The sequence below is a fragment of the Halomonas sp. AOP43-A1-21 genome, assembly GCF_052376775.1.
Taxonomy (GTDB): Bacteria; Pseudomonadota; Gammaproteobacteria; order Pseudomonadales; family Halomonadaceae; genus Vreelandella; species Vreelandella colorata.
Genome location: NZ_JBQSWC010000002.1, coordinates 173015 through 226153, shown reverse-complemented (window position 1 = coordinate 226153; position 53139 = coordinate 173015). Strand labels below are relative to the sequence as shown.

General features: G+C 54.3%; 49 protein-coding genes and 1 pseudogene (1 of these 50 running past the window's edge). 19 read left to right on the top strand and 31 right to left on the bottom strand.

The genetic code is table 11. From position 1 onward, the window contains the following. Positions 1-42 precede the first annotated feature (42 nt). Together ACT3R7_RS02320 and ACT3R7_RS02315 are read right to left on the bottom strand one after the other, a co-directional pair. Positions 43-258 carry a hypothetical protein gene (locus tag ACT3R7_RS02320; RefSeq protein ID WP_192537003.1) on the bottom strand — a complete coding sequence of 72 codons (216 nt, stop codon included), beginning with the start codon at positions 256-258 and terminating at the stop codon, positions 43-45. Positions 259-524: 266 nt separating this feature from the next. Beyond that, the gene (locus ACT3R7_RS02315) at positions 525-959 is read right to left on the bottom strand and encodes a hypothetical protein (RefSeq protein ID WP_193092506.1); all 435 of its coding nucleotides are present in this window, start codon (positions 957-959) and stop codon (positions 525-527) included. 382 nt (positions 960-1341) lie between these two features. Between ACT3R7_RS02315 and ACT3R7_RS02310 the strand changes: the two genes are divergently transcribed. From ACT3R7_RS02310 to ACT3R7_RS02295, 4 genes are all read left to right on the top strand, one after another. Then, the gene (locus ACT3R7_RS02310) at positions 1342-2544 is read left to right on the top strand and encodes a quaternary amine ABC transporter ATP-binding protein (protein ID WP_193092507.1); all 1203 of its coding nucleotides are present in this window, start codon (positions 1342-1344) and stop codon (positions 2542-2544) included. Next, positions 2544-3374, top strand: coding sequence for an ABC transporter permease (locus ACT3R7_RS02305; protein ID WP_192537000.1), 831 nt, complete (start codon positions 2544-2546; stop codon positions 3372-3374). The genes ACT3R7_RS02310 and ACT3R7_RS02305 overlap by 1 nt, the downstream gene beginning before the upstream one ends. Positions 3375-3508: 134 nt before the next feature. Further along, the gene (locus tag ACT3R7_RS02300) at positions 3509-4381 is read left to right on the top strand and encodes a glycine betaine ABC transporter substrate-binding protein (RefSeq protein WP_193092508.1); all 873 of its coding nucleotides are present in this window, start codon (positions 3509-3511) and stop codon (positions 4379-4381) included. A 177-nt stretch (positions 4382-4558) separates the two neighbouring features. Continuing rightward, the gene (locus ACT3R7_RS02295) at positions 4559-6202 is read left to right on the top strand and encodes a BCCT family transporter (protein WP_192536998.1); all 1644 of its coding nucleotides are present in this window, start codon (positions 4559-4561) and stop codon (positions 6200-6202) included. Between the two features lie 67 nt (positions 6203-6269). On the opposite strand, the gene ACT3R7_RS02290 is transcribed toward ACT3R7_RS02295, so the two are convergent. The 3 genes from ACT3R7_RS02290 to ACT3R7_RS02280 all read right to left on the bottom strand — a co-directional run bounded on the left by ACT3R7_RS02290 (position 6270) and on the right by ACT3R7_RS02280 (position 9555). Further along, positions 6270-6995, bottom strand: a complete 726-nt coding sequence (locus ACT3R7_RS02290) for a 3'-5' exonuclease (protein ID WP_193092509.1) — start codon at positions 6993-6995, stop codon at positions 6270-6272. Position 6996: 1 nt separating this feature from the next. Beyond that, positions 6997-8907, bottom strand: coding sequence for a putative nucleotidyltransferase substrate binding domain-containing protein (locus ACT3R7_RS02285; RefSeq protein WP_192536996.1), 1911 nt, complete (start codon positions 8905-8907; stop codon positions 6997-6999). Between the two features lie 255 nt (positions 8908-9162). Further along, positions 9163-9555 carry a DUF4168 domain-containing protein gene (locus ACT3R7_RS02280; RefSeq protein ID WP_192536995.1) on the bottom strand — a complete coding sequence of 131 codons (393 nt, stop codon included), beginning with the start codon at positions 9553-9555 and terminating at the stop codon, positions 9163-9165. 173 nt (positions 9556-9728) lie between these two features. On the opposite strand from ACT3R7_RS02280, the pseudogene ACT3R7_RS02275 reads away from it, so the two are divergent. Then, a pseudogene (locus ACT3R7_RS02275) lies at positions 9729-10638 on the top strand (DMT family transporter). A 1-nt stretch (position 10639) separates the two neighbouring features. On the opposite strand, the gene mtgA reads toward ACT3R7_RS02275, so the two are convergent. The 3 genes from mtgA to ACT3R7_RS02260 form a co-directional block, all read right to left on the bottom strand. Next, positions 10640-11356: a monofunctional biosynthetic peptidoglycan transglycosylase gene (mtgA, locus tag ACT3R7_RS02270; protein ID WP_192536993.1), complete on the bottom strand. Its 717-nt coding sequence runs from the start codon at positions 11354-11356 to the stop codon at positions 10640-10642. 10 nt (positions 11357-11366) lie between these two features. After that, a complete protein-coding gene (fghA, locus tag ACT3R7_RS02265; protein ID WP_192536992.1) occupies positions 11367-12221 on the bottom strand; it encodes an S-formylglutathione hydrolase in 855 nt (284 codons plus the stop codon). 180 nt (positions 12222-12401) lie between these two features. Then, complete coding sequence (locus ACT3R7_RS02260) at positions 12402-13511, bottom strand: S-(hydroxymethyl)glutathione dehydrogenase/class III alcohol dehydrogenase (protein ID WP_192536991.1); 1110 nt, start codon at positions 13509-13511, stop codon at positions 12402-12404. 160 nt (positions 13512-13671) lie between these two features. Between ACT3R7_RS02260 and ACT3R7_RS02255 the strand changes: the two genes are divergently transcribed. The 3 genes from ACT3R7_RS02255 (at position 13672) to ACT3R7_RS02245 (ending at position 17146) form a co-directional block, all read left to right on the top strand. Further along, positions 13672-14568, top strand: a complete 897-nt coding sequence (locus ACT3R7_RS02255) for a LysR substrate-binding domain-containing protein (RefSeq protein WP_192536990.1) — start codon at positions 13672-13674, stop codon at positions 14566-14568. A gap of 174 nt (positions 14569-14742) precedes the next feature. Then, positions 14743-15387, top strand: coding sequence for a hypothetical protein (locus ACT3R7_RS02250; protein WP_192536989.1), 645 nt, complete (start codon positions 14743-14745; stop codon positions 15385-15387). 187 nt (positions 15388-15574) lie between these two features. After that, positions 15575-17146: an AbgT family transporter gene (locus ACT3R7_RS02245; protein WP_192536988.1), complete on the top strand. Its 1572-nt coding sequence runs from the start codon at positions 15575-15577 to the stop codon at positions 17144-17146. A 92-nt stretch (positions 17147-17238) separates the two neighbouring features. On the opposite strand, the gene rpoD is transcribed toward ACT3R7_RS02245, so the two are convergent. The 3 genes from rpoD to rpsU all read right to left on the bottom strand — a co-directional run bounded on the left by rpoD (position 17239) and on the right by rpsU (position 21548). Continuing rightward, on the bottom strand, positions 17239-19095 hold the full coding sequence (rpoD, locus tag ACT3R7_RS02240; protein WP_192536987.1) for an RNA polymerase sigma factor RpoD: 1857 nt from the start codon (positions 19093-19095) through the stop codon (positions 17239-17241). A gap of 223 nt (positions 19096-19318) precedes the next feature. Further along, positions 19319-21157, bottom strand: coding sequence for a DNA primase (gene dnaG, locus ACT3R7_RS02235; RefSeq protein ID WP_193092510.1), 1839 nt, complete (start codon positions 21155-21157; stop codon positions 19319-19321). Positions 21158-21332: 175 nt separating this feature from the next. Next, positions 21333-21548 (bottom strand): 30S ribosomal protein S21, encoded by a 216-nt coding sequence (rpsU, locus tag ACT3R7_RS02230; protein WP_008956349.1) that lies wholly within the window; start codon positions 21546-21548, stop codon positions 21333-21335. 203 nt (positions 21549-21751) lie between these two features. Between rpsU and tsaD the strand changes: the two genes are divergently transcribed. Next, the gene (gene tsaD / locus ACT3R7_RS02225; RefSeq protein ID WP_193092511.1) at positions 21752-22810 is read left to right on the top strand and encodes a tRNA (adenosine(37)-N6)-threonylcarbamoyltransferase complex transferase subunit TsaD; all 1059 of its coding nucleotides are present in this window, start codon (positions 21752-21754) and stop codon (positions 22808-22810) included. On the opposite strand, the gene plsY is transcribed toward tsaD, so the two are convergent. Beyond that, positions 22807-23379, bottom strand: coding sequence for a glycerol-3-phosphate 1-O-acyltransferase PlsY (gene plsY, locus ACT3R7_RS02220; protein ID WP_193092512.1), 573 nt, complete (start codon positions 23377-23379; stop codon positions 22807-22809). The two genes, tsaD and plsY, sit on opposite strands and share 4 nt — an antisense overlap. A 78-nt stretch (positions 23380-23457) precedes the next feature. On the opposite strand from plsY, the gene folB reads away from it, so the two are divergent. Together folB and folK are read left to right on the top strand one after the other, a co-directional pair. Then, positions 23458-23838 carry a dihydroneopterin aldolase gene (gene folB / locus ACT3R7_RS02215; protein WP_193092513.1) on the top strand — a complete coding sequence of 127 codons (381 nt, stop codon included), beginning with the start codon at positions 23458-23460 and terminating at the stop codon, positions 23836-23838. After that, positions 23835-24380, top strand: coding sequence for a 2-amino-4-hydroxy-6-hydroxymethyldihydropteridine diphosphokinase (gene folK / locus ACT3R7_RS02210; protein WP_193092514.1), 546 nt, complete (start codon positions 23835-23837; stop codon positions 24378-24380). Before folB ends, folK begins: the two co-directional genes overlap by 4 nt. Positions 24381-24398: 18 nt before the next feature. Here the strand turns inward: folK and ACT3R7_RS02205 are convergent, their stop codons facing one another. Then, on the bottom strand, positions 24399-25523 hold the full coding sequence (locus ACT3R7_RS02205; protein WP_193092515.1) for a tRNA nucleotidyltransferase/poly(A) polymerase-related protein: 1125 nt from the start codon (positions 25521-25523) through the stop codon (positions 24399-24401). Then, positions 25523-26341: a symmetrical bis(5'-nucleosyl)-tetraphosphatase gene (locus ACT3R7_RS02200; RefSeq protein WP_193092516.1), complete on the bottom strand. Its 819-nt coding sequence runs from the start codon at positions 26339-26341 to the stop codon at positions 25523-25525. Before ACT3R7_RS02200 ends, ACT3R7_RS02205 begins: the two co-directional genes overlap by 1 nt. Positions 26342-26875: 534 nt before the next feature. Here ACT3R7_RS02200 and ACT3R7_RS02195 point away from each other — a divergent pair. Then, complete coding sequence (locus ACT3R7_RS02195) at positions 26876-28321, top strand: GMC oxidoreductase (protein WP_193092517.1); 1446 nt, start codon at positions 26876-26878, stop codon at positions 28319-28321. 21 nt (positions 28322-28342) lie between these two features. On the opposite strand, the gene apaG is transcribed toward ACT3R7_RS02195, so the two are convergent. From apaG to ACT3R7_RS02170, 5 genes are read right to left on the bottom strand one after another with little or no spacing between them, the layout of a single operon-like run. After that, positions 28343-28720: a Co2+/Mg2+ efflux facilitator ApaG/CorD gene (gene apaG, locus ACT3R7_RS02190; RefSeq protein ID WP_018916442.1), complete on the bottom strand. Its 378-nt coding sequence runs from the start codon at positions 28718-28720 to the stop codon at positions 28343-28345. Next, entirely contained in the window at positions 28717-29547 is an 831-nt protein-coding gene (rsmA, locus tag ACT3R7_RS02185; RefSeq protein WP_193092518.1) for a 16S rRNA (adenine(1518)-N(6)/adenine(1519)-N(6))-dimethyltransferase RsmA, read from the bottom strand. Before rsmA ends, apaG begins: the two co-directional genes overlap by 4 nt. A gap of 43 nt (positions 29548-29590) precedes the next feature. Beyond that, positions 29591-30643, bottom strand: a complete 1053-nt coding sequence (gene pdxA / locus ACT3R7_RS02180; RefSeq protein WP_193092519.1) for a 4-hydroxythreonine-4-phosphate dehydrogenase PdxA — start codon at positions 30641-30643, stop codon at positions 29591-29593. Further along, entirely contained in the window at positions 30643-31668 is a 1026-nt protein-coding gene (locus tag ACT3R7_RS02175) for a peptidylprolyl isomerase (protein ID WP_193092520.1), read from the bottom strand. Before ACT3R7_RS02175 ends, pdxA begins: the two co-directional genes overlap by 1 nt. A 35-nt stretch (positions 31669-31703) precedes the next feature. Beyond that, a complete protein-coding gene (locus ACT3R7_RS02170) occupies positions 31704-34151 on the bottom strand; it encodes an LPS-assembly protein LptD (RefSeq protein ID WP_193092521.1) in 2448 nt (815 codons plus the stop codon). Between the two features lie 70 nt (positions 34152-34221). Between ACT3R7_RS02170 and ACT3R7_RS02165 the strand changes: the two genes are divergently transcribed. The 4 genes from ACT3R7_RS02165 (at position 34222) to speD (ending at position 37448) form a co-directional block, all read left to right on the top strand. Beyond that, the gene (locus ACT3R7_RS02165) at positions 34222-35232 is read left to right on the top strand and encodes an aminoglycoside phosphotransferase family protein (protein WP_193092522.1); all 1011 of its coding nucleotides are present in this window, start codon (positions 34222-34224) and stop codon (positions 35230-35232) included. After that, on the top strand, positions 35229-35888 hold the full coding sequence (murU, locus tag ACT3R7_RS02160; protein ID WP_193092523.1) for an N-acetylmuramate alpha-1-phosphate uridylyltransferase MurU: 660 nt from the start codon (positions 35229-35231) through the stop codon (positions 35886-35888). Before ACT3R7_RS02165 ends, murU begins: the two co-directional genes overlap by 4 nt. Before the next feature lie 107 nt (positions 35889-35995). Continuing rightward, positions 35996-36415 (top strand): OsmC family protein, encoded by a 420-nt coding sequence (locus tag ACT3R7_RS02155; protein WP_018916435.1) that lies wholly within the window; start codon positions 35996-35998, stop codon positions 36413-36415. A 238-nt stretch (positions 36416-36653) separates the two neighbouring features. Then, positions 36654-37448 carry an adenosylmethionine decarboxylase gene (speD, locus tag ACT3R7_RS02150; RefSeq protein ID WP_018916434.1) on the top strand — a complete coding sequence of 265 codons (795 nt, stop codon included), beginning with the start codon at positions 36654-36656 and terminating at the stop codon, positions 37446-37448. A gap of 230 nt (positions 37449-37678) precedes the next feature. On the opposite strand, the gene lpxL is transcribed toward speD, so the two are convergent. From lpxL to ACT3R7_RS02090, 12 genes are all read right to left on the bottom strand, one after another. After that, positions 37679-38593: an LpxL/LpxP family Kdo(2)-lipid IV(A) lauroyl/palmitoleoyl acyltransferase gene (lpxL, locus tag ACT3R7_RS02145; RefSeq protein WP_193092330.1), complete on the bottom strand. Its 915-nt coding sequence runs from the start codon at positions 38591-38593 to the stop codon at positions 37679-37681. A 9-nt stretch (positions 38594-38602) separates the two neighbouring features. Further along, positions 38603-39703: an alanine racemase gene (alr, locus tag ACT3R7_RS02140; protein ID WP_193092329.1), complete on the bottom strand. Its 1101-nt coding sequence runs from the start codon at positions 39701-39703 to the stop codon at positions 38603-38605. 112 nt (positions 39704-39815) lie between these two features. Continuing rightward, positions 39816-40790, bottom strand: a complete 975-nt coding sequence (gene rpoS / locus ACT3R7_RS02135; protein WP_193092328.1) for an RNA polymerase sigma factor RpoS — start codon at positions 40788-40790, stop codon at positions 39816-39818. Between the two features lie 160 nt (positions 40791-40950). Further along, positions 40951-42045, bottom strand: coding sequence for a peptidoglycan DD-metalloendopeptidase family protein (locus tag ACT3R7_RS02130; RefSeq protein ID WP_193092327.1), 1095 nt, complete (start codon positions 42043-42045; stop codon positions 40951-40953). Between the two features lie 7 nt (positions 42046-42052). After that, positions 42053-43021, bottom strand: coding sequence for a DUF368 domain-containing protein (locus ACT3R7_RS02125; protein WP_193092326.1), 969 nt, complete (start codon positions 43019-43021; stop codon positions 42053-42055). Further along, positions 43018-43695, bottom strand: coding sequence for a protein-L-isoaspartate(D-aspartate) O-methyltransferase (locus tag ACT3R7_RS02120; protein WP_192536968.1), 678 nt, complete (start codon positions 43693-43695; stop codon positions 43018-43020). The genes ACT3R7_RS02125 and ACT3R7_RS02120 overlap by 4 nt, the downstream gene beginning before the upstream one ends. Then, entirely contained in the window at positions 43682-44428 is a 747-nt protein-coding gene (gene surE / locus ACT3R7_RS02115; RefSeq protein WP_192536967.1) for a 5'/3'-nucleotidase SurE, read from the bottom strand. The genes ACT3R7_RS02120 and surE overlap by 14 nt, the downstream gene beginning before the upstream one ends. 36 nt (positions 44429-44464) lie before the next feature. After that, a complete protein-coding gene (truD, locus tag ACT3R7_RS02110; protein WP_193092325.1) occupies positions 44465-45505 on the bottom strand; it encodes a tRNA pseudouridine(13) synthase TruD in 1041 nt (346 codons plus the stop codon). Then, entirely contained in the window at positions 45498-45986 is a 489-nt protein-coding gene (gene ispF / locus ACT3R7_RS02105; protein ID WP_193092324.1) for a 2-C-methyl-D-erythritol 2,4-cyclodiphosphate synthase, read from the bottom strand. The genes truD and ispF overlap by 8 nt, the downstream gene beginning before the upstream one ends. Before the next feature lie 9 nt (positions 45987-45995). Beyond that, entirely contained in the window at positions 45996-46694 is a 699-nt protein-coding gene (ispD, locus tag ACT3R7_RS02100; protein ID WP_193092323.1) for a 2-C-methyl-D-erythritol 4-phosphate cytidylyltransferase, read from the bottom strand. A 46-nt stretch (positions 46695-46740) separates the two neighbouring features. Further along, positions 46741-47082, bottom strand: coding sequence for a cell division protein FtsB (gene ftsB / locus ACT3R7_RS02095; protein ID WP_018916423.1), 342 nt, complete (start codon positions 47080-47082; stop codon positions 46741-46743). 111 nt (positions 47083-47193) lie between these two features. Further along, positions 47194-48339, bottom strand: a complete 1146-nt coding sequence (locus tag ACT3R7_RS02090; RefSeq protein ID WP_193092322.1) for a GNAT family N-acetyltransferase — start codon at positions 48337-48339, stop codon at positions 47194-47196. A gap of 161 nt (positions 48340-48500) precedes the next feature. On the opposite strand from ACT3R7_RS02090, the gene ACT3R7_RS02085 reads away from it, so the two are divergent. The 3 genes from ACT3R7_RS02085 to ACT3R7_RS02075 all read left to right on the top strand — a co-directional run. After that, positions 48501-49856: an aldehyde dehydrogenase family protein gene (locus tag ACT3R7_RS02085; protein WP_193092321.1), complete on the top strand. Its 1356-nt coding sequence runs from the start codon at positions 48501-48503 to the stop codon at positions 49854-49856. Between the two features lie 67 nt (positions 49857-49923). Then, positions 49924-52536, top strand: coding sequence for a hybrid sensor histidine kinase/response regulator (locus tag ACT3R7_RS02080; RefSeq protein WP_193092320.1), 2613 nt, complete (start codon positions 49924-49926; stop codon positions 52534-52536). Beyond that, a protein-coding gene (locus ACT3R7_RS02075; RefSeq protein WP_193092319.1) for an EAL domain-containing response regulator crosses the window boundary here: on the top strand, positions 52533-53139 show its beginning. It continues 1166 nt past the right edge of the window; 607 of the gene's 1773 nt are visible here — the first part of the coding sequence; its start codon is at positions 52533-52535; its stop codon lies off the right edge, out of view. The genes ACT3R7_RS02080 and ACT3R7_RS02075 overlap by 4 nt, the downstream gene beginning before the upstream one ends.

Here is a 53139-nt window from a genome sequence, read left to right as displayed (position 1 = left end):
ACCGCTAATTTGGCCTTTATCTTAATGGACCAGGTTAATGGATCAGGTGCCATCTTCAGTAGGTGGTAAACCGTTTGCATCATCGTTGGCCATTGGCCCCTGGTTTAGCGGCTCTTCAGGCTCGGGCTGGGCATTTTCATTAGGGGGATCATCAGCGCCACAACCAGCCAATCCCAGCGTGCTTAACGCAACAATAGCCGCTAATAGCAGCGCTTTTATGCGGTGCTTATCCCTACTACGTTTATTCATTGTCACCATGTCGCTCTCCTTTGCATATCACAGTGGATATAAGTCCTGAGGATACAAACCAAAACCCATACTCGCCCTATCAACATAGCCAAGCCTATCGACGATGCAAGCCTATCGCCGATATTAAACGAGCATTAAATCAAAGATAAAAAAACCCCCGCGGGCGCGGGGGGAAGGATGATAAACCGTGTGGAGCAGCCGCAGGGAACGAACAGCTGAAGCGGCTTATCATCGTAGGGAACGGTAACTACTTACTAACTCATTACACTTACTACTTACTGACTATTGGTTAACTCATCGTCGTTTTCTTCATTAGCACCGGGCATGGGGTCAGTACCTTCACCAAAACCAGGATCCTCTTGCACGTCTTGTGTACGCGCTTCATCTTCTGGTTGCATGGATTCTTGAGGCACAACCGGCTCCTCATCCATTGCCGAACCTGATGTAGCTGTGCCAGACATTGCTGAGTCTGAACTTGCCTCGTCTGATGACTGCTCAATAGGAGAAGACTCAGTGGGCTCTTGAGTAACGGCTGCATCCTGCTCAGGGGCAAGAGCGCCTTGCTCCATAGATTCAGGCTGCTGAGCCGGAGGCATCTCTTCTTCATTGTCACCACAACCAGCCAGGAGTAGAACACTTGCCGCCGTGGCTGCCATGCACAATGTCATAATGTGCGGACGTTTCATTTTTACTTTGACTGGGCTATCCATAGAATCTGCCTCCATTAATACTTGTGCAAAACATCGCCTTCTATTTTGCTCTGCTTTGCTTCTACCTAAGTATTGCACCTAGCAGGCCAACTATATAATTAAATAAAAAAAACACAAAATATCAGTAACTTATAAAAAATATCTTTCTCTTAAAGCAAGAGTGTGACTGGGTACAAAATGGCACATGTGGCAATTTATAGCCGCGTTGAAAGGGGCGTTGTGACACAATCACCCCATTTATGTATAATAATTTTTAATAAATAACTAAATATATTCTCTTTTTTTCTTATAACTGCTTTGTGTAGCTGCTTTATGTGAGGAACAAGCTGCCTTGAACGAGAGCACCAAGACAAAGCGCCTCATACCAATAAAAGGGATCACGATGGATGAACAACGTCCTGTCAAAATTAAAGTACGCGGTCTAAGCAAGGTATTTGGTAAACAACCTAATAAAGCCTTAGAGCTACGCGATCAAGGCCTTAAACGCTCTGACATTTTGGAAAAAACCGGCCAGACATTAGGCCTTTCCAACATATCTTTTGATGTTTATGAGGGCGAGCTACTCGTCATCATGGGCCTGTCAGGCTCTGGAAAATCGACCTTGATTCGCTGCCTTAACCGCCTGATTGATACGACGGAAGGTGAAATAGTTATTGATGGCGAAAACATCCCAACATTGGGAGAAAAGGCCTTACTAGAGTGCCGTCGTCGTCATTTTTCCATGGTCTTTCAGAATTTTGCGCTTTTTCCTCACCGGACCGTTCGCCAGAATGCGGAGTTTGGACTGGAAATCCGCGGTATTGATAAGACTGAACGCCAAAAAATCGCCCATAGTGCGCTTAAACAAGTGGGCCTGGAAGGCTGGGAAAATGCCTACCCCAACCAATTATCGGGCGGTATGCAGCAGCGTGTCGGCCTGGCACGTGCACTAGCGAATGATGCCAGCGTGCTGTTGATGGATGAGGCGTTTTCAGCCCTTGACCCATTGATCCGCAAAGATATGCAGCAAGAGCTTTTGCAGCTCCAAACCAAAATGCAGAAAACGACGGTTTTTATCACCCATGATTTAGATGAAGCGCTCAATATTGGCGACCGGATCGTACTGCTTAAAGACGGTGAAGTGGTTCAGATAGGAACCCCTGAAGAAATCCTGACACAACCTGCCAACGACTATGTGCGCCGCTTTATTGAAGGAGTCGACCGCGCACGAATTTTAACCGCGGCAAGTGCCATGCGCCCGCTGCGCACCACTGCACGCGAGAGCGACGGCCCACGCACAGCGCTACACCGCATGCGCGAACACGCCATCGACTCTATCTATGTCGCTGATCGAGACCGCCGTTTGCTTGGCTTGCTTGAAGCCGACGCCGCCAATGTCGCGATTAAAGAAGGGGCTGAGAAAATCACCGGCCACCTGACTCAAGACTTCCGCAAAGTCTCCCCCGAGGAGCCGCTGCAGAATCTGTTTGCCATGTTTAGTGAAAAAAGCTTCCCGATCGCCGTGGTAGATGAAGAACAACGCTTGCTAGGCGTTGTGGTGAAAGGTGCGGTATTGGATGAATTGGCACGAGCAGGAGAGCAGTAATGGACATTCCTCGTATCCCGCTGGGCAGTTGGATTGAAGGCGGCCTGACCTGGCTGACAAGCGAATACTCCGTGGTTACCCGCGGTATTTCACGCTTTACACAAACCGGCATCAACAGTCTTAACGACGGTTTAATGTGGCTGCCCGAGTGGGCGTTACTGGCGATTATCGCCCTGATTTGCTGGAAGCTCGCCGGCCCTCGTTTAGCCATTGGTGCCGCCGCAGGTCTCGCGCTGATCTGGAACCTGGGGCTCTGGAACCCCATGATCGAAACCCTGACGCTGGTGGTGATCGCAACCCTCGTTGCCGTCGTCATTGCGATGCCGGTCGGTATTGCGGCGGCCTTGTCAGAGCGGCTTTATCGGGTGATCATGCCGCTGCTTGATTTTATGCAGACAATGCCTGCGTTTGTTTACCTGATCCCGGCGATTCCCTTTTTCGGAATCGGTTCTGTCTCGGCGATTTTTGCCACGGTCATATTTTCCATGCCGCCGGCCATCCGCTTTACAACCCTCGGGATCCGCCAGGTGCCTGTCGAGCTTATTGAAGCCGCCGATGCGTATGGCGCCACCCGCAGCCAAAAGCTCTTTAAAGTGCAGCTGCCGCTCTCGCTACCCACCGTGATGGCAGGCATCAACCAGACGATTATGCTGGCGCTTTCCATGGTGGTTATTGCAGCGATGATCGGGGCGGACGGCTTGGGTAGCGAAGTATGGCGCGCCATTCAGCGACTGCGCCCAGGCGATGGTTTTGAAGCAGGTATTGCCGTCGTTATTCTGGCCATGCTGCTAGATCGTTTAACTCAGTCACTACGCAGATCGTCTAAGTAACCTAGACAACCCATAGCCCGCGATGCAGATTGGCTGAAGGATGCGTTAACACAGATAACTTGATTAGCTAGATTTTCACGACCATGCTGAAACCGCCTTTTGCAAAGGCACTTACTATAAAAGGGAGCAAGTGAATGAGAACCCAAATGTTGAATCGTCGTATCCGCCTAGCCTCGGCAATGCTGATTGCCGGTACTGGACTGACCATCGGTGGCGTTGCCCAGGCGCAAGATCAGGAAACGATTAATCTTGCCTATGTAGAATGGTCGTCAGAAGTAGCCTCCACTAACGTAATAGCCGCCGTGCTTGAACAGGCAGGCTATAACGTGGAGCTAACCTCGCTCTCAGCGGCAGCCATGTTCCAAGCACTTTCCACCAGCGATGCCGATGCCATTGTGGCGGCTTGGCTGCCCACGACCCATGCTGAATACATGGAGCGTATTGGCGATAAGGTTGAGGATTTAGGCGCCAACCTTGACGGCACAAAGCTTGGCCTTGTCGTCCCCTCCTATACAGAGGTCGATTCGATCGCTGAGCTAAATGACAATGCAGATATATTTAACAGCGAGATTATCGGTATCGATCCCGGTGCAGGCTTGATGGGGCTGACCGAAGAAGTCGTAAATACCTATGATCTTGATCTTCGTTTACGTAGCGGCAGTGACGCCACCATGGTGGCCGCACTTAGCAATGCCATTAATAACGAAGAAGACATTGTAATCACCAGTTGGACACCGCACTGGATGTTCGCGCGTTGGGATCTTAAGTACCTTGAAGATCCTGAAAACGTGTTTGGCGGTGCGGAACAGATCCACACTATTGTGCGCAATGGCCTAGCAGAGGATATGCCGGAAGCTTACGCAATTCTTGATGCCTTTGAATGGACCCCGGAACAAATGGGCGAAGTCATGCTTATGAATCAGGAAGATGGCAGCGACCCATACGAAAATGCCAAGCAATGGGTAGAAGATAATCAGAATGTCGTGGAGCAGTGGCTAGATAGCTAACCGCTCTTCTAGCGTGTGCCGGTCCCAGCAGGTGCTGTGACCGGCACGCTTGTTCTAGGAAAAGTTCTACGAAAAACAAGCCCAGTAAAACAGCAATACAACGTTTGTTAATATATAGTTAAGCAAAGCTACACGACGCATACGCGCGTGTTTTCTAATCAAAACGGAGAGGCACTCGTGGATAAAAAAGAGCCCAATCGCTCCCCAGAGGAGCCACAAGTCTCAGAGGGCATACCTGCCCCCGAAGGGGCGGCAAACCTGATCGATACCGATTACGTGATTGGTCAGGATAATATCACGACCAATAAAATGGGCTTTGACCTTGACCTACATGGCAAGGTGTTCAGTATCTCAGCGGCGATAGTGCTGCTCTTCGTGGTGTTAACACTGGCGCTGCAAGACACTATCTCGCCGATATATGATGCCATTTTCAGCTTCTTGACCGGCAACCTATCGTGGTTCTTTATCGCGGCGGCTAACATATTCGTTATTCTATGTATTGGTTTGATTTTCTCCCCATTGGGTAAAATACGTCTGGGGGGAGCCGACGCAAAACCCGACTATACCTATATGGGTTGGTTCTCAATGCTGTTTGCTGCGGGTATGGGCATTGGCTTGATGTTCTTTGGTGTGAATGAGCCACTAACTCACTTCGGGACCTCGCTCGACGGTGGCAACTGGGCACCGTTAGGAGGCGCTGAGGGTGATGCTGCAGCTGCGACGTCGCTTGCCATGGCAGCAACGATTTACCACTGGGGCCTTCATCCTTGGGCGATTTACGCAATCGTGGCGCTTTCGCTGGCTCTGTTCTCTTTTAATAAGGGTTTGCCACTTTCCATGCGCTCGGTGTTCTACCCCATTTTGGGCGAGCGCGTTTGGGGGTGGCCAGGCCACGTAATTGATATTCTAGCGGTATTTGCTTCACTCTTTGGCTTGGCCACCTCCTTGGGGCTTGGTGCTAGCCAAGCGGCCGCGGGTCTAACCTATCTGTTTGGTGCGCCGGAAGGCGACATCACAATGATCCTGTTGATTGTCGGTATTACGTTAGTGGCTATCGCCTCCATCGTGGCCGGCGTCGATAAGGGCGTGCAGCTGCTCTCCAAAATCAACATCGCCATGGCGGCGCTGTTGCTGTTCTTTGTGATTGCTGTAGGCCCGACCCTGTTCATTGCAACGGGCTTCTTTGAAAATCTATGGAGCTATGCGGCTAATTTCACTGCGCTCTCAAATCCTTTTGGCCGTGAAGATGCCAACTTTAGCCAAGGTTGGACAGCCTTCTACTGGGCCTGGTGGATTTCCTGGTCACCGTACGTTGGTATGTTTATCGCCCGCGTATCACGTGGTCGCACGGTTCGAGAGTTTTTGATTTCCGTACTTATCATACCGTCAGTGGTATCGGTACTTTGGATGACCACGTTTGGCGGCACGGCAATCGATCAATATGTGAGCCAAGGCATTAGCGCAGTACGTGACGCGGGCGTTGACCTGCAGCTGTTCATCATGCTGGAGCAGTTACCGCTGTCACAAATCACTTCCTTCATCGCAATCCTGTTGGTAATTGTGTTCTTTGTGACCTCATCCGACTCAGGCTCTCTCGTTATTGACTCGATCACGGCGGGCGGCAAAGTGGATGCTCCAACCCCACAGCGCGTGTTCTGGGCAATTATCGAAGGCGCCATTGCCATTGCATTGCTGCTGGGTGGCGGACTCACGGCCCTGCAAACCATGGCGGTTTCCACCGGGTTCCCGTTCACCATTATCTTGCTGGTGGCGTGCTACGCGATCATCAAAGGGTTGATGAGCGAACCCAAAGCGGTGTGATATATCTACGCGTACGACTAAAACGGGCAGCCTTTAGGCTGCCCGTTTTGCGTTGGCTAGTGAGGTATTAACACCATATATCCTTCAGGGGCGTATCTGGCCGGTAATGGGTTGCAATCTGCGCCTGCAGTAGCTCTGCCGTCGCTAGCGCATCAGTCAGGGCATGATGCCCCTGATAGCTGGGTAAACCATAGCGCTCACGGCTCGCGTTTAAGCGTATTGAAACAGGCGGTCGCCCCACCCAGCGTCGAAATCGCGCCCATAGTGTTTGACGATGCATTCTTGCTTCAAGTGACATCGTATCAATCATCGGAAACATCACCCCCTCCCCACGCCGAGCTTTTATAGCGGCGTCTAGAAAAGGTCGCTCGATATTGCGAAAGTGGACGACGACCAAATGGCCTGCCAGCATTTCCAGTAACTCATTGAGAACGGCATCCAGGTCGGGTGCTTCAGCGACTTCAGAGTGGGTAATATGGTGAAAGGTAATGGAGGTTTCTGCCAGCGGACGAGATGGATTAACGACCCAGTAACGCCGCTCCGCAAGCTTTATACGATTAAGCGTAAACGGCACCACTCCAATACTTACAATCGCATGGCGGCGCTCATCCAAACCGGTGGTTTCTACATCCAGCGCCACCATGGGCACGTCGGCGATGGGCGTATCGGGCTCAGGCAGAGGCGTTGAGAAAAATCGCTTGATGTCAGCGTCTTTTGCACTGCCCGCGCGCTGCGCCATATAACCGGCCCAGTCGGCCTGGGTCACTTTTTGACGTGGACGAATACCTCGCATATTACGTCCTCTGCCGCTGTGCAGGCATAGGATAGCGGAATTTCAAAAACTTCTGAGCGTTGCTTAGCACCTGAAAAGCGTCTTTTAGCGTATGCCGTTCGCTATCATCTACGTTTTCAGGCTCGATATTATTATCCGGTGTGCGATCTTCCTGAATATCAATCATTTGATGACGTAAACGTGACATGCACATAAATTCAAACGCATAGCTCAACTTATCGCTGACCCCGGTTGCCAACAGTTGCGTATGATTGATGTCATTTAAGCGCTGAAACGTATTTTGAGCTTTCGAACCGCTGGCCAAGGCATGAATGCGAACCAAGTCCACCATCGGCGCGGTGCCCCGCCGCTTCAAGTTAATCGAGTTATTATGCTTGCCATCTTTTTCCATCACAAAGGTGCGAAAAAACCCGAGCGGTGGCGTACGGCCCAGCGCATTACGCGCCATTGCCGCCAAAAACAGCGGAGATTCCGCCGCGCGACTCGCAATTAAATCCTGCAAGGTTTCGACAAAATGATCCTCTCCATAGGTACTGTCTAAATCAAAAAAGATCGAACTTTGCAGCAGCTTTTTAGGCGTGGGATTGGAAATCCAGTCTTCAAAATAGTCTTTCCATACGCTCAGCGGCTGACGCCACTGTATATTGGTAGCCATAATGTCGCCCTTGCAGTAGGTATAGCCACAGGCATTTAACCCATCACTGACAAACTTGGCGAGCGCATAAAAGTAAGCGTCATGCTCTTCGGGTACAAAGTCATCCGATAAAATGAGCGCATTATCCTGGTCAGTTACAATGCTCTGCTCATTGCGCGCCATGGAGCCATTGACCATAAAGCTGTAAGGCACGGGCGGAGGACCAAGCTCTGCCTCGGCAAGTTCCAATAAGCGCCGGGTAAAGCTGCGCCCTATGGTTGAAAGCGCACTACCCACCATTTGCGAATTAGCGTCTTCCTGCACCATCCTGACAAACGACGCACGTACGTCTGGTGCCAGGCGAGCGAGCCCTTGAACGCTGGATTGGTTAAAAATATTACTGACCAGGTAAAGTCCACTATGCGTTTCATAACGGATAATATCGGAAAGGTGCACAACCCCGACAGGACGTTGGCGGTAAAGCACCGGTAAATGGTGCACGTTATTGCGTAGCATGGTGAGCATCGCCTCATATACCGAGGCATCCGACTGGACAGTAATCAGGTGTGGCGAAGCCACATCGCCAATCGGCGTTTGCGGAGAGAGCCCTTCCGCCACGACACGCGTTCTAAAGTCGCTATCGGTAAAAATCCCCACCATATGCCACGTTTTGCCTTCGCTATCCTGAAAACTGTAACGTGGATTACCGGCATACTGCTTAATTACAATCGCCGCTGACGCCTGAGCGTCGCTGACCTGCTGGGCTGCCTGCTGAAGGCTGGTGGTCGCCTCGACCATGACCGGATAGCGGGTCACCAACTTGCGAATTCGCGTGACCATCATGTCATTGGATTTTTTTTGCTGTTCGGCAGCCGTTTCGAGACGTGGGCGTTCTAGCTCTACAAAATCCGCAAAGTCATCGTCCTCTTCGCATAGCCGTTGAAACACATCCTTAGGAATAAAGTAGATGAGCGTGTCTTCAATCGCCTGCGCCGGGAAGCGCACTTTATGGTTACGCAGCAAGCTGAAGTGACCAAAAATATCGCCCTCCCCCAGCCGGTTATAAAGCTCGCCCTTGCGACGATAAACTTCAACGGCGCCGCTTCTTATAAAGCACAATTCATTAATGGCATCGTTGACCACCAGAATATAGCTGCCGGTTTTAAAGTAGCTGACCTCTACCCGCTCGGCAATAGCATCAAGCAGCTCGTCAGAGAGCCCATCAAAGGGAGGAAACTGGCCCATAAATTGGCGTATTTCAAGTAGCTCAACGTCCATGCGATCTCCTAAGATGAACTCGGTAAGCAAGTTAGTAGAGTTTGGATGGGTTCATTGCCACCGTAAACCCTGCAGACGATAAAAAGCCCGACACATAATGTGCCGGGCTTCGAGCGGTTATCCGCCATTTGCATGATATCTTTCAACCACTACGCAGGTCTAAGATAACTGACAGTATCGATAGGCGGGGCTAGCAATCCTGTTGGTGAGCCTGGACTTGATAAGCCAAGTTTTGATAACCGCGCACCTAATAAATTAGGACTCGCTTGCCATTTCTTGAACACGTTGCATCATTTCCGGATCTTGCTGAATGGACTGGCCGATAGCATTAAAGGTATCGACATCAAGGCCGCTGTCTTCAACCACTTGAATCATGCGGTCGTTAGCCTCTTCACGAACTTCCTGTTGTGCAGCTTCATCTTCTGCTTCCTGCAGACGCTGTGTGAACTCTTGCGAGATCACGGCGATTTCTTGGGAAGCATCGGCAAACTGCTGCAGCTGTTCGTCAGAAAAATCCTGGGCCGGTGCAGCTTGTTGGGTGGCCATTGGATCTTGAGCCGGATCCTGCGTTTGCTGGGCATTGGCAGTAGTTGCCATTAAACCAGTGGCGAGCAGGGCAGCTGAGAACAAAGCAGTTAAACGTTGCATATAAAGAAACCTCATTGACGCGTTGTGAATGTGTGAAGTGTGACGCGATGATTCAAAACAGGTTCAAATTTTTTAAGTAAAAGAATGTAAAAAATTCAATAACGCTAATTTTTACGGCTTACACTAGCTGTCTAAGAACTATAATTATTAATAAATATCAGTGAGATAAAAAAATGGACGGATTTTCGGCAGGCCGAGCAGCAATGCCAGGTATTTTTGTACTTTTGTGGAGTACTGGGTTTATCGGCGCAAAATTTGGTCTTCCTTACGCCGAACCGTTCAGCTTTTTATCCATTCGTTTTACGTTCACTCTGATTGCTATTAGTGCCCTTGGTACTTGTTATGCGAATCCCGTGGCCATCGCCGCTTGCGTTATGGGGCCATATTGCGCTGTCAGGCATATTGGTACATGGGATCTATTTAGGCGGCGTGTTTTACGGCATTTACCTGGGCATGCCCGCAGGGCTCGCCGCGTTGCTTGTTGGCCTGCAACCGCTATTAACGGCAGCCTGTGCGGGGCCCTTATTGGGCGAGCATTTATCCAAACGCCAATGGCTTGGCTTAGTGCTTGGCTTGGTCGGTATCTGCCTGGTGCTGGGCAGCAAGCTTGAGATAGGCGATGCCCTGTTTGCAGGATTTGGCGGTCAAGCGCTGCTTTGTGTCTTCGCGGCCCTACTGGGCATCTCGCTGGGAACACTTTATCAAAAGCGTTACTGCACCCATATGCCGTTACTTTCAGGGACAATTATTCAATATATTGGAGCAAGCGTGCTGCTGGGCGGCGGCGCAATGTTATTTGAAACGCGCCAGATTGAGTGGAGCAGCGCGTTTATTATTACCCTGGGCTGGCTGGTGCTGGTGTTATCAATTGCGGCCATTTTACTGCTCATGGCATTAATCAAAAAAGGCGAAGCATCGCGCGTCGCCAGTCTTTTCTACCTAGTGCCTCCGGTTACCGCTCTTCAAGCCTGGTGGCTGTTTGATGAGCGACTTCCTCTGATAGGCATAGCGGGTATGGTGATTGCACTGGCGGGCGTGTTGATAGTGGTGCGTAGCACCAAAAAAACCGCCCCGGCAGATTAACCTAAATCCGTTCTAAATAGTCGACGCCGCCCAGGTTACGCATTTGCTGACGAATCCACTGGCTGCGCCGCTCTACCTGGGCATCTGGACGCGAGGCGCTACGGGTTCGCGGACTGGGCAAAATAGCGGCTAAAAGGCTGGCCTGACGCTCAGACAGCGCACTTGCCGACACTCCGAAGTAGTGTTGTGAGGCGGCTTCCAAGCCAAACACCCCGCGATCCCACTCAGCCACGTTAAGGTAGACCTCAAGAATGCGCTGCTTGCTCCAGAGCGTTTCAACCAGCAGGGTAAACCAGGCCTCTAGGCCTTTTCGTGTCCAACTGCGCCCACTCCATAGGAAAACGTTTTTGGCGGTTTGCTGACTCAGCGTACTCGCCCCACGCAGGCGACCGCCGTCTTGGCTTGCCTGCCAGGCACGCCGCAGTTCAACAAGATCAAAGCCACGGTGTACTGGAAAACGCTGATCTTCCGCAGCAATAACGGCAAGTTTGGCACTGCTGGAGAGGTTGTCCCAGCTACGCCATTGGCGTTGTATCGTAATCGGTTCGCTAGTGATCCAGCTTTGTATTTTGCGCTCCACCATTACCATTGAGCCGGGCGGTGGAACAACACGAAATAGCAAAACCAGCGCCACAGAAAGAAGCGCAAACAATAGCGCGCCGCGCCACACAAGACGCCATACCTGACGAAGAAAGCGGCGCAGCGCGCGATTGAGCATTTCGGTATCCTTAACGCTTCATGAGATGTTCCGCATGATAACGCAGATGGTCCTCAATGAACGAGGCAATAAAGAAGTAACTATGGTCGTAACCCGGCTGACGGCGCAGCGTTAGCGGATGATCATGTTCTTCACATACCGCCTCTAACCGCTCGGGCTTGAGCTGCTCTTCCAAAAACTGATCCGCTTCGCCCTGGTCGATAAATAGCCGCTGACGCGATGCGCCGTTGGCGACCAGTTCGCAGGCATCATACTGGCGCCAGCTTGACGGGTCATCCCCCAGATAGCTGGTAAAGGCTTTCTGCCCCCAGGGGCAGTTCATCGGATTCACGATCGGTGAAAAAGCCGAGACCGAGCTAAAACGCCCCGGATGGCGCAAGGCAAGAATCAATGCGCCATGGCCGCCCATCGAATGGCCGCTAATCGACTCGCGGCCGTTAACCGGAAAATGCTGGCGCACCACCGACGGCAGCTCTTCGATAATATAATCGTACATCCGGTAGTTCGACTTCCAGGGAGCCTGGGTCGCATTAACGTAAAACCCTGCCCCCGATCCCAAGTCGTAGCTATCGTGTTCACCCGGTAAATCCGTGCCACGCGGGCTGGTATCAGGGCAAACAATGGCAATACCCAGCTCTGCGGCTACCCGCTGCGCGCCGGCTTTCTGCATAAAATTTTCGTCGTTACAGGTAAGCCCGGACAGCCACCATAAAAGCGGTACCCGTTCGCTCTCGGCTTGAGGCGGTAGATAAACCGCAAACTCCATATCGCAATCCAGCGCCCGGGAGTAGTGGCGGTAGCGCTTGTGCCAGCCACCAAAACTACGGTTGGCAGACACCAGTTCTAAGGTTTCACTCATGCTCATGGGGCAGGCTCCTTGCGAAAAGAGAAGCGCGGCAGAGCTGCCTGCCGCGCTTTAACATACGATTAGCACAAACATACGATTAGCAATAACGTACTATTCGCGATGTTCAATCAGCGCTGATCTGTAAGTACTAATTTATAAACGCAAATCTATAAACGCTGATCTATAAAAAGATAGTACTCAGAAATGCAGGACGGTACGAATACTCTTACCGGCATGCAGCAGCTCAAACGCTTCGTTGATTTTCTCAAACGGCATATCGTGAGTAATGAAATCATCAATATTGATTTCACCGTTCATATAACGTTCAACATAACCTGGGAGCTCGCTACGTCCCTTAACGCCGCCAAATGCAGAGCCTTTCCAGACGCGTCCGGTCACTAACTGGAAGGGACGTGTGGAAATTTCTTCGCCCGCACCGGCAACGCCGATAACGATCGATTCGCCCCAGCCTTTATGACAGCACTCGAGCGCTGAGCGCATGACATTAACGTTACCGATACATTCAAACGAGTAATCCACGCCGCCGTCGGTCAAATCGACAATGACTTGCTGAATTGAGTCGCTGTAATCCTTGGGGTTTACAAAGTCGGTCGCGCCAAACTGCTTGGCCAACTCAAATTTATCCGCGTTGACATCAATCGCAATAATACGGCCAGCTTTAGCCATCACTGCGCCCTGGATAACCGCCAAACCAATCGCACCTAAACCGAATACAGCGACAGTGGCGCCTGGCTCTACTTTCGCTGTGTTGAGTACCGCACCGATACCGGTGGTGACGCCGCAACCCAGTAGGCAGATTTTATCCATCGGAGCTTCTTTGGAAACCACGGCCAGGGAGACTTCCGGCAGAACGGTGTATTCGCTGAATGTCGACGTGCCCATATAATGATGGAGCATTTTTCCGTCGAGCGAGAAGCGCGAGGTGCCGTCAGGCATGACGCCTTTCCCCTGGGTCGCGCGTACGCTGCCACACAGGTTGGTTTTGCCGGAAAGACAGAACTTACATTTGCCACACTCAGCGGTATACAGCGGAATAACGTGGTCACCGGGCTTAAGACTGGTCACTCCTTCGCCAACTTCTTGAACCACACCGGCGCCTTCGTGACCCAGCACCGAGGGGAAGAGCCCTTCGGGGTCAGCGCCTGAAAGCGTGTACGCATCGGTGTGACAAACGCTGGTAGCCGCCATTTTAACCAGCACTTCACCCGCTTTCGGACCCTCTACATCAATTTCAACCAGCTCTAGAGGTTTACCCGCTTCTAATGCAACGGCAGCACGTGATTTCATCAGTTGACTCCTCAATACAGCAACGGCGCCAGGCCGCCTAAACGAATAGCTAAATAGCCGTGGTACTGCCAGTGTAAGACAGCTAGGGGCTAGGGAAAAAGCGGGATATACTCATAATATTATTGCCACTGAGCAACAATTTACCGACAACAGGGTAACCATGCAGCGTTGGGATCGCGTCGAAGCTTTTATTGAAGTGGTTCGCCTGGGCACATTCTCAGCCGCAGCCAGCCATCTTAAAGTATCCACTTCACATATTAGCCGTTTAGTAAGCCAGCTTGAGAACCAGCTGGGCATTCAACTTTTATACCGTACCACGCGCCAGATCCGCTTAACGGATGCTGGAGCATTATATATTGAGCACTGCCAACACCTGTTTGATGGCTTGAAAGATGCAGAACAAGCCATTAGTGAGCTACAGGCCAAACCGCGCGGCATGCTAAGGCTCACTTCTGCAACAACGTTTGGCGAACGCTACATAGCGCCGCTGGTTAATAACTTTCAATGCCTGCACCCGGAGCTTGACGTGCATATGCATTTTACTAATCGACCGGTTGAGTTAATTGAGGAAGGCTTTGATATCGCTATTCGAATGGGGGTTTTAAAGGACTCTAGCTTAATTGCCCGACGCCTGTGCGAGCGGCGCGAATATGTCGTGGGTTCGCAGGCCTACTTTCGCCAAACACCGCCACCGCATACGCTGGCCGAGCTTAGCCAGCATCGCTGTCTGGTAGGTTCACGGCCAAGCTGGCTGTTTGATGTAAACGGCCAGCGCCGTGAAGTACGGGTAGAAGGCTGCTGGACCGGTAACTCTGGGCCCGCCCTGCTGGATGCAGCGCTTAAAGGATTAGGTTTGGCCCAACTGCCCGATTATTACGTGGCGCCCCATCTGGCAAGCGGTGAGCTGGTGGCAGTGCTGGAACCTTTTCAACATTATGATACGGCGGTTTGGGCGGTTTACCCCCGACACCGGCATCTTTCCCCCAAAATTCGCCAGCTGGTCGATTACCTGGTGGCCAATATTGCCCAGGTGTTGCCAAACACTCAAACGAATTAACGGTTTTAGCGCTGACTTCTCATTTATCGCTGATGGCGCAGCGCTATAGTCCATTCGTCGAAAGATTATTAACAAGGGTAGTGTGCGAGCACACAAAGGTGACGATATAATGAACATGCAGAATTGAATGTTTCTGTCAGTAAAACCGTGACCCTCGACCCTTAAGGATAAGGTATGCAACTTCCCCCACCTAACTGGCCTATTGATTTTCGCATTACGCTACTGCGGGCCACTCTTTATGTGCTGTTTATTGGCGGCATAGCTCAAGGCGCTTATTTGGAAGCTGTGTATTTACCTTCGGTACGCTTTACCGAGCTGGGTTTTACTGAATTTTCCCAAACGCTCACGCTTGCCAGCTGCTGCGGGCTATTGATCTATATTCGTCAGGTGCTCAAGGTATGGCCCAATGTCACTCTGCTTATGCTGGCCTTTGTTGCAGCCTCGCTAATCCGCGAGCAGGATTACTTTTTCGATGAGTTTGTGGCGGATAATAGCTGGAAGGTCCTTGTTGCATTAATCATTTTGCCCTCTATTGGCTGGGTGGTATATCAACGTCGACGCTTTATCGCTGAGTTTGCCCACTACAGCAACACCTTTTCGTTCGGCCTGTTTGCGGGCGGCGTGCTGACGACCTACATCTTCTCGCGCCTTTATGGACGCCAGATTTTTTGGCGTGCCGTGCTTGAAGACAACTACGTGCGCATTTTTAAAGATGTCGCTGAAGAGGTGATAGAGCTTTTAGGCTATAGCCTGATTCTATTTGCCATTATCGAGCTTCTACTTCTCGCCTTACGTATCCGCAAAGCGCATAGCGTCTAGCAAAACCCGCTAATTCATCCCGCCTGTGGATAAACGCCGCCTGAAGCCTATTCAGGCGGCGTTTCATTTTTTAAATCCCGCTATACGCAAAGCCGTTTGCGCCGCCTGATGCTTCAACGTAGTGTCGGCCACTAGGCCCCTTTGGGCGTTTTTTACTAAAAAACCACTCACTGACGACATAAAACTTATGACAAACTCCAAAAATAGCGAAGAACATCTAAAGCGCGGTGCCTTTACCCGCTTTCTTGATAGTGTGGAATGGCTAGGCAACCTGCTTCCGCATCCCGTTACTCTGTTTGCCATTTTATGTGTGCTTGTGGTGGTTGCCAGCGGTATCGCCGGGGCTTTAGGTGTATCGGTGGCTGATCCGCGCCCCGCCAACGAGGGCGAATGGATCGCGGTTAACTCGCTGCTAAACGCGGAAGGCTTACGTCGCTTAGTGACCGAGATGGTGACGAACTTCACAGGCTTTGCGCCACTAGGTACCGTGTTGGTCGCCATGCTGGGCGTTGGCGTGGCCGAACACTCAGGGCTACTGTCTGCCAGCATGCGCGCTCTAGTGCTTAACCGCTCGCCGCGCATCGTTACCTACGCCGTCGTGTTTGCGGGCATCATGTCCAATATGGCGGCCGAGCTTGGTTACGTTGTGCTCATTCCTCTCGCGGCGATGATCTTTCATTCGCTGGGCCGCCATCCATTAGCGGGTCTTGCTGCGGCTTTTTGTGGGGTATCCGGGGGCTACAGCGCGAATCTTTTGATTGGCACCGTCGATCCTCTGCTTTCAGGTATTACCCAAGAGGCCGCGCGGTTATTGGACCCAACCTACATAGTGGGCGCTGAAGCAAACTGGTTCTTCATGTTTGCCAGCACGTTCTTTGTGACCTTAATCGGTGGCTTGGTCACCGAGCGCATCGTGGAACCCAAGCTAGGTAAATTTGACGCCTCTTATGCCGATAGCAGCATTGACCAGCAGCGTATGGAAGGCCTAACTGATGGCGAAAAGCGTGCCTTAAAAGGCACTGGTTTAGCAGCCCTTGTTCTGGCTTCCATCATCGCCGTTATGGTGGTTCCCGAAGGCGGTATTCTGCGTAACCCAGAAACCGGCTTAGTGAGTGGATCACCGTTTTTACGCGGTATCGTGGTTATCGTAGCGGTTGCCTTCACGTTGCTGGGCTTCACCTACGGGCGCTTAGCAGGCACGATGCATAATGATCGTGACGTGGTAAACGCCATGGCCAAAAGCATGAGCAGCCTTGGACTGTATATCGTGCTGGTTTTCTTTGCCGCTCAGTTTGTGGCGCTGTTTAACTGGAGCAACTTTGGTACCGTCACCGCCGTTGCGGGCGCCGACTTGCTTGAGTCTCTTGGCTTACGCGGCCCCGGCTTGTTTGCCCTGTTTATTCTTATGTGCGCCTTCGTTAACCTTTCGCTCGGAAGCGCGTCGGCCCAGTGGGCAGTGACAGCGCCCATCTTTGTACCCATGCTGATGCTGATGGGCTACGCCCCGGAAGTTATCCAGGCCGCTTATCGTATCGGTGACTCGGTCACCAACCTGATCACTCCGATGATGAGCTACTTTGGCTTGATTCTGGCCGTTGCCACTCGCTACCGCAACGACATGGGCATCGGCACCCTGGTCGCGCTGATGCTGCCCTATACCTTGTTCATGCTGGTGGGCTGGAGCATTTTGTTTTTCATCTGGGTGTTCGTGTTTGGGCTACCGGTCGGCCCGGGGGCCGCCACCTACTACACGCTATAAAAAGCCAACTGCACGAAAAAGCCCGCCGTTCAAAGAACGGCGGGCTTTTGCTTTCCACGACTCACTACTTACTATTTACCACTCACGCGTCACTACTCATCCAGGAACGAGCGCAGCGGCTCAGAACGCGACGGATGGCGAAGCTTACGCAGGGCTTTGGCCTCAATCTGACGAATCCGTTCACGGGTTACATCAAACTGCTTGCCAACTTCTTCCAGCGTATGGTCGGTATTCATATCAATACCGAACCGCATGCGCAGTACTTTAGCTTCACGCGCTGTCAAGCCGCCAAGTACGTTGCGAGTCGCTTCGATAAGACCTTCGCCGGTGGCCATATCAATGGGCAGCAGCATCGTGCCGTCCTCGATAAAGTCTCCCAGATGCGAGTCGTCATCATCACCAATCGGCGTCTCCATGGAGATCGGCTCTTTGGCAATTTTAAGCACCTTGCGTACTTTGTCTTCCGGCATTTCCAGACGTTCGCCCAGCTCTTCCGGTGTCGGCTCGCGGCCCATTTCTTGCAGCATCTGGCGCGACACGCGGTTAAGCTTATTGATCGTCTCGATCATGTGCACCGGAATACGAATAGTCCGCGCCTGATCCGCAATCGAGCGGGTGATCGCCTGACGAATCCACCAGGTAGCATAAGTAGAGAACTTATAACCCCGACGGTATTCGAACTTATCCACGGCCTTCATCAACCCGATATTGCCTTCCTGAATCAGATCCAGGAACTGCAGCCCACGGTTGGTGTACTTCTTGGCAATCGAGATAACCAGACGCAGGTTAGCCTCAACCATCTCTTTCTTGGCGCGACGTGCTTTCGCCTCACCAATCGATAGTTTGCGATTCACCTCTTTCAAATCCGCCACGGTGAGCTGCACCATGTCTTCTTCGAAAGCGATTTTACGCTGCGAACGGGCGATATCAGAACGTAGTGGCTCAAGACGATCAGCGTACTTGGGCTGCGCTTCCTGGAAAGCATCCAACCATTTGGGGTTAGATTCGCTACCCGGGAACGACTTGATAAACGTCTTGCGCGGCACTTTGGCTTTTTTAACGCAAAGCTGCATGACCGCTTTTTCCTGGGCACGCACTTGCTCAACACTAATACGTACCTGACCTACCAGGCGCTCAAAGTGTTTCGGCACCAGCTTGATCGGCGAGAAAAGCTCAGCAAGACGTGTCTGCTCGGCTTTTAGCTCAGCGCTACCACGCCCATGCTTAGCAAGCGCCGCCTGGGCTAACGCGTTTTGCTCACGAATTTGCTCAAAGCGTGCCCGCGCCTCTTCCGGGTCCGGGCCACCTTCGCTGGCGTTGGAGTCTTCGTCATCCTCATCGCCATCGTCGTCACCGTCTTCGTCGTCGCTTAAGTCGGTGTCTACCTCAGGTTCAGGCACATCCGCTTCGGCAACGCCGGGAATACCTTCATCCGGGTCGATAAACCCTGAGAAGAGATCCGACAAACGACCAGGAGCTTCCTCATCCTGAGTGGCGTCGTAAGCATCCAGAATTGAGGCGACGGCACCTGGCAGGTAGGCCAGCGCCGACATCACTTCACGGGTGCCCTCTTCGATCCGCTTGGCAATTTCGATTTCGCCTTCACGGGTCAAGAGTTCTACTGTACCCATTTCACGCATATACATGCGTACAGGGTCTGTGGTGCGACCCACGTCGCTTTCCACGGCGGCGAGTGCCGCAACGGCCTCTTCCGCAGCGGACTCATCCGTGGAGTGATCCGACATCATCAAAGTGTCTTCATCAGGCGCTTCTTCAGCAACACGGATACCCATGTCGTTGATCATGCCAATGATGTCTTCCACTTGATCCGGGTCGGCGATATCCTCGGGTAGATGGTCGTTGACCTCGGCATAAGTCAGGTAACCCTGCTCTTTGCCGCGCGCGATCAACTCCTTCAGACGTGACTGCTGCTGCGCATTTCCAGCCATAGAAACCCTATCTCGACGAAGAAGAATGAAACACCTAGAGCGCTGAATCGATTAAACTCAACAAGCCGAACAGTATAGCGTAAATTGCTGTATTTTTTCCAGCGAAACGTATTTGCGCGGTCATTCAGGTGTGTTAGGTTGTTCGGTTAGGCCAGCACTTGGTGACTGACCCTATATCTGGTGTTGGCAAGGGCAAAATTCAACCCCCCGCTTTCAACACCGCTTAAAACCGCTGAGCCAATTCGACTACCAAACTGGCCAAGCGCTGACGCTGCTGCTTATCGAGCTTCTGCCCGGCACGTTCCTGAGCCAACAACGCCTCGTACTCTTCCTGGGGCGAACGTTTACGCTGCTTTTGCTGTAAATGCTCAATCAACCCCGTTAACTCTGCTTCTCGTGCGGCCTTGGGAATCAGCAGCTCCCGCTTGGCGAACGCTGCCAGGACCTGACCTTGCGGACTGCCCTGAAAATGCGCCAATACTACCTGCGGACTGCGATAACGCCCGGCCTGCAAAAGCGCGATCAAATCGCGACATAGCGGCGTATCATCATCTTCCGGCAACCAATCCAGGCTCTCGGGCACGGCTGACACAACGCTCGGTTCGTGAAGCAGCAGCTGTACAATGCGCCCCACCGGAGTAAGCACTTGGCTACGCGTCCGCGGCTTCGGCGGCTGAGGAGTTGCTTGACCTATATCCTCTTCAACCTCGGGTTCCGCGACGGGCTCCCAATATGCCTGCTCTTTGGGTGGCGCTGCGCGCTTTTCCAACAACGCTTGAAGCTGTTGTTGCGCCAAACCACTGCGCTTAGCCAAGGCTTCAAGCAGCAATGATTTGAGCATCCCGTCGGGCACTTTATTCAATGCTTCGAGTACCTGGCTCGCAAAACGTTCGCGCCCTTCCACCGTATTCAGGTCACGCCCTTGCGCGGCCTGCTCAAACAAAAACTCCGAAAGCGGCATCGCACAGGTTACGCGGTCTTTAAAAGCCTCGCTTCCCTCACGGCGTACCAGTGTATCGGGGTCATCGCCTTCCGGCAGAAACAGAAAACGCGCCTCGCGGCCATCAATCATCAACGGCAGCGCGGTTTCAAGCGCCCGGCTCGCAGCCTGACGGCCAGCCCGGTCACCGTCGAAACAGAACACCACCCGGCTAACCAGGCGAAACAGGCGGCTCAGATGATCCTCGGTCGTCGCGGTCCCCAAGGTAGCAACGGCGTTATGGATGCCGTACTGCGCTAGCGCAACGACATCCATATAGCCTTCGACCATAACCAATTGCTCAAGCTTGCTTGACGCTTGGCGCGCTTCATAAAGGCCATAAAGTTCACGCCCTTTATGGAACACCGGCGTTTCCGGCGAGTTGAGGTACTTAGGCTGCTCATCGCCCATCACTCGACCGCCAAACGCGATAGTACGCCCACGTAAATCACGAATCGGGAACATCACCCGGTCACGAAAGCGGTCGTAGGTACGCCCGGTATCTTCGCGATGAATCAGCAGGCCATACTCCACCTGCACAGGCTCTGAAATTTCGCGCTCGGTCAGATGCTGTTTAAGCGCCTCCCAACCGCCCGGCGCATAGCCTATGCCGTAAGTTTGAATCACCTCAGCAGAAAGCCCGCGATTCTCCAGATAGCGCTGGGCATTCTGCCCGTCGCGCATCTTTAGCCGCTCGCGATAAAAACTAGCGGCAAGTTCGAGCAGGTTAACGCCCTCTTTGCGCTTTTTTTCTCGCTGCTGGGCACGCGGGTCATCGGCGCCTTCACGCGGTACATCAAGCCCTAAACGCCCCGCCAACTGCTCGACTGCCTCAGGAAAAGGCAGCTTGTCATACTCCATCAGAAAGCGTAGCGCATTCCCGTGTACTCCACAGCCAAAGCAGTGATAGAACTGCTTGTCGGCACTCACGGTGAAAGACGGCGTTTTCTCCTGATGGAAAGGACAAAGACCCGAGTAATTCCGGCCAGCTTTTTTAAGCTGCACGCGCTCACCAACCACTTCCACCACGTCAACGCGGCCCAGAAGATCGTCAATAAAACGCTGTGGAATCTGGCCTGCCATGAAAGACGAGCATCCTCGCGCAGTGCGCTAAGCGCGTGTTTAACGTCATCAGGCGCTTTACCTAATCACCTTAAACAGCGCAAAAACCTGAAAAACAAACGGCCACCTAGTGGCGGCCGTTTGGCATCCCTCTTGAGACAACCAGCTAACTACTCTGGTTCTCCCCAGGTACGGATCAATAGAGCCGTTCGAAACGCTTTTGCTCACGCTGAACTTTCTTAGCGTGACGTTTTACGGCAGCTGCCGCTTTGCGTTTACGCTCAGCAGTCGGCTTCTCATAGTGCTCGCGGCGGCGTACTTCGGAAAGAACACCGGCTTTTTCGCAAGAACGCTTGAAGCGACGCAGGGCGACGTCAAACGGCTCGTTATCACGTACTTTTACAGAAGGCATTAAGCACTCACCTACCTTAAGGAGTCTTGAGTTCGATAGTACGTACAGCTTATAGCGCATCATTGCGGCTACAGTGTACGACCCAGTTTTACAGCGCACGATAGTTTAGTCGTGAATAGCCATCTTTGCAAATGCTTACGCTCTCCAAGAGGGACAGTGTTAGACTTGGGCGTTCTACCATTTTTTCAAAGAGTTTTCCCGTTATGCGCGTATTGGGCATTGAAACGTCTTGCGATGAGACCGGCGTCGCTGTGTATGACACTTCCCGTTCAGGCGGCGACGGCCTGCTGGCCGACGCGCTGTATAGCCAAATTGCCATGCATGCAGAGTACGGCGGCGTGGTACCTGAACTGGCGTCGAGAGACCATACGCGCAAGCTGCTACCGCTCATTGAGCAGGTATTAAAAGATGCCAACCTGACCCGACGCGATCTGGATGGCATCACCTATACCGCAGGCCCTGGTTTGGTGGGCGCCCTGATGGTGGGCGCAAGCACAGCTCACGGCATGGCGCGGGCGTTAGAGATCCCCGTACTGGGTGTCCATCATATGGAAGGCCACCTGCTCGCGCCGATGCTTGAAGATGATGCACCTGAGTTCCCTTTTGTGGCGTTACTGGTATCCGGCGGCCATACTCAGCTGGTAGAAGTTCAGGGCCTGGGGCGCTATGAACTCTTGGGCGAATCCGTGGACGACGCTGCGGGTGAAGCCTTTGATAAAGCCGCTAAAATGCTCGGGCTGGCTTACCCCGGCGGCCCTCTGGTCGCCAAGCTTGCCGAGCAGGGTGATCCCAAGCGGTTTCGCTTCCCCCGCCCGATGACCGACCGCCCCGGATTGGACTTCAGCTTTTCAGGCTTAAAAACGCATACGTTAACTGCGATCCGTCAACTGGAAAACGCCGGTGAGCTTGACCAACAGGCGCGTGCTGACGTAGCCCGCGCTTTTGAAGAAGCTGTGGTCGATACGCTGGTCATTAAATGCCGCCGGGCGCTGGATCAAACGGGGCTCAAACGTTTGGTGGTGGCGGGAGGCGTTAGTGCCAATCACCGGCTACGCGAACGTCTGGCGCTTGAATGTCAAAAACGTCAGGCTAAAGCCTATTATCCGCGTGGCCGCTTCTGTACGGACAATGGCGCCATGATTGCCTATGTCGGCGCACAACGGCTGGCCGCTGGCGAGCAGGATAATGATGGTATCATGCAGGCCACGCCGCGCTGGCCGCTGGATCGCCTAGCGCCACCCAAGGCACCTCTTAACGATTAGGGCTTTCGCAGGCGCGGCTCCTCGCCGTGCCTTAGCCTGCGAATATTAAGCCCGTGACGTAAAACCACTAACATACTCAAGCCACCCACCACGCTTATATAAGCAGGTGCCAGCCAGATACAGGCAAGGGGCGCCACCAGGGCACTAGCCAATGAAGCTATCGCGGCGGTTTTTAACCGCCATGCCAGCAGCCCCCACGTCATGGCACTTAGCAGGGCTACACCCGGCACCAGCACCAACAGCACGCCCAATGCACAAGCCACGGCCTTACCGCCTCGAAAGCCGTACCACACGGGATAGCTATGCCCGACGAGCACGGCCAACCCGATAAGCCCCTGCCAACTGACCGGCAATGCCAGCATTTTACTTGCCAGCACCACGGGCATGCCTTTCAACGCATCGAGAAACAGCGTGACGCCGGCCAAACGTGGCCCGTAAAGGCGCAGCACGTTGGAAAACCCAGGATTACCGGAGCCACAGCGGCGCGGATCACGCACGCCAGCCATCTGACAAACGCTAATTGCGGCCAGCCAGCTACCGCTCAAATAGCCGATTACTACCCATATCATGGCGCGGTTTCCATCTTACTGTCGTTTCGCCTCATCCTAACGTACAATCGCCGGCTTGTTGCCGCCGAGGAAAAGCTCGTGGATCGCATTTTGATCGAAGCGTTAAAAGTAGACACCGTTATTGGTGTGTACGATTGGGAGCGCACTATTCAACAGTCGCTGAGCTTGGATTTAACGCTGGCGACCGATATTCGCCCAGCCGCTGCCACCGATGACCTAAGTTTGACGTTGGACTATGCGGCCATTTGCCAGCGGATCCAACGCTTTGCCGATGCGCACCAATTTGCGCTGGTCGAAACCTTTGCAGAGCGCTTGGCGGAATGCTTACGCAGCGAGTTCGCCATTTCCTGGTTACGCTTAAGAGTGCGCAAACCCGGCGCAGTCCCCCAAGCCGCAAGCGTAGGCCTTGAGATTACCCGCGGCGAACAGCCGGAGGTCACCAAGGACGTTACCCTATGAGCCTGGTTACCGTTAGTTTAGGCAGTAATATAAAACCTGCGCACCACATACGTTCGTGCCTTGATGCCCTGTTTGACGCCTTTGGGCCTCTACAGGTATCACGGGTGTTTGAAAGTGAGCCGGTGGGGTTTAGCGACAAACACAATTTTTATAACCTGGTCGTTGCGTTTGAAAGCGACTGGACACCGCGCCAGCTAAAAGCGTGGGCCAAAAGCGTCGAGATCCTTCATGGCCGCAAGCCCGGCATGACTAAATATAGCGCCAAGGTGCTGGATATCGACCTATTAACCGTCGGCAGCATGTGCGGCGTTGTGAATGGCGTTTCTCTGCCCCGCGACGAAATTACCTATAATGCCTTTGTGCTACAGCCCCTGGCTGAGCTGCTTCCTAATGAACGCCACCCCGTTTGCCAGACGTCTTACGCGGCGCTTTGGCATAACTTCACGCTAGGCAGCCAACGCCTTTGGCCAATTGATTTCACCTGGGGTGGCGCCTGGATATCCCACGCAGACACCATGCCCCAAAGGGCGCTAGCCAGATAAGTTTGACTGACAGGCAGATTAGCCCAGAGCGTTAAACACCGCCCGCTGGCGCTGTTCGCGCAACGCTTTACCTAACGCCGCCCCTTTAAAGCCTTGAGCTATCAGCGTCTGAGGGCTTACATTGCGCGCGGCTTCCCAAGCAGCACTTAAGGGCGCCACGCTTGCGTGCGCAACAGCATCCACTAGCTGAAGCTGTGCTGTGACCTGCTCGGGCTTGCGCCAGCCATCCAAACGCTCCAGCCAGTGTAGTACGGCATCCGGCTCCAAAGGCGTTTTTAAAAGGTGTAAGCTCAAGGCCACATAGCGCGCCAGTTGAGCCACAGCGCTGGGTAAACGCAATCGCTTCGCCAACATCTCACGCTCAGCATCCTCCAGCACGCTGACGAGTAACGCGTAACGCCAGTGGGCGAGCGGCGTTTGGCTATCACTCGGGGCGCTGTGCATTGCCGCTAGCCCCTGCTCAAGCCTGCCATCAGTGAATGCTGGCCACCATACCGACAGCGCTTCGCACTGTGCTAGCGTCGTAAAGTAGGCCTGTGGGTCCGGCTCGCCCAGCGCCTTCTCGGTTTCCACCCACACTCGCTCAGCCGCCAGATGTTCAAGTTCACCGCTACGGCTCACCTGCGTCATCAGCGCCAGCGTTTCATCGGCGATACAAAACCCCAGCGGCTTATAGCGGGCTAAAAAGCGCGCCGTGCGTAGTACACGCAGCGGGTCCTCACTAAATGCCGGGGAAACATGCCGCAGCACGCGCTTTTCGATATCGCGCTGACCGTGAAAGGGATCAATAAGCGGCCCATCTACCCGCTGAGCAATCGCATTAACAGTGAGATCGCGGCGTAGCAAGTCTTCTTCCAAGGTGACATTAGGGCTTGCGTGTACCTCAAAGCCGGAATACCCGAAGCCGGACTTGCGCTCGGTACGCGCCAAGGCGTACTCCTCGGCGGTTTCAGGATGCAAAAATACCGGAAAATCTCGCCCCACTGGCTTGAAGCCCCGCTGGCGCATGGCCTCTGGCGACGCGCCGACCACGACCCAGTCGTTATCAAAAACAGGCCAGCCTAAAAGCGCATCACGCACGGCACCACCTACGCGGTACACGTCCAGCCCGGCAATACACGGATCGTTGGGATTCGCCGCCACTAGCGTTCTCCCTGCTGCTGGCTGGGTACACTGATCCGCTCGCCGGTGTCCAAGTCAAGCGCGGTTAACGTCCCTCCCCATACGCAGCCGGTATCCAGTGCCTCCACACGCACCTTGGCGTCAGGCGTTTTGCCTTCCAGGGCCGCCCAATGGCCGAACAGTAAATGCGGGTTATCGTCACGCGGGTACTGAAACCACGGTGCAAACCCTGGCGGAGCGCTTTCAAGCCCTTCTTTTGCCGCAAAGTCCAGCTGCCCCTGCGCATCGATAAAGCGCATTCGCGCCAGGGCATTGACTATAAAGCGCAGCCGATCCATTCCCTCAAGGTCTTCCCGCCAACGATCAGGCTGATTTCCAAACAGCTCGGTTAGAAAACGCCCCGACTGCTCGCTGGCCAAGGCCTGCTCGACTTCACGGCTATACGCCACCGCCTGCTCGACACGCCACTGGGGCAATAATCCGGCGTGGGTCATCAAGATATTGCCCTGCTGTACGGCGAGTGGCTGGCTTTGCAGCCAGTCAAGCATTGGCTCACGGTCGGGAGCGGTTAGAATCTCGCTGAGCGTATCGTGTCTTTTCTGCTTGCCACCGCCACGCGCCACCACTAACAGGTGAAAATCGTGATTACCCAGCACGCAGCGTACTGCCCCGCCTAGCGCCTGTGCTTCACGCAAGCACTCAAGCGAGCCGGGGCCGCGGTTAATCACATCCCCCACCAGCCACAGGGTATCTTGGTTGGGATTAAAATTGAGCTTCTCAAGCAACGCCATAAACTCGGCGTAGCAGCCATGCAGATCGCCAATCGCGTAGGTACTCATGCGCGGGGCCTTATGTTGAATAAAAAAAGAGTGCTGCAAAACAATATTGAAAATAACGAGTGTTGAAAAATAACCAGCATGAAAAATAACCGATATCGCACTAACCCAAACGTACGACTTATCAAAACGCACTACTCATCCAAACGTGCTACTCATTAAAACCTACTACTTATCGTACGTTAGCAGTATTCGCAAATTTGCTCTGGTGGGATGGGCAAATTTGCATCAATATAAATTGAGCGTCCGTAATGTAGGCGCGGTTACTTTTCAGAATGCTGCCTTTCATAACGCTTATAACACCTTGCAAAGTAAACCATCCAAGGCCAGGGACAATATAACGATTATGCTGCCTACTTATACACGGCGTCGGCTATTAAAAGCTGCGACGCTTGCCGGCATGGGTGTAGCGCTCGTGCCGGTTAGCACTCTGCTCCCGGCTGTCAGCGCACAGAACCGCCCGCCTGCATCATCCTCTCGTCATTCCCCAGACAGCATAATGGTTAACGGCTGGCTACTACGCGCGAGTGACCGCTAATGTACCTGCCTTTCGAAAAGCTCGCTGAGCTGGGCGATACAGTGGATGTGTGCATTATTGGCAGCGGGGCCGCCGGCGTATCGATTGGTGTGACACTTGCCCGCCAGGGGCACCGCATTCTGATGTGCGAAGGGGGCGATGAAGTATTTAGCGAACGCTCCCAGGATAGCTACCGTGGCGAGGTCGTCGGTGATGCATATCTCCCGCTTGAAGCCAGCCGACTGCGTCAGTTGGGCGGCTCGACGAACCATTGGGGTGGCGTGTGTCGCCCGCTTGACCCGTATGACTTCACTGCCAAATCCGCCGCTCCCGAGACCGCCTGGCCGATTAGCCATACGGAGCTTACGCCCTACTTTAGCGCCGCAGCTGATCTGCTTGATTTAGATCCCATCCCAGCGGATGAGCCCATTGAGTCGTCCGCGCTTAGCCGTATCTACTTCTCGCTGGGAGGCCCCACTCGCGTACAGCTGAAGTACGCCGATACGCTGAGTGAGTCAGAAAATCTGCTGTGCTGCTTAAACGCCAATCTCGTCGCACTGGAAACGACCGACGGCCGAGTTGCCAGCGCGACGCTTGCTAACTACCAGGACGAGCAGCACCAGGTTCGCGCCCGCTACTTCATTCTTGCTTGCGGGGGTATTGATAATGCCCGCTTACTGCTCTGGTGCAATCAACAGGCGGACGGCCAGTTGGTTCCGCAGGCCCAGACGCTGGGGCGCTACTGGATGGAGCATCCTCACGCAACGGTCGGTCAGGCGCTTATCTTTGAGCCGGAAGTGTTAGGGCTGGATGAGGCCTATAACGTTTTCCTATCCCCCAATGAGCAGGCACTCGCAAGCCGAGAGATACTCAACTGCGGTCTGCGTTTGCACCGCATGAATCCAGAGGCAACCCAGGCGCTAATCGATGAGCTTAGCCTGCAGGCGCCTTCTCTGGGGCAACGTATTGTCGAGTGGCAAGCCCAAGGGCGTGTGCTGCATGGTGCAATGTTAAGAGCCGCCTGGGAGCAGGAGCCGCGCTTTGAAAACCGCGTTGAGCTTAGCGATGAGCTTGATGCACTGGGCATTCCGCGTAGCCGACTGGTATGGCAACAGTCCGCGCTTGATCGGCATACTATTCGCGAAAGCTTGCTGTTGCTGGGCGAGTACCTGCTGGACACGGATATTGGCCGGGTACAGCTGGCGGACTGGCTTGCGGCACTGCCTGTCACGCTGCCCACCGACGGCGAGCTCGCGGGTCGCCATCATATGGGCGGTACGCGCATGAGCCATCACCCTGAGCAAGGTATCGTCAACGCCGATTGCCGCCTTTTTGCCCAAGACAATATGTACGTGGCAGGTTCCAGCGTGTTTGCCAGCGCCGGGCACGCCAACCCGACCCTGACGCTGGTTCAGCTTGCCCTTCGCTTATGCGATCACTTGAACCAGCGCTTAAACCAGGCATAACACTCAGCGTTAAAGCCGCGTTCAGTGCAGCTGGCGCGGCACGGCCAGACGAAAGGGTGCGATCGACACTTCAAACGCACGCTGGCTATAGGTATTGAGCAGCGTGTAGGCGCCTTCCATCACCCCAACCGGCGTTTGCAGAATGGCGCGGCTGGTATAGCGAAAGCGCTGACCGGGCCCGATAAGCGGCTGCTGGCCTACCACGCCTTTGCCGCGCACCTCCTGGCTATCGCCACCGCCTTGGGTGATTTTCCAGTAGCGGGCCATCAGCTGTACGCTGTGTGGGCTTTGATTATGCACGGTAACGGTGTAGCTGAAGACGTAGCGCGTCTCTACATCGCTAGACTCCGCCGCACAGTATTCCGGTGTCACGCTGACCTCAATGGCTAGACCACTCACCCGACATCACTCCCACCAGCGTTTAGCGCGTCATCCGCCGCGACGCGGTTGGCAATGGCCACATATTCGGCCACGGTTAGCGTTTGCGGGCGACGCACCGGATCAATCCCTAGTTCTTCCAGGGTTTCCGGGCTAACGCGGCCTTTGAAATTATTGCGCAGGGTTTTACGCCGCTGACCAAACGCAAGCTTTACCAGCTCAAAAAGTAGCGCTGGGTCATCGGCAACATGCGGTAAGGCAGCGTGGGGCGTGAGGCGCACAATGGCTGAGTCGACTTTCGGACGCGGAACAAAGGCCTCGGGCGGGACGATAAATAGCTGATCCACCTGGCAATAGTACTGCGCCATCACCGAAAGCCGTCCCCAATCGGTACCGCCCGGTTCAGCGGCGAGCCGTTCGACAACTTCTTTTTGCAGCATGAAGTGCATATCGGCGATGGCATTACCGGCGGTTAGCAAATGCACAATCAACGGCGTTGAAATGTTATAGGGCAAGTTGCCGACCACGCGCAGGGCCGGGCCATCGCCTTTAAGCGCGGCAAAATCAAATTTCAGCGCGTCGCCTTCATGGATAATAAAGTCAGGATAGTTGAAAAACTGCACCCGCAGACCGGGAATCAAATCGCGGTCCAGTTCAATCACCTCAAGCTTCCCGGCGGCCTCAAGCAACGGGGCGGTTAACGCGCCCTGCCCTGGCCCAATTTCAACCAGCCGGTCGCCTTCCCGCGGCCCAATAGAGCGCACAATACGCGAGATGATACCCAGGTCACGTAGAAAGTTTTGACCGAAGCGTTTGCGAGCACGGTGCTGCTGGGGCACTTGAGACATCTAACAGAGTTCCTTGGAGGTTTTTCAAACGTGAAGCATAAGACTAGCAGACAGCATTGATCCGCTGAGTGGCAAGGCGTCGTGCAAGCGAAAGCGCGATACGCAGACTACCGGGGTCGGCCACCCCCTTACCGGCCAGATCAAGCGCCGTGCCATGATCTACCGAAGTGCGCACTAACGGCAAGCCCAGGGTAATATTGGCCGCCTGACCAAAACCAGCGTACTTAAGTACTGCCAAGCCCTGGTCATGATACATCGCAAGCACGGCGTCCACACCCGCCAAATGGCGTGGGGTAAACAGGGTATCGGCGGGCAGTGGCCCTTCGATCTTAAGCCCATCCGCACGCAGGGCTTCAAGCGCTGGAATAATAGTGTCCAGCTCTTCACGGCCAAGATGGCCATCCTCGCCCGCATGAGGGTTTAAACCGCATACCGCAATACGTGGCGATGCGATGCCGAACTGGCGCTTGAGGTCAGCCGCCAGCAGGCGGCTAATACGCGTCACTCGATCAAAGGTAATCGCATCGGCGACGTGGCGCAGCGGCAGGTGCGTAGTCACCAAGGCAACGCGCAAATCACCGCTGCCCTGCCAATCAGGCGCCTGTGCATGAAGTGCCGCATCGGTTGCCAACATCATGACCACCTCATCGACGCCACAGGCATCGCGCAGCCACTCTGTATGCCCGGTAAAGTCTGGATAGCCGCCTTCGATAATGACGCCCTTATGCAGCGGCGCCGTAACGATAGCCGCCGCCAGGCCGGCCATACATGCGTTGACAGCCAGTTCGAGGGTTGCCAGCACGTACCCTGCGTTAGCCGGATTCAGTACTCCCGGCATCGCAGGCTCCTTGAGTGCGACCCGCCATACCGGAAGCTTGCCAGCCGTTGCCTTGACCGGCTCACCGGGGTGAGCTTCCACCAGCGTCACATCAAGCGCAAGCTCAGCCGCACGCTGGCGCAGCATATCTACATCGCCAATCGCCACGGTCTGCTCAGGCAGGTTGCCCTGCGATGCGAGCATCAGCACCAGTTCAGGCCCGATACCTGCGGGTTCCCCAGTAGTGATCAGCAGCGGCAGGCCAGTGGTTTGAGTCATTAGAGACGAATATCCACAAAGGCTTCCGAGCGAATTTCCTGCTGCCAGATTTGCAGCTCTTCATTGGCGCGGCGCTGGAAAATCGCCTGGCGAATCTGCTCGCGACGGCTCTCCTGGGTGACGTTCTGACGACGACGCTCTTCTACTTCGATGATGTGATAACCAAACTGAGAGCGTACGGGCTCAGAAATCTGGTTAACGTCAAGTGACTGCATCGCCTCTTCAAACGCCGGCACGGTTTGCCCAGGGCGTACCCAGCCAAGTTCGCCGCCGTTAAGAGCGCTGCCGCGATCATCGCTAAATTCACGTGCCACTGATGCAAAGTCAGCGCCTTGCTGCAGGCGCTGGCGAGCTTCCTGAGCGCGCGTGCGAGCCTGGTCTTCATTGCGTGTTGGTGTCAGCTCGACCAGGATGTGGCGCGCACGGATTTCTTCGACAAATGCCTGATCACTCGCCTGATTGCCCTGCTGCTCCAGCACACGCTGCACATCGCGGTCGCTTACCGATACGCGCTGACCTACCTGGCGCTGCTGCACTTGGCGCATCAGCATTTCACGACGAATGTCTTCGCGAACGTCGGCAAGCGTCATGCCTTCAGATTCCACCTCGTCAGCAAACTGCTCCAAGGTCATATCGTTGGATTCAGCAATCGTGCGTAGCTGACGGTTAAGCTCCGTATCATCAACGCTCAAGTTGCTGCGGCGGGCTAGCTGCATCTGGATTTCATCCATGATCATCCGCTCAAGCACTTGGGCTTCAAGCGCTGAGCGCGCCGGAAGCGAGCCGCCTTGCGCCTGAGCCTGCTGCTGTATTTGGGCAACCCGGCCATCGAGCTCGCTACGCATGATAACGCCTTCGTTCACCACGGCGACGACGCTATCGATCGGCTGGCGCTGGGTAGACGCAAAATCTTGCGCCTGTGATACAAGCGGCGTAACGAGCGCACCGGCACCAATGCAAAGGGCCATGACACCCGTGGCCGATACGATTTTTGCATGGGCTAGCAGCGTATTTCTGGTCTTCATAAAAGGTCTCTTTCAGTCGCCATTCAAGAACGTCATTACAAAGGCGTAGGACGGTAACCCGGAATGGTCCGTTCAAAATAGCTATCGGCCTGCTGGCCAACGCCACCTAAGCCACGGAATACAAAGCGTAAAAATAGCCCGCGATCGTTAAAATCATCCTCAACGCGTGCCGTATCGTTATCGTCTACCCACTCACGCCAGACAAGCTGCACACCATAGCAGCAGTCGTTCCACTGTACGCCGGCCATTTGTTCAAGCGAACGGTCATTGGTTTGATCGTGAAGGTAGCGGCCAATCAAATCAATCCTGGTGTTGGCTTTCCAAGCGAACGACAGATCCCACTCTTCGCGGTTGTAATTGCGAAAGCCGTCATCGCCAGGTACCGAATCTGGATCAAATCCTTCGATCTCCCAACGGTACCCAAGGTTCACTACATGACCTGCCGGGTGGCGATAATTGACGTCAACGCTTGAGCGCTCGGTCTGTTCGCGATGGTCATCGTAAAGCCACTCGTAGCCGGTACTCCAGCGGTCATTGATCTGCCAGTCCAGCCGGGTGACCAGCGGCGAGCGATCACGCGTGGCCTGATAGTAGCGCTGCGGGTTGACGTTAGGATCTTCTTCGGGACGCGCAGGCAGTGTGTCCGGGTCCCCTTCACTATCGATGCGGCGCTCGGCAAAGTAGACGCTTTGCCCAACCCCGAACGTCAAACGGTCCCGACCGCTGCTGTCCTCAATCAAGCGCGACTGCACGCCCAATGATACGCGGTTTAGATCGCCGACCCGGTCGGCCCCGGAAAACCGATGAGGTGACCACAGCTGATCCCAGGAGAACGCACGCTCACGGCTATCAAAATCGGGTAGCTGGGTCTGGTTGGTACGCGGCACATAGGCGTAGTTGAGACGCGGTTCCAGAGTTTGCCGATAATCACGGCTGCCCAACTCCAATTCGCGCTCAAACACCAGGCCACTGTCCACCGAGGTAACCGCTATGCTGCGGCTGGGGGTCGTACCCCGATCGGTTTCACGCTCGCCATAGTCTAGGTCGTATGCCGTATACCAAAGCTCGGTACGCGGCTCGACATATCCCCAGCTATTCTCGGCGCGCCAGCCAACGGCAGGCGTTAAGTGCAAACGGCTACCGGTCGCGGCTTCCTGTTCGGGTACGCGGCGCTCATCCACATCCCGCCAGAAATAAGTGACGTTGGAGCGCCATTCGCTATAAATTCCGCTACCCAGCTGCCAATTGGAATTGGCAGTTAAACTGGGCAGCCGATAAAACGGCTTATCGGTATCGCTAAGCGGGTCTTCAAGGCGCTGAAACCCCTGGGCACGGGCATCCAACTGCCAACGCTCGCCTTGATAATCGACCTGTGCAAGCCTTTCCATACTGACCCGGTCGCTATCCCCGAACTGGCCGCCGAAATCGTCAAAGTAGCGGCCATCACTGGCCGCGCCATAGCGCAAACGGTAGTTACTGCGGTTATTGATACGCCCGGCATGCTGCGCATCGATATACCAGCGATCTTCACCTGCAAAGCGGTTATCGCCGCTAGTACCGCCGTCATCGCCACTTAAGTAACCGCCCTCGACGGTGCCTGCACTCTCGGAAAACAGGTAGCGGTATTCACCGTTAAGCAACAAACCACGATCGGTCATCCAGCGCGGCGTAATGGTGGCATCGTGGTTAGGGGCAATATTCCAGTAAAACGGCTGGGCGTAATCAAAGCCATCCGATGAGAAACCGATCGCTGGCGCCAGCAGGCCCGTATGGCGATTATCATCAATTGGAAAGCGCAGCCACGGCCAGTAAAAGATAGGTACATCTTTGACTTCCAAGCGTGCATGCCGCGCGGTGCCGAAGCCTTTGGCCTGATCTAGCCGAATATCGCTGCTCACCAGCTGCCAGGTATTAGCACCGGGATCACACGACGTGAAGGAAGCATCGTGCAAGCGATACTGGGCTTCGCCCGTCTGCTCAAGCTGGCTTGCCTGACCACGCAAATGCTCTTCATACAGCACATAGTGGCTATTGTTTATAGTGGCCCGGTCTTCGTTGAGCATTAGGGTCGCACTATCGCCACGCAGTAGGGCCTGACCATCGCGCAGCGCCAGGTTTCCCTCGGCATCAACCTGCTCGCGGTTGGCAGGTAGAAAAATGCGCTCCGCTTCAAGCTCGGTGTTAGCGCGCCTTAATACCACATCGCCGCGTAGCAGTGCTTCACCGTCGGAGGCATAATCCGCCTCTTGCGTTTCAACCGACAGTGTCTCCGGGTCTTGCTCAGCGGGCAACCGGTAGCCGGGCATCACATAGCGCCCACGGCATAATTGTTGTGACGCTTCACCTTGCCCCCAGGCCTGCCAGTCGAGCGCTTCGGCGGGCAGCGTCTGATCCTGCGCCACCGCCGAAAACGAGGCGCCCGCGAGCAAACTGCCCATCAGCGTATGCGCAACCGGTAAAGTGCGCGAAAATCGCTTGCCCATGTTCGTTATCCTTGGCATCCAGAATAGGTATTATACAGCCCGCATGATGCCCGACCAGCAAGGAGCTTGCATGTCCTCTTCCCGGATAAATGCCCTCACCCGATGGGCCGCTGAACAAAATAGCCTGAATCAGGCCACTATTACTCTATCACCGGCGGGTGGCGACGCCAGTTTCCGGCGTTATTTTCGTCTAACGCTTCCTGGTGGCGACACACAGATTGTGATGGATGCGCCCCCAGCTCAAGAGGATTCTTCCTCTTTTGTAGCCATTGGCAACCGCTGGTATGCAGCAGGGCTGCCCGTGCCCAAAATTCATGCCGCCAATCTAGATGACGGTTTTTTACTGCTGGACGACTTGGGCAGCACGCCCATGCAAGACCTGTTTAGCGATGAAAATAGCGTGCTTAATTACCACGAAAAAGCGCTGGCACTGATTGCCGAGCTGCAGAATCGGGCCGGCCCCAGCGCACTGCCTGCCTATGATGCACCGCTACTCGCCCGCGAGCTCGATCTTTTTCCCGAATGGTGCTTGGGCAGCTGGCTGAAGCTACCCACTCCGCCCAGCTGGGAGCCACTGCGCTCGGCGCTTATTGAGCAAGCGCTTGTACAGCCCTTCGTGAGTGTACACCGCGACTTTGATGCCATGAACATTATGGTCAGTCACGACCGTCTGTATATGATTGATTTTCAGGACGCCGTGGCGGGCCCGATCAGCTATGACATCATTTCGTTATTGTGCGGCCGCTACTGGCGATTTACCAAACCTCAATTTACCCAGTTAGCCAACACTTTTTATGCTCAGGCACGCCACGACGGCCGCCTTCCCGGCTCGCTGACAGCGGCTACGTTTATAACCCAGTGCCACGCTATGGCGGCTCAGCGCTCGCTCAAGGTACTGGGGATCTTTTGCCGCCTGACCATACGCGATCATAAACAGGGCTACCTGGAACGCCTGCCGCACTTTCTAGATCACCTGGAAGACAGCCTAGCCGCGCTGCCCGAGCACACAGCGTTTGCCGAGTGGGTTAACAACACCCTGCGCCCCGCGATTACCCAACGCCTGGCGGAAAGCACACAATGAAAGCCATGATTTTAGCGGCCGGGCTAGGCAAGCGGATGCGCCCTTTAACCGATCACTGCCCAAAACCGTTACTGCCTGTGGCAGGTAAGCCGCTGATTGTTCACCACCTTGAGCGGCTTCAGCAGGCAGGCTTTAACGAGGTAGTGATCAACGTTAGCTACCGCGCAGAGCAGATCATTCAAGCGCTGGGCGATGGGCAAACTTACGGCCTACGCATTCACTGGAGCCAGGAATCTACGCCGCTTGAAACAGGCGGGGGTATTCAAAACGCCCTACCGCTGCTGGGCGACGCACCTTTTTTACTGGTCAACGGTGATATCTGGTGCGACTACCTGCCTGCCCAGGCCATGCTCAAAGGCGACGACCTGGCGCACCTCGTGCTGGTAGATAACCCTGCACATCATGTAGATGGCGACTTTGCCCTTGAGCATGGCCGCGCGTTGACTCACGGCACGCCGCGCTACACGTACGCAGGAGTGAGCATTATTCATCCTGCTTTACTGGCAGGCCACCCCCCCGGGGCATTTGCGTTGGCACCGCTGTTTAAACACGCCATGAACGAACAGCGCGTTAGCGGCGAGCATTTCACCGGGCACTGGGTGGATGTAGGCACACCTGAGCGCCTTGCAGCTCTGGAGCACTTTTTAAGCCTATAACCATCACCGATCAAAGAACGCCGGGGCGGGGATTCAAACAGTGCGCCCTGGCATAGAAATGTTATGCTGCGCGACTTACCTGTCGTTGCCTAGATGAGGAGAGCTACGTGAAAGCAAAGGTAAAATGGACAGATGGTCGTCAGTTTGTCGCCGAGTCAGGTAGCGGGCATAGCGTTATCATTGACGGCCCACCCGACCACGGCGGCCGCAATACGGGCCCGCGCCCTATGGAAATGCTGCTCATGGGCATGGGTAGCTGCACTGCGTTTGATATCCTGAATATTCTGGATAAAGCGCGCGCGGATGTCACCGACTGCGTTGCCGAACTCGACGCTGAGCGCGCTGACGAAGTGCCTGCGGTATTTACCAAAATTCATGTGCATTTCGTGGTCACTGGTCGGGCGCTAAAAGAGAAGCAGGTTGCACGCGCGGTAGAGCTTTCCGCAGAAAAATACTGCAGCGCTTCCATCATGCTGGTTAAAGGCGGTGTTGAGATCACTCATTCGTTTGAGATCAAAGAAGCTTGAGGCACGCGAGCAGCGTCCAGCGCCTGCCCTTACGGCCCGTCACGCCTGATAAGTTAAAAAAATGCATCCGTCGGATGCATAGCGCGTCAGGGCCGGGCATAATACGCCGGCTTGTATTACCCCCTACTGTCTTACCTACGCGTTTATATAAGCGGTGTTGCGAGGGTAGCAATAGGTACTTTTCGGTTCCGGCGCTGGCTCGTCGGGGTATTTTCATCTGCCATAGGGAGGTTCGGACATGACAGATAATCTCCGACTCCACGGGTTTAATAACCTGACAAGCTCGCTGAGCTTTAATATTTACGACATCTGTTATGCCAAAACCGAAGAGCAGCGTGCAGCTTATATCGACTATATCGATGAGCTTTACAATGCCGAACGGCTGACGCAGATCTTGAAAGATGTCACCAATATTATCGGTGCGCATGTGCTAAACATCGCCCGTCAGGATTATGAACCTCACGGAGCGAGCGTCACCATCCTCATTGCTGAGCATGAGCTTGATGAGGCCAATCCAGAGCAAACGGAACCAGGCCCGGGTCCTTTGCCTGAAACCGTGGTTGCCCACCTGGATAAAAGCCATGTCACCGTGCATAGCTACCCGGAGTCGCATCCCGATAACGGCATCAGTACGTTCCGCCTGGATATCGATGTTTCAACGTGTGGCCATATCAGCCCGTTGAAAGCGCTTAACTACCTGATCCACAGTTTTGATTCCGACATCGTGACCATGGACTACCGTGTGCGTGGTTTCACACGTGATGTGGATGGCAAAAAGCTGTTTATCGATCACAATATTGCGTCGATCCAGGACTACCTGGCAGAAGATACCAAGCAAGCGTATCAAATGATGGATGTGAACGTGTATCAAGACAACATGTTCCATACCAAGATGCTGCTCAAGGATTTCGAACTCGATAATTACCTGTTCGGCACTTCGCGTCGCGATATTACCTTTGAAGAGGCCCGCGACATCGAGAGCCGTCTGCGTAAAGAGATGCTGGAAATCTTCTACTCGCGCAACCTCGACTAATCGCCGAGTAGACGAAAAAAAGCCGACGCGAGTCGGCTTTTGCTGATAGTACCTGTCACAGGTAGCGGGGGTCTTTCGCCAAGGCCGGAAAACAGTTCCTGACATTTCCGGCATTTCCGCCATCCATGGCGGTCAGATGGCGAAAGTAGCGTACAAGGAGGTATTAACAGCGCCCCCGCACAGGGTTGCTCAAGCCCGCCTCTCGATTAGTGAGAGGCTTCATACAAGGGTTAATAGAACCCCTCTTCCCCTTCAGGACGGGTCTTGAAACGCCGGTGCAGCCACAGGTATTGTTCAGGGTGCTTGCGAATAGCCCGTTCAATAAACTGATTGATCCGGGTGGCATCTTCGACTTCATCGCTACTCGGGAAGTTTTCAAACGCAGGTAAGCACTCGATGGTATAGGTGCGGTTATCGGGATTGCGATGAAACATCAACGGCACCACCGGTGCCCCGGTCATCCGGGCGATTTTGGCCGTTAAGCGGATAGTCGCCGCCTGCTGACCAAACAGCGGTGCAAACACGCTGACATCGCGACCGAAATCCTGATCCGGCGAGTACCAGACAATATGTCCGGCCTTGATACGCCGCACTACCCCACGCAGGTCGTGCCGATCAATCGCCTGACCGAAAATGCGTGACCGAGCGCGGGTCATGAAGCGCTCAAAAAGTGGGTTATTGTGCGGTCGATAAACCACATCGGCGGGTAAGAACAGCGAATGCAGCGCCCCACCCAAATCCAGCGTAGAGAAGTGGATACCGACGACCAGCACGCCCTTTCCCTGCGCCTTGGCATGGGCCAGATGCTCCTGACCATGATAAGCCACCCGATGACGAAACCCTTCAACTTCGCGACACCAGCCAGTGGCCGTTTCGACCAGGCCGATACCGTTAGCAATAAAGGTATCTTTCACTAGTTTGCGCTGTTTATCGGCACTTTTTTCTGGAAAACACAGCGCCAGATTGGTGGCAGTAATATCACGCCGACGCTTGGCAAAGCGCCACGCGAGCAACCCGATGATCTTTCCCACCCAAAGTTTGACGCCCCAGGGCAACCAGGCGGCTACGTACATTGCGCCGATGGCAAGCCAGGTGCCCCAGTAGCGCGGATGGGCAAACGAACGTGGGTATTCTTTTTTCGACATACGTACCACCTACACTAAGGACTCTTGATAACGTCTGGGTACGCGTGGCAACACCCCGGTCAGCAAAGTATAACTTATCGTATCGCAATAGCTTGCCACCTCATCGACTGGCAGCAGTTCCCCTGTGCTTGCGGCCCCCCAAAGCACTACCTCACTGCCAATGCCAGCCTCTTTCAAATCGGTAACGTCGATGGTCAGCATGTCCATCGACACCTTACCGGCGATAGCGCAGCGCTGCCCATTGACCAGCACCGGCGTACCATCCACCGCGTGACGGTCATAGCCGTCGCCATAGCCTGCAGCAACAACGGCAATACGCGAACGACGCTTGGCGCGCCAGCGTCCCGCATAACCTACCTGCTCACCTTCATCCAGCTCACGTAGGGCAATAATTTCCGAGCGCAAACTCATCACCGGGCGTAACTGCCGGGTGATGTCGTTGGCAGCTTCCAGCGGGTCGCTGCCGTACAGCATAATGCCAGGGCGATTCCAGTCGCCATGCGCGGCAGGCCAGGCAAGCGTGGCGGGTGAATTAGCCAGGCATAAGGGCGCATCAAGCGCTTTTGCCAGCGCCTGTACGTGCTGCAGCTGCTGATTGAAATAGCGCCCGTCCCTGGCATCCGCCGTCGCGAAGTGGCTCATCAAGTGCAGCGCAGTCACTTGAGGCGCATCGACCAAACGCTGCCAGACAGCCTGAGTTTCATCTACATCAAACCCCAGCCGATGCATACCCGAGTCAACCTTCAACCAAACGGGAATCGGCTGGCTAGGCGAAAATGCCATCAGCGCTTCAACCTGCCACGCGCTATGCACGGCCGTCCACAATCCATAGCGGTCTACCAGCGGCAGCTCATCGGCACTAAAAATGCCTTCCAACAGCACGATGGGCTTATTGATACCGCCGTCACGCAAGGCAATGGCTTCTTCGATACACGCGACCGCAAAGGCCGGTACCAGGCTTTCAAGTGCGCGAGCGCACTCTACGGCACCGTGCCCATAGGCATCGGCCTTGATAACCGCTACAGAGCGACTTTGCGGTGCGCAGCGGCACGCTAACTGATAGTTATGACGCAGCGCGTCTAGATCAATATGGGCCACGAGCGGGCGCATCACGTATCTCGCTTATACATAATAAGTTCCCAATAAACCATCGCCCTAACGGCAACGCACCGAGCATAAACTCGGTGCGTCAAGGCAGTGCCTACTGAATGGGTCGTATCAACTAGCTTTCGAAAATAGCTTCTAATGAAAGGCCCTGCTTCTCAAGTGAGCGGCGCAGTTTCTTTAACGCCTCCACCTGAATTTGTCGAACACGCTCACGGGTCAGGCCAATTTCCGCGCCCACTTCCTCAAGAGTGGCCGCTTCATGGCCGCGTAAACCGAAGCGGCGCACAACGACCTCGCGCTGTTTATCACTTAGCTCATCCAGCCAGTGATCCACGTGTTCACGCACATCACCATCGACCAGACTGCCTTCGGGGCCTTGTACATCGTCATCAGCCAGGGTATCGATCAGCGGTTTATCGCTCTCGCCACCCATGGGGTAGTCGACCGAGGAGACACGCTCGTTGAGGCCCAGCATTTTCTTAACCGTATCAACCGGCTTATCGAGATGTTCAGCAATCTCTTCTGCGGTTGCTTCATGGTCAAGCTTTTGGGTCAGTTCACGTGCTGCGCGCAGATAAATATTAAGCTCTTTAACAACGTGAATCGGCAAACGAATCGTCCGCGTCTGGTTCATCAGCGCACGTTCGATAGTCTGGCGAATCCACCACGTTGCATACGTTGAAAAGCGAAACCCACGTTCAGGGTCAAATTTTTCAACCGCACGAATAAGACCTAAATTACCTTCTTCGATCAGGTCAAGCAGCGTTAGCCCCCGATTGAGGTAGCGCCGGGCAATTTTAACCACCAGCCGCAGGTTGGACTCGATCATTCGTGAACGACCCAGTGCATCTCCCTTACGCGCCAAGCGGCCGTAATAGACCTCTTCTTCTGGCGTTAATAGCGGCGAAAACCCTATTTCATTGAGGTAGATTTGCGTAGCATCTAAGCTTTGAGTTGACTGCCGATCCTCGCGCCCTAATGCTTTTTCAAAGGCATCCTCTTCCGCTGCGACATCATCGTCAGCGTTATCAAACGCTTCTTCGGCAGCATCCAGGTCAACCTCCTGTAGATCCTTCTCCAGCATACTCATGGTCTTACCCCCGTAGTATCGCCCGCCCGCCTTTTTCCAAAAATTAAAGGGTAGTCGCACTGTCGGTGCGCAATACCGTTATTGTTATTATGCTGAATCAGCGGCTTAGCGCTGATTCATAGAGCTTGCCATTATCCACCTGCCTAGCTGCAGGCCGTGGTTAACGTGAGGGGAGAAAGTCCAATGGGTCCTGAGGCTGTCCATCGCGACGCACCTCAAAATGCAGCCTGACACTTCCTGCATCGCTATTACCCATGGTGGCAATTACCTCGCCCGCTTCCACTACATCATTCTCTTTAACGCTTAAACTGTCGTTGTGCGCGTAGGCACTCAAGAACTGATCATTGTGTTTAAGAAGGATGAGATTGCCGTATCCACGTACGCCGCTGCCTGCATAAACGACAATTCCAGGACCAGCCGCTTTGACAGGTTGCCCCTTTTGTCCGTCGATATCAATCCCGGCGGTAATCGAGTCCCCTTCACCAAACTTGCCAGTGACCTGTCCATCGGTCGGCCACTGCCAGTTTATCGTCTCTACAGGCGTGAAAGTGCGCGATGAACGATCTGTACGTGCTGGAGGCGTGGCAGCAGGTGCCGCGGATTGGGCAACGGACTGTTCCGCCGGTTCGCGTGCAGGAGCTGCCGCCGGCTCTGGTTCAGGTTTTGGCTCTTCTGCTTCAGCCGCTGCCACGACCTCTGGCTTGGACGGCTCTTCACGCGGCGTATTGCTGCTAGCGGCTACTTGTTCAGCGCTCTCAACGGCCTGGCGATTAGCACGCTCTTGTGCCTGACCCTCAGCGTTTAAACGTTGATTACGCTCAATCGCCGACTCGTCAGGCAACAGCCAATCGAGCTCCTGGTCGTTACTGGCTACCGCCGTCGTCGGGGGATTTAACCCCGTCGCCACTACGCCACGCGATTCACTGCGGGCATTTTGCGGCTGGTTATTAGGCTGAGCATTATTGGACGGTGAATTATTAGCGCGTGAGCCCCCATCACGCAAGGCAATCATCTGCCCAGGACGAATCTGATAGGGTGCCTCGATATTGTTCATCGCGGCCAACTGCCGATAATCCAGATTATGCTGCCAGGCAATGCCATACAGGGTATCGCCGGGCTTTACAGTATATTGAGGCGAATTTTCCACGGCACTGCGCGCTTCGCTTAAATCACGCACCTGCGGGGCGCCATGCTGTTGATTGGCACACCCGCTAATCGCCAATACTAACGCTGACATCATGAAGATTTTACGCATGCAAACCCTACTCCTTTTCAGCGCTGCGCGGTATTTTTGAATCAGACGTGGCCGCCTGTCCTGCCTGACGATTTAACAATACGACCAGCAGTGCGCCAATAGCCATTAGCGCCACCACGCCAATGACCTGCGCTGAAGTGCCGGTCAACATCGCATAATCACTCGGCAGCAAATAACGATAATCCAATGGAATCATTTGCCCGCTAGGGCCTATTTGATAGCGTAACAGCTCACGCCACGGCCAGAGAACCGGCAATGAGCCGATAATAAACCCTAAAAGTAGCTGCATGGTAAAGTCATGATGGCGTTTTAACAGCCAAGATAATAGGCGTGAAAACGATGCCAAGCCAACCACACACCCCATACCAAACAGCACAATGATCGTGATATCGAAGCTGCGGATAGCCCCCATAATCGTGCCGTAGAGTCCCATCGTGAGCAACAAAAAGCTGCCTGACACGCCAGGCAACAGCATGGCGCTAATCGCGATACAGCCGGCCACCATGACAACGAGCGCTTCATTGCCGATCAATAGTACCAGCGGCATTAAACTCGGCAACATGCTGGCCAGCACCAGGCCTGCTAACAGTGGAATCACAAACCAGAACCGCCAGCGCCTCCCGGCTTGCCCCACGACAAGCGAGGAAGCGGCGACCAAACCAAAGAAAAACCCGTCGAGCAATAGCGGGTGCGCCTCCATTAGCCATAACGCCAGGTGCGCCACGCTCACCAGACTGATCCCGACACCCGTCAGCAGCGGAATCAAGAAAGCCAGGTTCAAATACTGGAATAAAGCGCGCCAGCCGTTGCGATGCCACACCCCCAACGCACGGGGGCTAAACTGCTTGATGGTATTGATCAGTTCTTCATAAATACCGGTCACAAAGGCAATTGTGCCACCAGACACCCCGGGTACGGCATCAGCGGCGCCCATTCCGGCGCCTTTTAAAAAGATTCCCAAGGCTTTACGCTTCAATCCACCACTCCTTGCAATAGGGGTACAAAGCGAACGGGCTCAAGCCGCCGCTTTTCAAAGGCACCGCCAATGCGCTTTATTTGGGTAAGCCATTGGCTGCCGTCAGGTTCCTCAAGCGGGGCAATTAATACCCCATCACGGCTGAGCTGCTCAAGCAGCAATTCTGGCAGCGTCTGAGCACAGGCGGTCAACAAAATAACATCAAAGGGTGCCGCCGCGGACCACCCTTCACCGCCGTCAGCCACGGTCAATCTGGCCTCGGCCCCCAGCCGCCACAAACGCTCGCTTGCCCGCTCGTGCAGGGCATAAATACGCTCAATCGAGTAAAGCTCTTTCACCAGGCGCGATAAAATCAGCGTTTGATAGCCAGAGCCTGTGCCGACTTCCAGCACGCGACGCGGCTCGGCTTTCACCACCAGCTCGGTCATACGGGCAACCGTAAGCGGCTGGGAGAGCGTCTGCCCAAACCCGATTGGTAGCGCAGTGTCCTCATAGGCGCGATGAGCCAGGGCCTCATCGACAAACAGATGGCGAGGTTCGCTGGCCATCACGTCCAACACCTTTGGGTGGCGGATCCCCTGCTCAATCAGGCGATCAACCATACGGTCTCGTGTGCGCTGGGAGGTCATCCCTCGTCCCAGACGCTCAATGAGTGAAAGCTCAGGCAAAGGCATCCAACCAGTCCTGCACATCACGGCGCGCTGGATGGCGCGTTAAATCGGTTTGCAACGGGGTAATCGACACGAAACCGGCTTCAATAGCCGCAAAGTCGGTATCTTCGCCATCGTCGGCATTAGCAGCCACCGGCGCAATCCAGTAGCGCGTACGTCCGCGTGGGTCTTCAACGGGCAGCGGCTTTTCAGCAGGCCCTCTATACCCAAGACGCGTCACCTTGACGCCCTTGATGGACGACCAGGGCACATCCGGTACGTTAACGTTCAACAGCGTTCTGGGGGGCAAGGAGAGCCTGTCGGCCGCGCCGATCAGGCTGGCAGCCACTTTACCGGCGGTATCAAAGTAGCGCTCACCGCATAGCGACATAGCAATTGCGGTCATGCCCAGATTACGCCCTTCCATGGCAGCGGCGACGGTACCTGAGTAAAGCACATCATCCCCTAGATTACTGCCATGATTAATGCCGGATATCACCAGATCGGGATGCTCGTCCCATACGCCGTTAACACCTAAATAAACGCAGTCAGCGGGCGTGCCGTCAACGCTATAAAAACCATTATCTAGCGCCGTCAACGAGAGCGGCCGCGATAACGTCAAGGAGTTACTTGCCCCGCTACGATCGCGATCCGGTGCCACAACACGCAGATTGGCATGCGCCTGCAGCGCGTCATGCAGCGCTTTAAGCCCAGGGGCATGGACGCCGTCGTCATTGGAAAGCAGCAGTCGCCGCATGGAAGTCTCCTTGTTTATCAAGCGTAGCCGTGTCTATCACGCCATATCGGGGTGGTGAATCAACTCACCGATGACGGCAGTAGCAAAGCTGCCTCGTGGTAACGCAAACGAGAGTAGCACGGCATCGGATTCCCAGGTGAGCTGGGGCGCGGTTAATCGCATGCGCAAGGCTCTGCGCGACCGCTTCACACCGCTTTGTTCTAAACCGGCACACAGCGCAGGGTACTGCTGGGATAGCTGCGTTTCATAGCTCGCTGCATCTTCAGAGGCTTTGTCACCCACGCCCCACAGCACGCCGGTTGGATGCACGTCCAGCTCAGCGGCGCGGGATATCAGGCTTTCATCCACTGAATCGACGTTAAACACGCTTTGCGTGCCGTCTAACATCAGCGTATCGCCCGCGACAGGCTGGTTCCAGGTGCCGTCCGACAGCCGGGTGCTTAACAGTTCGTTAAACAGAAAGCTTCGCGCGGTGGAAAGCAGCATCCCTTGTCGATCATCGCGCTTACGCCAACCGCGCGCCAGCAGTGCCTCGGCGCGGTGTAAATTGCGCCCTTCAGGGCCAAAGCGCTGGGGACCAAAATAGTTGGGTACGCCCTGCCTGCATAGCGCCTGCCAACGGTTTTCAAAATCATCGGCCTGGATGGCCTCGCCCGTTAAGCGCAGAGTAAAACCATTTGTGCGATGAACGCCGCGCTTTAACTTGCGCGGGTGGCGGGCCTGCTCCAACACCTTAATCCCTAGCGCCGCAAGCGAGGCAGCCAGATTGTCAGGCGCTTCGCGCCCAGGCAAATGCACGCTTAGCCACTGGCGCGTGACGGCAATCCGATCCTTCATGCCCGAATAGCCAATATCCCGCTGGGTAACGCCACACAGTCGGCTTAAGCTTTTCACCACATCCAGCGTGGTCTGATTGCGTTTCTCAAGCCGCAGCCAAAGGTGTTCTCCGTGCGCTTCCGGGGTGAAGTCCAAGTGTTCATCAACCAGAAAATCTTCAGGCTGGGCACGATACTGGCCGGGCCTGGGCGGCCCAAACGTGTCATCCAAACGGCGCTGCCAGCTAGGAAGCTTACTCATTGGGTTCCTCAAGCCGGCCGAGCAATACCACGGCTTCAGCGGCAATTCCTTCCCCACGCCCGGTAAATCCTAACTGCTCAGTCGTAGTCGCCTTAACGTTCACCTGACCAAGCGAAACGCCCAGCGTATCAGCGATGGTTTGGCGCATTATTTCAATATGCGGTGCCATTTTCGGCGCCTGAGCCATCAGCGTGGCGTCCAGGTTAACAATGCCAAAACCTTCAGCCTGAACCAGAACCATGACATGACGCAGCAGCGCTCGGCTGTCCGCGCCTTCCCATTCGGCGTCCGTATCAGGGAAGTGGTGACCGATATCGCCTAGCGCGCAGGCGCCTAAAAGCGCGTCGCTAATCGCATGCAGCAATACATCACCATCGGAGTGGGCTACAAAGCCCTGCGAAAACGGCAGTTTAACGCCACCGATCATTAAATGGTCGCCGGGGCCGAAGCGGTGAACGTCAAATCCATGGCCAATACGCATTAGGCGCTCCTAAATAAGCGGGTCTGTTTGTGCTGCTAAAATAGCGGCAGCAAGGGCAAGATCATCAGGATGGGTGACTTTTAAATTGTCCCGACGTCCGCTGACTAAGCGTGGTTGATGGCCCAGCGCTTCGACCGCCGAAGCTTCATCGGTCACTACTCGCTTTTGATGCCGGGCGCTCTCGAGCGCCTGACGCAGCAGCGCGTAGGAAAACCCCTGAGGCGTCAGAGCATGCCAAAGCCCATCGCGGGGTTCGGTATGGGCGCTCAGCTGCTCGGCATTGGCCCGCTTCATGGTATCGGCCACAGGCATCGCCAATAGCGCACCGCCTGCGTGAGTTGATGCGGCCTGATAAAGCGCCCGCAGATCCCCCGGGGTAATACACGGGCGCGCCACGTCGTGCACCATCACAATGTCGTTGTCGCGCGCCTGCATGGCATGCAGCGCATTCAATACGCTGTCCATACGCTCCGTACCGCCGGGCACGCGCTGCCAGTGGGCAAAGGGCACCCAGTCAGGCTGAAACCAGCGGTCGTCGGCATCCAGGCACAGCACCAGCGTGGCGTGCGGAAACGCCTGATAAAGCCGCGCCAGGGTGCGCGCAAGGATGGGTTGCTCATCCAGCATCAAATACTGTTTGGGCTTATCGGCGCCCATACGTCGCCCTTGGCCCGCAGCGGGCACCACTAACCACAATGCCCTGCTCACCGCCACTCTCCGAGCTTACTCATCGCAAATGCATTCACTGTGCAGATTACTCTCGGTTCAGCCGAGGCTGGGTCACCAAGCCTGCGTTAATGCCTATCAGTTCGGTCGCGATCGCCACCCCGGGTACCCAGAAAAATTGCTCATCGCTGCGAACCATGCCCATATCGCTTCGGGCACGCTCTTCGATAGCATCCAAGCCGTTTTTGAGATCGGTGACCTCGGCCGCCAGACGGGCGTTACGTTCACGCATGGGCAGGTTATCGGCCTCTTGCATCGCAACGCGTTGTTCCACTACTTGCAGATCACGTAAGCCACCATTGCCCAACCACAGCGTATATTGGAGCAAGCCCAGCACGGCAAGTAGCGCAACCACCAGCCATTTGTGCATCACCGATCTCCTGACATAAAGACTAAATGATATAAGGATTAAAGAAGCTACAGCCATCCACGGTAACGGCGCGCATTATGCCATTATGCAGAACCATCAGCGAGCCGCACATTATTTGAATGGCAAGGCTTTATAAGCCGCTTCCCGGTACGCGTTGATATGCGCACCTTCCTGCTGACAGAACTGGGCAACGCCGGCCGCGAGGCCTGGATGAGCCAAATAGTGCAGCGAGCGTATGCGTTGGGGCGCAAAACCGCGTATTAACTTATGCTCGCCTTGGGTACCGGGGTCAAAAAGTGTCAACCCCCGCTGTAAGCAGTACTCTATGCCTTGATAATAACAGGCTTCAAAATGCAGGCAGTCAGCAACCACCTCACTGCCCCAATAGCGGCCATAAAGCGTTTTTTCATTACGAAAGTAAAGGGCCGACGCGACCGGCTGACCATCCAGACGCGCCTGCACCAGCATCAGCGCTTCAGGCATGGTTTGGCGCAACTGCTCAAAAAATGCCTTGTTCAGATAAGGGGAGCGACCCCGCTCCAGGTATGTCATCGAATAACAGCGATAGAAGTGGGTCATCGCCTCCGGCGAAATGTTCTCGCCTTCCAGGCGAGCCAGCGTGAGCCCCTGCTCGGCGACCAGACGTCGCTCACGCTTGATCATTTTGCGGCGTTTGGAGGTGAGGCTTGCCAAAAAGCCATCAAAGTCGCCAAAGCCTGCATCCCGCCACTGAAACTGCACACCTTCACGGGCAATCAACTCAGGGAACTGGGCCTGCCAGGCCGCCACGTCGTTTTCATCGGCAAACAGTAAGTGCCAGCTGGAGAGCGACTGTTGCTCACACAGTGACTGCCAAGCGGAGGCCAGCAGCGCGCGAACCGCATCTACATCAAACGTTTTGGCCAACAACGTGCGCATGCCTGGAACGGGAGTAAATGGAATGGCGCTGAGTATCTTGGGGTAGTAGTCTCCACCCGCTTTTTCAAAAGCTTCAGCCCACCCCCAATCGAATACGTATTCACCGTACGAATGATGCTTACGGTACATTGGCAGTGCGCCGACCAGCTGGTCGCCCTGCCAAACGCAGGCATGGCATGGCTCCCACCCTGTCTCACGGCTTACCGAGCCGCTGAGTTCCAGTGCATTTAAAAAGGCATGGCGCAAAAACGGCTGATCGCCAGCCAAGGCGTCCCACTGGCTTGCTTTAATATCGCTCATGGCAGATAAACTAGAGAGCTTTAGCGGACATGTAGGCATGGTATCTCCCGAAATGCGAGGTGGTCGCCTCTTGTCATCTGGCGTTACTTTATCATTAACCCCGGTTGACGCTTAACTCAGTTAACCTGGCGCTTATCGCGACAGCTATTTCGCCCATGACATTCAGGTACGAACAATCAGGCGAGAAATAAGGAGAGGCTATGACGCACGATTTAACAGGCATTTTTAACGCCCAGCGGCATGCTGTTAATCAGACCCCTTTCCCAACGTTAAGTGTGAGGCGCAAGCGCCTGGCGCGTTTAGCGCAAATGACCAAGCGGCATCAGCACGACATTGTTCGCGCCATTCAGGCGGACTTCGGTCAGCGTAGTGCCGTCGAAATCCGCCTGGCAGAAATTAACAGCGTGATACAGGCGATTAGCTATACGCGCCGCCACCTTTGGCACTGGATGCGACCTTGGCGCGCTAGCATGCCTTGGCGTTTACTGCCCGCCCGAGCGCGCATCTCACCCCAGCCGTTAGGCATCGTGGGGGTTATCTCGCCTTGGAACTACCCGTGGAGTTTGGCATTAATGCCCGTCATTGACGCCTTTGCGGCAGGCAACGTGGTGATGCTGAAGCCTAGTGAGCTGTCCCCGCACACCAGCGCTCTGCTTGCACGTCTGGTCGCACAATATTTTACTCAGGACGAACTCTCGGTAATCCAGGGCGACGCATCAATCGCGCAGGAATTTAGTGCGCTGCCCTTTGATCATCTGGTATTTACCGGCTCGACCAGCGTGGGGCGCCAAGTAGCCAGTGCCGCGGCGGCAAACCTTACCCCGGTCACCCTGGAGCTGGGCGGCAAATCGCCTGTGCTGGTGGCAGGCGATGCTGACATGGATAAAGCCGCCGCTGCAATTATCTTCGGCAAAGCGTTTAACGGTGGCCAAACGTGCCTCGCGCCGGACTATGTGCTGGTGGAAAGCCGTCATTTAGATGCGCTGATAAGCGCTTTAAGCCGCGCTATTGTGCATCAGCGCCCGGATAGCCGCGAGGTAACACAGCCCATCAATGAAGCGCATCAACAGCGCATTGAAGAAATGTTGGCACAAGCGCGTAACCATGGCTGCCGTGTCATTGATCATGGTGACTACGCGCCCTCGCTGGTCATAGACCCGACCCAGGATCTACGCATCATGCGCGAGGAGATTTTTGGCCGAGGACTGCCTGTCATTAGCGTCAAAAGCATCGACGCCGCGCTTACATTCATTAACGCGCGCCCGCATGCACTTGCCCTCTATGCCTTTACCAACGATAAAACGCTACAATCGCGGCTGTTAAAGACCACGCGTTCCGGCGCCCTGGTCTTTAATGAAACGCTGCTGCATCACGCCGTTCCCACTCTGCCGTTTGGCGGCGTGGGCGAAAGCGGCATGGGTGCGTATCACGGGCGTAGTGGATTCGATCGCTTTAGCCATTTACGTAGTGTATTTCATCAGGCAAAGCGTGCTACAAGCCGATTTTTACATCCTCCCTACCGGCGCTGGCTAATAAACTTACTTCGGCTTGGTTAAAGTTTATTAATCAGCGACCGATAATAGACATACATTACTTTACATATTTTTTTCATTTAGGAACCTTATGCAAGCCGCCGATACGCCCCATAACGAAGCACAACGCCTCGCGGCATTGCAGGCTCTGAATATTCTCGACACCCCCCTTGAAGCATCTTTTGACCGTATCACTCAATTGGCCAGGGAAATCTTTGATGTTCCTATTGCACTAGTTTCTCTGGTTGATAAAGATCGTCAGTGGTTTAAATCACGCCAAGGAATTGATGCCTGCGAGACAGAGCGCCGCGTTTCATTTTGCGCTCACGCTATCGCCCAGGATGCCTTTCTGGTGGTAGAAGATACATACAACGATCTACGCTTTAATGATAATGACCTGGTCAGTGATGCCCCGTTTATCCGCTTTTATGCAGGCTACCCCCTACGCCCAAACGGCAGCCTACCCGTGGGCACTCTTTGCCTGATTGACCGAAAGCCCAGAAGCTTTTCAGCGCGTGAACAAAACATTTTGAAAGGTCTTGCCCAACAGGTTGAAGAGCTACTGAATCAGCGCACACTAAGTGAAGCACTAACCAGTACGGCGCGCCGATTTGAGGCACTGTTTACTAAAAGCGCTACCGGCAAAGTGCGCATTGATCGATCTGGCAATATGATTGCCGTTAACCCTTTTGCCGTGCAGTTACTTGGTTATACCGAAGACGAGTTGATTGGCAAAAACGTAGCCATTCTAACACCGCCCGATATCGCCTCACACCACGACGGTTTTATTGCCCGCTACCTTTCTGGCGGTGAGCCTAAAATTATTGGCCGTGGCCGAGAAGTCTACGCCCAGCACAAAGATGGTCATGTCATACCCGTTCATCTAGCGGTCAACACTATCCCCAATGATCAGGGAGAAGTCGTTGAATTTTTGGGCATTTTGACCGATTTAAGCGATATACACGCCGCCAACCAGCGCACTAATAAAGAGCAGAGCCTGCTAAAAGTGCTTCACCAAGGGATAACCGACTACCAGGCGCTGATGTCGGGCGAGCGCTTATGGACGTTTCTTATGGAAGCATTGCGCGAGCTAACCGACAGCGACTATGCGTTGATTGGCGAGGTGTTACCTACCGATACCACCAATGCACTTAAAATTCATGCCATTACCGATCTTTCCTGGAACGCTGAGTCACGTCAGTTGATGGAGAGCCTGCGCAGTGGCGATATGATGCTGACCAACCCTAATTCGCTACTGGGTCGTGTATTTGCCTTTGGCGAAGTCGTCATGACCAATGACGTTTATACCCACATCCAGCGCGGCGGTTTTCCACTTGGGCATCCGACGTTATCCAACTACCTGGGTGTGCCGATTTTTAACGGTGAAGAGCTTATTGGCATGTACGCGATTGCCAACAGCAAGCAACCACTCAATCAGGGACTGCTCGACTGGCTACAGCCGTTTACCGATACCTGCGCCCTGTTAATTAATCTTTATGGCCAAATGGCAGAGCGCGAACAGGTAATGCATGACCTGGCCGCCGCCCGTGATCAGGCTGAAAAAGCCAATAAAAGTAAAAGTGAATTTCTATCTTCGATGAGCCACGAGTTACGCACCCCGCTCAACGCTATTATCGGATTTTCCCAACTTCTGGGCAAAGGCCGCCGCGACCCGCTAAGCAGTAAACAACAGCGCCAAATCAATCAGATCGAAAAAAGTGGTCAACACCTATTAAACCTGATCAATGAAGTACTCGACTTAGCAAGAATCGAAGCGGGCCAAATGGCCCTTTCGATTGAGCCAATTCTGATTGAAAACGTTATAGATGATGCCTGCTCTACTTTAGAAGCGACGATGGAAGCGGCTGATATCACCTTGATACGATCGCCTCTGTCCGTTCCCTGCCAGGTCGTTGCAGACTATACACGCGCCAAACAGGTCCTTTTAAATCTGTTATCCAATGCCATTAAGTACAACTGTGAAGCAGGCAAAATTACCATTGCTGTCGAACAATGTGACGACAGCATACGTATTAACATCACCGACACTGGGTTTGGAATTTCGCCGAAACGCCATCATGAGTTGTTCGAACCTTTTAACCGTCTGGATGCTGAATATGGGGCCATTGAGGGTACCGGTATAGGCCTTGCGATCACACGCCAATTAATTGAGCGCATGAATGGACAGGTGGGCGTGGAAAGCGAGTTGGGCAACGGTGCCACATTCTGGTTTACCTTACCCATAGCCGACCCATCGACGCTCAACCCTGCGCGCCATACGTCAGGTATTACTAGCTTCCCGATTAATAACCTGCGTGCTTATAAGCTGCTCTATATCGAAGATAACCCGACCAACCAACGGCTAATGGAAGACATCATTGAGGATATTGAGGAACTTCAGCTAGTGATGGCGCCAAGTGCCGAAATTGGTTTAGAGTTGATGCGTCAATCGCCGCCGGACATTGTATTAATGGACATACACCTACCAGGAATGAACGGCTTTCAGGCGTTGGATGTAATCCAAAAAGATGAGCAGTTACGCGGTATTCATATTATTGCGTTATCGGCTAACGCAATGGAACGGGATATCAAGCACGGTCTTGCCGCAGGCTTTGACGCCTATCTTACCAAACCTTTAGATATTGATAGACTCGCCACCACGCTTACCAAGTTTATTAGCCTAGCCCCAGGGAAGGAGCCATGAACCTAGCCAGTAAACATGTGCTAGTAGTGGATGACAACCCTATCAACGTTGAGCTGCTACTGGATCTGCTAGACGACAACGGCTTTACTCAGGTACATGGAATTAGCGACCCAAGCCATGTTCTTGCTCATTGTCAGCTACAAAAGCCAGACTTAATACTGCTGGATATTCGGATGCCTGTCCTGGATGGCTATGCACTGATTTCCCTGCTGCAAAAACAATTTTCCCATCAAATGCCGCCAATTATTGTGCTTACCGCACAAATTGACGATGAAACTCGTTACCGCGCACTCAATATGGGCGCACGCGACTTTATTACCAAACCCTTCAATCATGATGAGGTACTTCAGCGCATTCGCAATGCGCTTAGCCTTGAGCATCGCTATCAGGTACGCGACCAACAAGCCGAAACGCTTGAGCGCATGGTGGCCAAGCGTACCCAAGAGCTGAATCGCCAATCGCGCACCGACTCCATAACCCAATTACCCAATCGACGCGGCTTAATGCAGGCACTTCGAGAAGCTGCATTGTCAGCCTCAGGCACAGGGCTTTTATTTATCGCTTTGGATGATTTGGATAATGTGGTTCGGCTGCACGGCTATA

What these genes read in the sequence shown, in the direction of transcription:
- ACT3R7_RS02165 (WP_193092522.1), top strand. Translation starts at nt 34,222, where the DNA reads ATGTCCTCTTCCCGGATAAATGCCCTCACCCGATGGGCCGCTGAACAA.
- ispF (WP_193092324.1), bottom strand. Translation starts at nt 45,986, where the DNA reads ATGCGTATTGGCCATGGATTTGACGTTCACCGCTTCGGCCCCGGCGAC.
- ACT3R7_RS02300 (WP_193092508.1), top strand. Translation starts at nt 3,509, where the DNA reads ATGAGAACCCAAATGTTGAATCGTCGTATCCGCCTAGCCTCGGCAATG.
- ACT3R7_RS02120 (WP_192536968.1), bottom strand. Translation starts at nt 43,695, where the DNA reads ATGCCTTTGCCTGAGCTTTCACTCATTGAGCGTCTGGGACGAGGGATG.
- ACT3R7_RS02175 (WP_193092520.1), bottom strand. Translation starts at nt 31,668, where the DNA reads ATGAAGACCAGAAATACGCTGCTAGCCCATGCAAAAATCGTATCGGCC.
- plsY (WP_193092512.1), bottom strand. Translation starts at nt 23,379, where the DNA reads ATGATATGGGTAGTAATCGGCTATTTGAGCGGTAGCTGGCTGGCCGCA.
- tsaD (WP_193092511.1), top strand. Translation starts at nt 21,752, where the DNA reads ATGCGCGTATTGGGCATTGAAACGTCTTGCGATGAGACCGGCGTCGCT.
- ftsB (WP_018916423.1), bottom strand. Translation starts at nt 47,082, where the DNA reads ATGCACAAATGGCTGGTGGTTGCGCTACTTGCCGTGCTGGGCTTGCTC.
- ACT3R7_RS02090 (WP_193092322.1), bottom strand. Translation starts at nt 48,339, where the DNA reads ATGCCTACATGTCCGCTAAAGCTCTCTAGTTTATCTGCCATGAGCGAT.
- ACT3R7_RS02305 (WP_192537000.1), top strand. Translation starts at nt 2,544, where the DNA reads ATGGACATTCCTCGTATCCCGCTGGGCAGTTGGATTGAAGGCGGCCTG.
- alr (WP_193092329.1), bottom strand. Translation starts at nt 39,703, where the DNA reads ATGCGCCCGCTCGTGGCCCATATTGATCTAGACGCGCTGCGTCATAAC.
- truD (WP_193092325.1), bottom strand. Translation starts at nt 45,505, where the DNA reads ATGAGTAAGCTTCCTAGCTGGCAGCGCCGTTTGGATGACACGTTTGGG.
- pdxA (WP_193092519.1), bottom strand. Translation starts at nt 30,643, where the DNA reads ATGACTCAAACCACTGGCCTGCCGCTGCTGATCACTACTGGGGAACCC.
- lpxL (WP_193092330.1), bottom strand. Translation starts at nt 38,593, where the DNA reads ATGTCGAAAAAAGAATACCCACGTTCGTTTGCCCATCCGCGCTACTGG.
- ACT3R7_RS02200 (WP_193092516.1), bottom strand. Translation starts at nt 26,341, where the DNA reads ATGAGTACCTACGCGATTGGCGATCTGCATGGCTGCTACGCCGAGTTT.
- rsmA (WP_193092518.1), bottom strand. Translation starts at nt 29,547, where the DNA reads ATGTCTCAAGTGCCCCAGCAGCACCGTGCTCGCAAACGCTTCGGTCAA.
- ACT3R7_RS02130 (WP_193092327.1), bottom strand. Translation starts at nt 42,045, where the DNA reads ATGCGTAAAATCTTCATGATGTCAGCGTTAGTATTGGCGATTAGCGGG.
- mtgA (WP_192536993.1), bottom strand. Translation starts at nt 11,356, where the DNA reads ATGCTCAATCGCGCGCTGCGCCGCTTTCTTCGTCAGGTATGGCGTCTT.
- rpoD (WP_192536987.1), bottom strand. Translation starts at nt 19,095, where the DNA reads ATGGCTGGAAATGCGCAGCAGCAGTCACGTCTGAAGGAGTTGATCGCG.
- rpsU (WP_008956349.1), bottom strand. Translation starts at nt 21,548, where the DNA reads ATGCCTTCTGTAAAAGTACGTGATAACGAGCCGTTTGACGTCGCCCTG.
- ACT3R7_RS02255 (WP_192536990.1), top strand. Translation starts at nt 13,672, where the DNA reads ATGCAGCGTTGGGATCGCGTCGAAGCTTTTATTGAAGTGGTTCGCCTG.
- ACT3R7_RS02285 (WP_192536996.1), bottom strand. Translation starts at nt 8,907, where the DNA reads ATGGACGTTGAGCTACTTGAAATACGCCAATTTATGGGCCAGTTTCCT.
- rpoS (WP_193092328.1), bottom strand. Translation starts at nt 40,790, where the DNA reads ATGAGTATGCTGGAGAAGGATCTACAGGAGGTTGACCTGGATGCTGCC.
- dnaG (WP_193092510.1), bottom strand. Translation starts at nt 21,157, where the DNA reads ATGGCAGGCCAGATTCCACAGCGTTTTATTGACGATCTTCTGGGCCGC.
- ACT3R7_RS02290 (WP_193092509.1), bottom strand. Translation starts at nt 6,995, where the DNA reads ATGCGAGGTATTCGTCCACGTCAAAAAGTGACCCAGGCCGACTGGGCC.
- murU (WP_193092523.1), top strand. Translation starts at nt 35,229, where the DNA reads ATGAAAGCCATGATTTTAGCGGCCGGGCTAGGCAAGCGGATGCGCCCT.
- ACT3R7_RS02315 (WP_193092506.1), bottom strand. Translation starts at nt 959, where the DNA reads ATGGATAGCCCAGTCAAAGTAAAAATGAAACGTCCGCACATTATGACA.
- ACT3R7_RS02280 (WP_192536995.1), bottom strand. Translation starts at nt 9,555, where the DNA reads ATGCAACGTTTAACTGCTTTGTTCTCAGCTGCCCTGCTCGCCACTGGT.
- ACT3R7_RS02170 (WP_193092521.1), bottom strand. Translation starts at nt 34,151, where the DNA reads ATGGGCAAGCGATTTTCGCGCACTTTACCGGTTGCGCATACGCTGATG.
- ACT3R7_RS02260 (WP_192536991.1), bottom strand. Translation starts at nt 13,511, where the DNA reads ATGAAATCACGTGCTGCCGTTGCATTAGAAGCGGGTAAACCTCTAGAG.
- ACT3R7_RS02195 (WP_193092517.1), top strand. Translation starts at nt 26,876, where the DNA reads ATGTACCTGCCTTTCGAAAAGCTCGCTGAGCTGGGCGATACAGTGGAT.
- fghA (WP_192536992.1), bottom strand. Translation starts at nt 12,221, where the DNA reads ATGAGCATGAGTGAAACCTTAGAACTGGTGTCTGCCAACCGTAGTTTT.
- folK (WP_193092514.1), top strand. Translation starts at nt 23,835, where the DNA reads ATGAGCCTGGTTACCGTTAGTTTAGGCAGTAATATAAAACCTGCGCAC.
- ACT3R7_RS02320 (WP_192537003.1), bottom strand. Translation starts at nt 258, where the DNA reads ATGGTGACAATGAATAAACGTAGTAGGGATAAGCACCGCATAAAAGCG.
- ACT3R7_RS02310 (WP_193092507.1), top strand. Translation starts at nt 1,342, where the DNA reads ATGGATGAACAACGTCCTGTCAAAATTAAAGTACGCGGTCTAAGCAAG.
- ACT3R7_RS02080 (WP_193092320.1), top strand. Translation starts at nt 49,924, where the DNA reads ATGCAAGCCGCCGATACGCCCCATAACGAAGCACAACGCCTCGCGGCA.
- surE (WP_192536967.1), bottom strand. Translation starts at nt 44,428, where the DNA reads ATGCGGCGACTGCTGCTTTCCAATGACGACGGCGTCCATGCCCCTGGG.
- ACT3R7_RS02250 (WP_192536989.1), top strand. Translation starts at nt 14,743, where the DNA reads ATGCAACTTCCCCCACCTAACTGGCCTATTGATTTTCGCATTACGCTA.
- ACT3R7_RS02245 (WP_192536988.1), top strand. Translation starts at nt 15,575, where the DNA reads ATGACAAACTCCAAAAATAGCGAAGAACATCTAAAGCGCGGTGCCTTT.
- ACT3R7_RS02085 (WP_193092321.1), top strand. Translation starts at nt 48,501, where the DNA reads ATGACGCACGATTTAACAGGCATTTTTAACGCCCAGCGGCATGCTGTT.
- speD (WP_018916434.1), top strand. Translation starts at nt 36,654, where the DNA reads ATGACAGATAATCTCCGACTCCACGGGTTTAATAACCTGACAAGCTCG.